General features: G+C 61.6%; 36 protein-coding genes and 1 tRNA gene. 21 read left to right on the top strand and 16 right to left on the bottom strand.

Annotated elements, in window-relative coordinates; translation table 11 throughout:
* Window positions 1–169 precede the first annotated feature (169 nt).
* Both deoC and ABJF10_RS02765 read left to right on the top strand, forming a co-directional pair.
* On the top strand, window positions 170–946 hold the full coding sequence (gene deoC, locus ABJF10_RS02770) for a deoxyribose-phosphate aldolase (RefSeq protein WP_348542987.1): 777 nt from the start codon (window positions 170–172) through the stop codon (window positions 944–946).
* A 62-nt stretch (window positions 947–1008) separates the two neighbouring features.
* A complete protein-coding gene (locus ABJF10_RS02765) occupies window positions 1009–4206 on the top strand; it encodes a CHASE domain-containing protein (protein ID WP_348542986.1) in 3198 nt (1065 codons plus the stop codon).
* Here ABJF10_RS02765 and ABJF10_RS02760 read toward each other — a convergent pair.
* From ABJF10_RS02760 to ABJF10_RS02750, 3 genes are all read right to left on the bottom strand, one after another.
* Window positions 4203–5591: a DUF1552 domain-containing protein gene (locus ABJF10_RS02760; protein WP_348542985.1), complete on the bottom strand. Its 1389-nt coding sequence runs from the start codon at window positions 5589–5591 to the stop codon at window positions 4203–4205. The two genes, ABJF10_RS02765 and ABJF10_RS02760, sit on opposite strands and share 4 nt — an antisense overlap.
* Window positions 5588–7534 carry a DUF1592 domain-containing protein gene (locus tag ABJF10_RS02755; protein ID WP_348542984.1) on the bottom strand — a complete coding sequence of 649 codons (1947 nt, stop codon included), beginning with the start codon at window positions 7532–7534 and terminating at the stop codon, window positions 5588–5590. The genes ABJF10_RS02760 and ABJF10_RS02755 overlap by 4 nt, the downstream gene beginning before the upstream one ends.
* 481 nt (window positions 7535–8015) lie before the next feature.
* Window positions 8016–8693, bottom strand: a complete 678-nt coding sequence (locus ABJF10_RS02750) for a recombinase family protein (RefSeq protein WP_348542983.1) — start codon at window positions 8691–8693, stop codon at window positions 8016–8018.
* A 360-nt stretch (window positions 8694–9053) separates the two neighbouring features.
* Here ABJF10_RS02750 and ABJF10_RS02745 point away from each other — a divergent pair, with 360 nt between their 5' ends.
* The gene (locus ABJF10_RS02745) at window positions 9054–9584 is read left to right on the top strand and encodes a hypothetical protein (RefSeq protein ID WP_348542982.1); all 531 of its coding nucleotides are present in this window, start codon (window positions 9054–9056) and stop codon (window positions 9582–9584) included.
* On the opposite strand, the gene ABJF10_RS02740 is transcribed toward ABJF10_RS02745, so the two are convergent.
* Both ABJF10_RS02740 and ABJF10_RS02735 read right to left on the bottom strand, forming a co-directional pair.
* A complete protein-coding gene (locus tag ABJF10_RS02740; RefSeq protein ID WP_348542981.1) occupies window positions 9581–9853 on the bottom strand; it encodes a hypothetical protein in 273 nt (90 codons plus the stop codon). The genes ABJF10_RS02745 and ABJF10_RS02740 overlap by 4 nt on opposite strands.
* 91 nt (window positions 9854–9944) lie before the next feature.
* Window positions 9945–10178, bottom strand: a complete 234-nt coding sequence (locus ABJF10_RS02735) for a helix-turn-helix transcriptional regulator (RefSeq protein WP_348542980.1) — start codon at window positions 10176–10178, stop codon at window positions 9945–9947.
* A 57-nt stretch (window positions 10179–10235) separates the two neighbouring features.
* On the opposite strand from ABJF10_RS02735, the gene ABJF10_RS02730 reads away from it, so the two are divergent.
* Window positions 10236–11393: a GYF domain-containing protein gene (locus ABJF10_RS02730; protein ID WP_348542979.1), complete on the top strand. Its 1158-nt coding sequence runs from the start codon at window positions 10236–10238 to the stop codon at window positions 11391–11393.
* Window positions 11393–11926: a hypothetical protein gene (locus ABJF10_RS02725; protein WP_348542978.1), complete on the top strand. Its 534-nt coding sequence runs from the start codon at window positions 11393–11395 to the stop codon at window positions 11924–11926. Before ABJF10_RS02730 ends, ABJF10_RS02725 begins: the two co-directional genes overlap by 1 nt.
* 1818 nt (window positions 11927–13744) lie before the next feature.
* Here ABJF10_RS02725 and ABJF10_RS02720 read toward each other — a convergent pair.
* Window positions 13745–14296 (bottom strand): tyrosine-type recombinase/integrase, encoded by a 552-nt coding sequence (locus tag ABJF10_RS02720; protein ID WP_348542988.1) that lies wholly within the window; start codon window positions 14294–14296, stop codon window positions 13745–13747.
* On the opposite strand from ABJF10_RS02720, the gene ABJF10_RS02715 reads away from it, so the two are divergent.
* The 7 genes from ABJF10_RS02715 to ABJF10_RS02685 all read left to right on the top strand — a co-directional run bounded on the left by ABJF10_RS02715 (window position 14246) and on the right by ABJF10_RS02685 (window position 23176).
* Window positions 14246–14707: a hypothetical protein gene (locus ABJF10_RS02715; RefSeq protein WP_348542989.1), complete on the top strand. Its 462-nt coding sequence runs from the start codon at window positions 14246–14248 to the stop codon at window positions 14705–14707. The two genes, ABJF10_RS02720 and ABJF10_RS02715, sit on opposite strands and share 51 nt — an antisense overlap.
* A gap of 159 nt (window positions 14708–14866) precedes the next feature.
* Window positions 14867–14943, top strand: a tRNA-Pro gene (locus ABJF10_RS02710).
* Between the two features lie 344 nt (window positions 14944–15287).
* Window positions 15288–17213, top strand: coding sequence for a prolyl oligopeptidase family serine peptidase (locus ABJF10_RS02705; protein ID WP_348542977.1), 1926 nt, complete (start codon window positions 15288–15290; stop codon window positions 17211–17213).
* A 4-nt stretch (window positions 17214–17217) separates the two neighbouring features.
* Window positions 17218–18183 carry a peptidyl-alpha-hydroxyglycine alpha-amidating lyase family protein gene (locus tag ABJF10_RS02700; RefSeq protein ID WP_348542976.1) on the top strand — a complete coding sequence of 322 codons (966 nt, stop codon included), beginning with the start codon at window positions 17218–17220 and terminating at the stop codon, window positions 18181–18183.
* A 94-nt stretch (window positions 18184–18277) separates the two neighbouring features.
* Window positions 18278–21043, top strand: a complete 2766-nt coding sequence (locus ABJF10_RS02695) for a DUF1549 domain-containing protein (protein WP_348542975.1) — start codon at window positions 18278–18280, stop codon at window positions 21041–21043.
* A 10-nt stretch (window positions 21044–21053) separates the two neighbouring features.
* Complete coding sequence (locus ABJF10_RS02690; protein WP_348542974.1) at window positions 21054–22550, top strand: DUF1501 domain-containing protein; 1497 nt, start codon at window positions 21054–21056, stop codon at window positions 22548–22550.
* A 107-nt stretch (window positions 22551–22657) separates the two neighbouring features.
* A complete protein-coding gene (locus tag ABJF10_RS02685; protein ID WP_348542973.1) occupies window positions 22658–23176 on the top strand; it encodes a protease inhibitor I42 family protein in 519 nt (172 codons plus the stop codon).
* Window positions 23177–23187: 11 nt separating this feature from the next.
* Here the strand turns inward: ABJF10_RS02685 and ABJF10_RS02680 are convergent, their stop codons facing one another.
* Together ABJF10_RS02680 and ABJF10_RS02675 are read right to left on the bottom strand one after the other, a co-directional pair.
* Window positions 23188–24810 carry an ATP-binding protein gene (locus ABJF10_RS02680; protein ID WP_348542972.1) on the bottom strand — a complete coding sequence of 541 codons (1623 nt, stop codon included), beginning with the start codon at window positions 24808–24810 and terminating at the stop codon, window positions 23188–23190.
* Between the two features lie 90 nt (window positions 24811–24900).
* Window positions 24901–26109: a Tm-1-like ATP-binding domain-containing protein gene (locus ABJF10_RS02675; RefSeq protein ID WP_348542971.1), complete on the bottom strand. Its 1209-nt coding sequence runs from the start codon at window positions 26107–26109 to the stop codon at window positions 24901–24903.
* Window positions 26110–26259: 150 nt separating this feature from the next.
* Between ABJF10_RS02675 and ABJF10_RS02670 the strand changes: the two genes are divergently transcribed.
* Complete coding sequence (locus tag ABJF10_RS02670) at window positions 26260–26676, top strand: cupin domain-containing protein (RefSeq protein ID WP_348542970.1); 417 nt, start codon at window positions 26260–26262, stop codon at window positions 26674–26676.
* A gap of 46 nt (window positions 26677–26722) precedes the next feature.
* Here ABJF10_RS02670 and ABJF10_RS02665 read toward each other — a convergent pair whose 3' ends face one another.
* The 3 genes from ABJF10_RS02665 to ABJF10_RS02655 all read right to left on the bottom strand — a co-directional run bounded on the left by ABJF10_RS02665 (window position 26723) and on the right by ABJF10_RS02655 (window position 32639).
* Complete coding sequence (locus tag ABJF10_RS02665; protein ID WP_348542969.1) at window positions 26723–27235, bottom strand: hypothetical protein; 513 nt, start codon at window positions 27233–27235, stop codon at window positions 26723–26725.
* A gap of 55 nt (window positions 27236–27290) precedes the next feature.
* Entirely contained in the window at window positions 27291–31637 is a 4347-nt protein-coding gene (locus tag ABJF10_RS02660) for a PVC-type heme-binding CxxCH protein (RefSeq protein WP_348542968.1), read from the bottom strand.
* A gap of 474 nt (window positions 31638–32111) precedes the next feature.
* Window positions 32112–32639, bottom strand: coding sequence for a MarR family winged helix-turn-helix transcriptional regulator (locus tag ABJF10_RS02655; protein ID WP_348542967.1), 528 nt, complete (start codon window positions 32637–32639; stop codon window positions 32112–32114).
* An 88-nt stretch (window positions 32640–32727) separates the two neighbouring features.
* On the opposite strand from ABJF10_RS02655, the gene ABJF10_RS02650 reads away from it, so the two are divergent.
* The 4 genes from ABJF10_RS02650 to ABJF10_RS02635 all read left to right on the top strand — a co-directional run bounded on the left by ABJF10_RS02650 (window position 32728) and on the right by ABJF10_RS02635 (window position 36818).
* A complete protein-coding gene (locus ABJF10_RS02650; RefSeq protein WP_348542966.1) occupies window positions 32728–34518 on the top strand; it encodes a PQQ-binding-like beta-propeller repeat protein in 1791 nt (596 codons plus the stop codon).
* 237 nt (window positions 34519–34755) lie between these two features.
* A complete protein-coding gene (locus ABJF10_RS02645) occupies window positions 34756–35355 on the top strand; it encodes a PAS domain-containing protein (RefSeq protein ID WP_348542965.1) in 600 nt (199 codons plus the stop codon).
* Between the two features lie 46 nt (window positions 35356–35401).
* Entirely contained in the window at window positions 35402–36046 is a 645-nt protein-coding gene (locus tag ABJF10_RS02640; protein ID WP_348542964.1) for a flavodoxin family protein, read from the top strand.
* A 25-nt stretch (window positions 36047–36071) separates the two neighbouring features.
* Entirely contained in the window at window positions 36072–36818 is a 747-nt protein-coding gene (locus ABJF10_RS02635; RefSeq protein WP_348542963.1) for a DUF4253 domain-containing protein, read from the top strand.
* Between the two features lie 38 nt (window positions 36819–36856).
* Here the strand turns inward: ABJF10_RS02635 and ABJF10_RS02630 are convergent, their stop codons facing one another.
* From ABJF10_RS02630 to ABJF10_RS02620, 3 genes are all read right to left on the bottom strand, one after another.
* Window positions 36857–37792, bottom strand: coding sequence for a ThuA domain-containing protein (locus tag ABJF10_RS02630; RefSeq protein ID WP_348542962.1), 936 nt, complete (start codon window positions 37790–37792; stop codon window positions 36857–36859).
* Window positions 37793–37873: 81 nt separating this feature from the next.
* Entirely contained in the window at window positions 37874–38521 is a 648-nt protein-coding gene (locus tag ABJF10_RS02625) for an SGNH/GDSL hydrolase family protein (protein WP_348542961.1), read from the bottom strand.
* 32 nt (window positions 38522–38553) lie between these two features.
* The gene (locus tag ABJF10_RS02620) at window positions 38554–39363 is read right to left on the bottom strand and encodes a methyltransferase domain-containing protein (RefSeq protein ID WP_348542960.1); all 810 of its coding nucleotides are present in this window, start codon (window positions 39361–39363) and stop codon (window positions 38554–38556) included.
* 117 nt (window positions 39364–39480) lie between these two features.
* Here ABJF10_RS02620 and ABJF10_RS02615 point away from each other — a divergent pair, with 117 nt between their 5' ends.
* The 3 genes from ABJF10_RS02615 to ABJF10_RS02605 are packed head-to-tail and all read left to right on the top strand — an operon-like array spanning window position 39481 to window position 41840.
* Complete coding sequence (locus tag ABJF10_RS02615) at window positions 39481–40260, top strand: hypothetical protein (RefSeq protein ID WP_348542959.1); 780 nt, start codon at window positions 39481–39483, stop codon at window positions 40258–40260.
* Window positions 40244–40939, top strand: coding sequence for a type II secretion system protein (locus ABJF10_RS02610; RefSeq protein WP_348542958.1), 696 nt, complete (start codon window positions 40244–40246; stop codon window positions 40937–40939). Before ABJF10_RS02615 ends, ABJF10_RS02610 begins: the two co-directional genes overlap by 17 nt.
* 40 nt (window positions 40940–40979) lie before the next feature.
* Window positions 40980–41840 carry a substrate-binding domain-containing protein gene (locus tag ABJF10_RS02605; RefSeq protein ID WP_348542957.1) on the top strand — a complete coding sequence of 287 codons (861 nt, stop codon included), beginning with the start codon at window positions 40980–40982 and terminating at the stop codon, window positions 41838–41840.
* Here ABJF10_RS02605 and ABJF10_RS02600 read toward each other — a convergent pair.
* Both ABJF10_RS02600 and ABJF10_RS02595 read right to left on the bottom strand, forming a co-directional pair.
* Entirely contained in the window at window positions 41837–42187 is a 351-nt protein-coding gene (locus ABJF10_RS02600; protein ID WP_348542956.1) for a LysR family transcriptional regulator, read from the bottom strand. The two genes, ABJF10_RS02605 and ABJF10_RS02600, sit on opposite strands and share 4 nt — an antisense overlap.
* Window positions 42188–42225: 38 nt before the next feature.
* Window positions 42226–43002 carry a heparin lyase I family protein gene (locus ABJF10_RS02595; RefSeq protein ID WP_348542955.1) on the bottom strand — a complete coding sequence of 259 codons (777 nt, stop codon included), beginning with the start codon at window positions 43000–43002 and terminating at the stop codon, window positions 42226–42228.
* 79 nt (window positions 43003–43081) lie between these two features.
* On the opposite strand from ABJF10_RS02595, the gene ABJF10_RS02590 reads away from it, so the two are divergent.
* The gene (locus tag ABJF10_RS02590; protein ID WP_348542954.1) at window positions 43082–43822 is read left to right on the top strand and encodes an SGNH/GDSL hydrolase family protein; all 741 of its coding nucleotides are present in this window, start codon (window positions 43082–43084) and stop codon (window positions 43820–43822) included.
* Window positions 43823–44042 lie beyond the last annotated feature (220 nt).

The raw sequence follows: 44042 nt of genomic DNA, 5'->3' as shown, positions 1-44042 counted from the left end.
GGTGGAGGCAACAAGGGCCGCGGAGGCGGGCGAGGGGAAGGAGGACGAGAACGAGAACGAGGACGGGAGCGACGAAGGAGGCGCACATGGCAATTCAATGGCCGCTTCCCCCGAAGCCCCCCCGCCGATTAACCTGCCGCAGACCACGGACGCACCGCCCATCTGAACCATGAAATACACCTACGCCGAACTCGCGGGCATGATCGACCACGCGCTGCTGCACCCGACGATGACCGACGCCGAGTTGCGCGCGGGCTGCGCACTCGCGCGGACCTACGCCGTCGCCAGCGTTTGCATCAAGCCCTACGCGGTGCAACTGGCCGTCGAGGCGCTGCGCGGCAGCGAGGTGGCGGTCGGGACGGTGATCGGCTTTCCGCACGGCAGCAACACCACTGAAATTAAACGCCTCGAAACCGCGCAGGCTTGTCGCGAGGGTGCCGTGGAGATCGACGTGGTCATCAATGTCGGCCGGGCGCTCGGCGGCGATTGGGCCTACGTGGAAAATGAGTTGCGTGAAATCACCGGCGAGGCCCACGGCCACGGCGCACTGCTCAAGGTGATTTTCGAAACGGACTTCGTGACCGCGGACGCGACCAAGATTCGCCTCTGCGAAATCTGTGAGCAGGTCGGCGCCGATTTCGTGAAGACTTCCACCGGCTTCGGCTTCGTGCGCCAGGCGGATGGCCATTTCCATACCGTGGGCGCAACGCCGCACGACCTCGCCCTCATGCGGGCTCATACTTCGTCCAAAGTGCAGGTCAAGGCATCTGGAGGCGTGCGCAATCTCGATGGATTAATCGCGGCTCGCGACTTGGGAGCCACTCGTTGCGGCACCAGCGCAACCGCGCTCATTTTGGATGAATATCGACAACGCCAAAGCGCTGAAAGCGGGGGAGTTAGCGCACCCATTTCCGCTTCCGTACCCCTCCTACAGGGGAACTATTAAGTAAACTTACGCATGCGTAATCCGCCGTCGCAACGGCACAGCAATCGCTGATTAAAGTCGACGTGAATGCTTCCGCAAATCCGGTCAGCAAGGAGGACGCATCGTCGGCGGCGACGATGCGGATTTTCCCGCTGGCTTGCATTCTGTTGCTCGGCATCGGACTTTCACTGTCCACGTTTTTTCTCATCCGCCGCAACGAGCGGGAGCGGATCGAGCAGGAGTTCGCCTGGCGCACGCGCAGTCACCTGGAAGCCCTGCGCGTCAACCTCGAACGCTCCGAGGAGTGCCTTTACACTTTGCGCGATCTCTTCGAGTCGAACGCCGATGTCACCTATGCGGAATTTCGGCGGACGGCCGAAGATTTGCGCAAGAGACATCCCGGCGTGCAGCAGTTGGAATGGGTGCCGAGAATCAAGGCGGAGGAGCGTGCGGCTTTCGAAGCCGGCGCGCACGAGAAAGTGTCTCCCGACTACAAAATCATCGAACGCAACAAGGCGCGCACCGCCAATGTGCGCGCCGCGGACTACGAGGAGTACGCGGCCGTCCTCTACGTCGATCCCCGGGAAGGGAACGAAGCATCCCTGGGTTATGACAGCTACCGCGGCACGCATCAGCAGGTGCTCTTTCGGGCGCGCGATACCGGGACGATCTCCGCCACGCGCCGCGTCTCCCTGCGGGAACCCACGGGCCAGGAATACGGTTGGGCTTCCTTCCTGCCGCTCTACACCAAAGGCGGGGAGCCCGCGACGGTCGACGAGCGGCGGCAGCGGCTTATGGGTTATGCGGAAGGCACCTTCCGCCTGACCGACTGGGTGGCCAATAGCTTCACGGATACAGCGAAACCGACGGTGGAGGCCTTGATCGTCGATGCCACGCCGGGCAACTCGGAACGATTCCTCATCTCCTTTGCCGACGGCGTCATCCGGACTCCGTCTTCCCGGGAGGCGACCTTCACCAGCGGCTTGCATCGCACGGAGGCCCTGCGCGTGGGCGGACGGGATTGGTCGGTCTATTTTCGTCCGTCTCCGGCGTGGCTCGCCGCGCAAGTCACGCCCTATCCCCATGCGGCGCTCGTCGTGGGCTTGTTGATCACAGGCCTCGTGGCCTTTTTGGTCCGCAACATCCAGCGCCGGGCGCTGGTCGTCGGCCACCAGGTGTCCGAGCGGACCGCCGAATTGCACACCGCCCAGGAAACATTAAGGGAAGACATTCGCCGGCGCGAGCTCGTCGAATTTGCCCTGCGCAAAAGCGAGGATCGCTATCGGGCTTTCGTCGAGCAGAGCACGGAAGGCATCTGGTGTTTCGAACATGAGCCACCGATCTCCACGCATCTGCCGGCGGACGAGCAGATCGATCTCATGTACCGCAATGGGCGTCTCGCGGAGTGCAACGATGTCATGGCCCGGATCTACGGCCGCGAGCGTTCCGACCAGTTGATCGGCGCGCCCCTGGAAGATTTTTCACCGCGCAGTGATCCGCAGAACGCCGCTTTTCTCCGCGCGTTTATCGAGAGCCGGTATCGCATGATCGAGTGGGAAACCCGCGAGTTGGACCAGGATGGGAACACGCGGTTCTACCTCAACAACCAGACGGGCATCGTCGAGGACGGCCTGTTGAAGCGCGTCTGGGGCACACGCCGCGATATTACCGAGCGGAAGCGCGAAGCCGAAGTGCAGACCCAGCAGGCCACCCGCCTGAAACTGGCCGTGTCGGCCGCCAGCCTGGGCACGTGGGACTGGGACCTGGCGACGCAACGTGTCATCTGGTCGCCGGAAACGGAGCGCATGTTTGGCCTCGAGCCGGGGACGTTCGACGGCACGCTCGCGACCTATATGAGCTTCCTCTACCCGGAGGATCGCGAACGCGTTGGCATCATCATTCGTCATGCGCTCGAAACCCCCGGCGAAACGGGCACCGATTACGATCTGCGCATCATGCGGCCCGATGGCACCACGCGCTGGATCGTGGCCCGCGGCGCGGTGCTGCGCGATGCGCAAGGCAGGCCGGTGCGCATGCTGGGCACGGTGATGGATCTCACCCACCAGCGCCTCGCCGAGGAGGAGCGCAACCGCATGGAACGCAAGCTCCAGGAATCGCAGAAGCTCGAGAGCCTCGGCATCCTCGCCGGTGGCATCGCGCATGATTTCAACAATCTCCTCACCGGCATCCTCGGCAACGCCAGCTTTGCGCGCATGGATATCCCGGCCAATTCGCCGGCCCAGCCTTCGCTCGAACAAGTGGAAATCGCCGCCCAGCGCGCGGCGGATCTTTGCAAGCAGATGCTCGCTTATTCCGGCAAGGGCCGCTTCATCGTCCAGCAACTCGATCTTAGCGCCGTGGTGCGCGAGACTGCCGACCTGTTGCAGGTCTCGATCAGCAAGAGCAGCGTGTTGAAATACGCGCTCGCGGAAAATCTGCCGGCGATCAGCGCCGATGCCACGCAGATCCGGCAGATCATCATGAACCTCGTCATCAACGCCTCCGAGGCCATCGGGGAGAGGAGCGGCGTAATCAGCGTCGCCACCGGCGTGATGGACGCCGATCGCGCCTACCTCACCGAGGCCTACCTCTCGCCCAATATTCCCGAGGGCACATACGTCTTCCTCGAGGTGAGCGACAACGGTACCGGCATGACCAGCGAAACGCGCGAGCGGATTTTCGATCCCTTCTTCACCACCAAATTCACTGGGCGCGGTCTCGGTCTCGCCGCGGTGCTGGGCATCGTTCGCGGCCACAGCGGCGCGCTCAAGGTCTATTCCGAAGTGGGTCGCGGCACCACGTTCAAGCTGCTGCTGCCCTGCGCCGGCGGTCCTGCGGAAGCCGCGCCGGATGCGCCGGCCGCCCCACCCCTGTGGCGCAGCTCCGGCACGATGCTGGTCGTCGATGATGAAGACACGGTCCGCGCGATTGCGCGGCGCATGCTGGAGAGAGTCGGCTTCGAAGTGCTGCTCGCCTCTCACGGCCACGAAGCGCTGGAAGTCTTCCATCGCGACGGCGCCCGAATCGTCGGCGTGCTCCTCGATCTCACCATGCCGCAGCTCGACGGCAACGCCACGTTCACCGAATTGCGCCGCCTCGATCCCGAGGTGCGCGTGCTCCTGATGAGCGGCTTCAACGAGCAGGACGCGATCACGCGTTTTGCCGGCAAAGGCCTCGCCGGCTTCATCCAGAAACCCTTCAAGCCCGAGACGCTCTACAACAAACTCCAGGCCATCTTCGCCGGCGACCGCACCCCGGAAAGAGCGGAGCCTTGTGCTTAAAGCCGCTCGGTCATTTCCTTGAGTTGTTTGGTCGCAATGCCAATGGGACGATCCAGCGGAACGCCGGCACAGGTTAGCAGGGTGGTGAGCAGGTCTCCTTGATTGCCGCTGGTGGCCGTCAGGAATCGTCCGGTGTTGATCGTCCCGCCGCCGCGTCCGGCGACGATGAAGGGGAGGTTCTCGCGGGCGTGTTTGTTGCCGTCCTCGAGGCCGGAGCCCCACATCATGATGCAGTTGTCGAGCAGGGTGCCGTCTCCTTCGCGCAAGGTGGCCATCCGCTTAATCATGTAGGCGAATTGGGCGATGTTGAAGGCGGTGATCTTCGCAACTTTGTCGACCTTGTCGGGTTGATTGTTGTGATGGGTTTGGGAGTGATGTTCGTCCTTGAACCCGAGTTCCGGATAGGAGACGCCGTTCGGGGTGGAGCCGATGTAGGTGCTCACGCGAGTCGTGTCGGTCTGGAAGGCCAGCACGTTGAGGTCGCACATGACCTGCATGTACTCGCTGCGTTTGTCGCCGAGGGGGATTTTGATTTCCAGGGGTGGGGAATCCGAAGCATGGCGCTTGCTGACGCTGACGCCGGCTGCTTCCAGCGCCGCCTCTTTTTGGCGGTATTCGATGGCGGCGATGCGGCGTTCCACGGAACGCACGCTATCGAGGTACTCATCGAGTTTGTGTTGGTCGTCCTGGGGCAACGTCCGGCGAAGGTCTTTCGCGCCGCCGATGACGAGATCCAACATGCTCCGTTCCAGGGCGTCCGCGCCGGGCTTGCGGTCAGGACCGCCGGGCTCGGCTTTTTTGAAAAGCCGGTTGAGGACGCTGCGCGGGTTGATCTCCGCGGGGACAGCTTGAGTGGCCGAGCGAAAGCTGCAGTGCGAATAGTAACCCTCGTTGAGGCCCTCCTGGTTTTCCTTGTGCGTCTGCGGCATCGTGGCCAGCTCCAACGACGGTAATGAGGTGAGACCGCCCACGTAATTGGCGGCGATCTGATCGGCGGAGATCGCGATGTTGATCTTATTGCGCTGGTGCGAATCGGGCAGCGACGCGGTCAGCCAGGTGGATAGTTCGAGCGCATGGGGCGCACCATTGAACGGCGCGATCGGGACGCCCGAGATGCCCCTCATGAGCAGGCATTGATCGAGCACGCCGCTCAGCGATTCCAAAGCGGGCGGCGGTGCCGAGAGAAAGCTCTCCTGATCTGTAGGCCAGAATTGATCCATGATAACCCCATGCGGCATGTACATGAAGCCGAGGCGCACCGGCGGTTTGACCGCCTTTCCCTTGGAAGAGTCTGCCCAGCCCATGGTCTCCAAAAGGGGCAGAGCGAGAGCAGCGCCCAGCCCTTTCAGGCAGGTGCGACGATCAATCAAGAAGTGACTTTTCATTTGGACGAGGAGGTGAGGGGTTCGGAGATGCGACGATGGGTGAAGGGATAGCTGGTGACGATTTCCGTGATCAGCGTCTGCATCCGGTAGCCGTCCCGGGCGACCGATGCTGTCAACTGATCCACGACGATTTCATCATAGCCTTCGAGCTGACGGCAGAGGGCGTAGGCCAGCAGTTTTTCCGTCAGGGTCCGAGCAAGATCATCCTGGCGTGCGGCGATGATGGTTTTCAGTTCCTTGGGGGACGCAAAGTGTTTACCACCCGGGAGTTCACCGGCCGCATCGATCGCCCCGCCAGTATCGTCCTGATCGCGCCAGCGCCCAATGGCGTCGAAGTTCTCCAGGCCAAATCCGATGGGATCGAGGATCTTGTGGCAGTTGGCACAGACGGCATTCGTGCGGTGCAATTCTGTGCGCTGGCGCAGGGTCAAATTGGCGACGGTCTTCTTGTCCTGTTTGTCGAGGGCTGGAACATTCGGTGGGGCAGGGGGCACGTTTTCGCCGAGGACTTGTTCGAGCACCCACACGCCGCGCCGGACAGGGCTGGTGCGGTTGGGAAAGGAAGTCGTCGCCAGGACACCGGGCATCGCCAAAATCCCGCCGCGATTGGCGTCGGTGAGGTGGACCTTGCGCATCTGTGGTCCGGTGATGCTCTTCTCCAGATCATAGATCGGGGCGAGGGTCTCATTGAGGAACGTGTAGTCGGCATCCACGAAACTCACGACGCTCCGATTCTCGCGCACGATGCTTTCAAAAAACAGACGGGCCTCGTCATACATCGCCAGGCGCATCTCGCTGGTGATCTGGGGAAATTTCGCGGTGTCGAAAGTTTTGCTCTCGAGATTCCCCAGGCCCAGCCATTGCGCTCCGAAACCATCAAACAACGCCCGGGAGCGCGGATCTTCCAGCAAACGCCGAACCTGGGCCTTTAGCACCGCTGGCTCGTGGAGCTGCCCGTTGTCGGCCAACGCGGACAGTTCCGCATCGGGCATGGTGGCCCACAAGAGGTACGATAAACGGGAGGCGAGTTGATAATCATCGAGGGGAACAATCTCGCGACCGGGTTCAGCCTCTGCGTCCGGCGTGATAAAGAGGAATTGGGGAGAAACGAGGACTGCCTTGAGCATCAGGCTCAGGGCCGCCGGGTAGGAGAGTTTGTTTTGCCTTCCCAAGTCGAATACGCTTAACAGGACATCCAGTTCCGCTTCCGACGCGGGTCGGCGATAAGCGCTGCGGGCCAGCGAGCGGGCGACCTTTCTCGCGGCTGCTTGACCGTCCGCCCCCGGCGCTGGCGGTTCACCAAACAAACGCTTTTGCAGATCCGTGGGCGGCGCATCGTTGGGGGCCAGAATCCGGTCCAATACCTCATTGGCGATCCCGAGATACTGCTCCATCTGGAGAGGGGACAGCGTATTGAGATATCCCTCGCCGAACACTTCATCCGGCAATTCGTGAACGATCGCCGGATCCACTCCAAAGAGATCGTGCAGCGTGTTGCCGTACTCCACCTTGGTCAAACGACGGATCACAAAAGGACCGGAATCCTTTGGGCTGAGGAATTTTACCTTGGCCACCCAATCCGTGAACATCTGGCGCTCCTCGTCCGTCGGCTGCTTGTCCGTTTCGTCCGGCGGCATGTCGTGGGTCTTCACGTTGGCGAGCGCTTGCTTCCACTGTTTGCTGAAGTTGGCGTCGCCTGGGTTCTTCAACGCGGGCTGGAAGTTGATTTGACCCTTCCTCTTCTTGGCGCCGTGGCAGTCCGTACAGTAGGTCGTGACGAAGGGGGTGACTTTGTCTCGAAAGGACTTTTTAACATCGGCCTGAAGCGCGGCGAGATCCGCGTCACTTCCCGACTCCGCATGACCAGCCGGCGCCAACGACAACGCAGAAGCAAAAAGCAACGGGGCAAGCAGGCCGTCGCGAAAAGTTCTGGGGATCGTCATCATAATCATCAACTAGAGCGCGTAAGACGCTTTGACGTTAGAAAGAGTTCACCATGAGAGGGAGAAAAGCGAGGCAACGCAGGATGGCGAGTGCGGACGGCCCATTGCTCCGATTGTGCGCCCGAAAGAGCTGAACCTTTCGCTTGACCCCCCATCCCGGCGCCCCTACTGTGCCGCCCCTTCAATTAACGGGCTGTGGCTCAGCTTGGTAGAGCGCTTCGTTCGGGACAAGAACTGGCAAATAGACCGTCTCGTTACCTCTCGTTCCTTTTCATTGCGTGCCAAGCATTTGCACGCGGAATGATTTGTGGTCTCCGCGCCGTTTCGTGCCGTAGTAAACCGCCATTTTCCGGCGTCGCGTATGCGATTTCGTATGCGGCGGGGCTCCACATCTTTTGGTCATAATTGCGGGTGGGTCCGCCGCGAGTTTCACGCGCTGCGATTCCGCGCGTATTGCTTGGCTCAGCACGGCAGCAACCCGCTACCGTTTGAGGATGTTCTTCACGGTGGTCGTGTGCCACCGCGCGCCTGTCCGCGTGGGCACTTGCCGCGTGTTCAACTCTTCGGCGATTCTCGCGAAGCTCAACCGTTTGCCCTCCCGCTTGCGGCGAAGGGATCGCATCAGTTCAATAGTCTCCTGCTCTCCCGGTTTCTCCCCGTAGGCTTTGCGCCCCTCGCATTTGCCAGTCGCCTCTTTCTTCGCCTCTCGCGCTCTCCGCAGTTTGCTCACGAGACGGGACTTTTCGAGTTCGCTGAAAACGCTCTGAATCTGGATGAGAGCTTTCCTCATCGGGTCTTCGCTCATTGAAGCGGTGACATCTTCGCCCGTGACGCAGTTGATGAGCGTGATGCTGTGTTGCGCGAGTTTTGCCAGCAAGAGAGACTGAACCATCACGTCTCGCGCCAGCCGATCTAGGGACTCAACCAAAATCGTGTTGATGCCATTGCCGAGAATCACGGCAACCATGCGGTTGAATTCGGGTCTATCCGCCTCGGTGCCCGTGAAGGCGTCTCGAAAGGTTTCCGTGACCGTGTAGCCGTTCTCAGCCGCGAAGGCGGAAATCGTCTCTCCTTGGCGCTGGAAGCCGTGCCCCTTCACCTGTCCATTGCTGGAAACGCGGAGATACGCGAAAACAGGAATCGCATTTTTTGGTTTCATCCCTTTACTGTAGAGCATTCCCTGTCGAATGCGAGCAATAATTCTCTAGATTTGTTGTCCTTGCTTCCGCTCGTTCCCGCTACCTCTGCCCTCCAAATGCCTCGTCCCGCACCTTTAGGGGGTCGAGTGGATGTATTGATTCTCTACGATCTCCAAGACCTCGCAGGTCGGCGAGATGAACCAAAGAAATTTAGATGAATGTCGTGCAGCCCCGCCCGACGCTCGTCTGAGCACGCGGATCGCGGGGAGCCATAAGCCCGGTCGCGCTGCTCAAAGCGATTCTAGGGGCGTTTCCGTTCGCTAGCGGGGGAAAATTGTCGGCGATCTGATTCGCGGTCTGAATTCCGTGTAAAAGTTGACGTGAACCTGTTGCACCTTCCCGTCACGTCTGAGCGCCAATTTGAACTTACTGGCGTTGATGAAGAGCATTCCGAGCCAATCGGATATGGACACGGCAAAATTATCGACAACCTACTCGACCTTGGGCACCGTTTGCGCCTCGTCACGATGATATGTTTGTATCGGCGACCCGTAGGGGGCGTTGGAATCCTGCCGACGTTGGAGATGCCGGAAACCAGCTACGAATTGCCCTTCACGGAAGGCTTCTTCCGATTTCAATTAGCGGAGCCCACGATTGCGAAGTTGACGGTGTTTCACATCCATCCATCCTTTCAAGGTCAGGGTATCGGCAAGAGAAAGTTCCGCCAGCTATCCGATGATCTTGAAGCATGCGGGGTTGAGACGCAATTCGGCAAGCCTTGTCCCATCGTTCACCTTGACGCGATCCATGCAATGACACCCAAACAGTTGATCCAATTTTATATCCGTGCCGCGCCTCTGTTCCGAGACGCGGGCGACGGTTGGATCGTCCGGGACCAGTCGCGCGGCTAGTTCTTAGCCACATCTGAACGCGCAGCTTCCTCGGCAATTTGCGCCAATATCCCGGCTTTTGTGCGCGCGCCGAAAAAATCACAGATAGCGTGGGCAAGTTGCTCGCTCAAACCGCGTTCAAACGCGCCGCAATATGCTGCAAGACTAAAAGCGAAGTCGTGCTCCCCCACTTTGTAAGCCTCGGTAGCCAGCGCTTCCAATTTGGTCAGAAGTTCCTGAGCGGTCACGGCGCTTGCCGTGGGGTTGGGGGCTTCGGGTTTGGTTTTCATTGGATGCGTTTGGATTGTCCCATTTCGCCGGTCGTCTGCGATGGAATCCTCTGTCATAATGCCGTGGCGCGTCACCTGTCCCCTTGACCCACTATCGCGTGTGCTTCGTGAGGCGCGCATCCACCAGCGCAAGGAACTCCGAAGGGGTGATCTTGAGCACCCGACAGATGGCGTAGAGTGATTCGACCGTAGGACGTTTTAGACCCCGTTCGATTTGCGAAATAAACGTCCGGTGCAACTTCGCCTCCAAACCAAGCTGCTCCTGCGAGAGACCCCTCTCGGATCGAAGAAATTTCAGAGTGTTCGCAATCGCCTTTCTCAGCACGCGCCCGCCGTAAAGGCGTTGACCGAGTGTCGCTACAGCCCATAGTATTCAAACTTTATGGAGATTTTCGTCAGCCGAAACGGCGAAACACTTGGTCCGTATTCCCCCGATCAGCTACGCGAGATGCAGGGGAAGGGTGTTGTTTTCCCAATGGATTTGGTGTGGATCGAGGGCGCAGAGGAATGGCGACCGCTCTACCAAGTTCCGAACCTCTTCCAACGCGCCACCAAGACCGAGGAGCCCGCTGCCGTCCGCCCGATCCGGCAGGAACGATCCACGGTCGCCACCGTGATTGAGGAGGACATCGCCTTGTTTGCCGGACGACGCCACAAGCACTACGTCAAGGTCTGGAACAACGGGAGCGTGCGCTTTTCCTTCAACGCGGGGGTCTTCCTGCTGTCCTGTTTTTGGTTTCTATATCGTCGGCTGTATTGGCAGGGGGCTGTTGCGTTCGTTGCGAGCTGCGGTTCGGTCCTAATTGGCGGGCGGATTCTACCCCTCGCAGGCAACCTAAAGGCGCTCTATGTATTGCCGTTCGCGATATTGGTGGGGCTTGTCGGCGACCGCCTCTATCTTCACAACGCAGAGCGCAGAATCAAAGCGATCAAGGAAAAATACCGAGAGGGCGCAGCCCAAAAAGAGTTCATTCGTCGTGCTGGCGGGACCAATTTATGGTGGGCGGTAGTCGGGGTGCTGGTGTTGATCGTGCCAGACGCCTATCGCGGTTACAAAGCGGGCGTTGAAAGCGTCCAAGGTCCGACCGTTACGCCGACGACTGCCTTGACCAGCCCAAAATCCACCGACGCGCCCACACCCGCACCACCCCAACAGGAGGACGAACTTTTGGTCGCGATCAGGAAAGCCCTTAACCTGACCGACGTGAAAGAGGTTGCGGATATGCCCGCCGACTACGTTGGGACGCGCGTAATCGTTGCTATGCAACCGGACCAAGGCGAGCCGACATACCCCCCCAAAGGGGTCGCTTGGCAGGTTGACATCTCACGCAAGTCCCTTCGGTGGAGAGATGCTTTCACCATGTTCGATGCCATTTTCGTAGCGAAGAAAAACGACGTTCCGTGTGTTGTTGCGCTGACGCACAGCGACGCCACCTACATCTTCGCCAAGCTGGACGGAAGCCCAAATGCCCTTGGGGCGACTCGCTACTTTGAGGCTATCGGTAAGGACAATAAATCCGTCAAAATTCTCCTCCGCTGATGAGCAGCCAAGCTCGAAAAACTACCAAAAGTAAGAGCCCCGCCCCGGTGCTGATCTCCGTTCGCAGGGACGGCACTAAGCTCGGTCCCTACACGGTCGAGCAGGTGCAAAGGATGCTGGACGATGGGATACTCCTCCCGGCTGATTCTGCTGCATACGAGGGGAGCGACAGGTGGGAGCCGCTTTACTCGGTTTCGGGATTGAGGATCGCCAGACCAGCTACGGATAGTCCGACCGACCGATCTCTCGACGTTCTGATGATCCAATCACAGATGAAGAGCAAGGGTGTTGCCGTGGTCCTCGCGCTCTTCATCCCTTTCCTTGGTTTGTTCTACTCTGCGCCGGTCGCGGCGCTGGTCTGCCTATTCTTTGGCATTCTTCCATTTGTGATGCTGAACAACAAAGCGGGCACACCCGAATTCGCGCTGATCGTGTTTTCGATTACTTACGTTGTCAGCATCTTCCGGGCGCTGGCAGGCGTCAGCCGTTACAACGCGCGGCTGCTTGCGCGGCATAGCGAACGCGGAGCATGAAAACCGAAAGCTTTTTGAGCAGCCTTTTTCGCTGGTGGCGACGCCTAATCCCGGCAGCACCGATCTCTGACAAAAGGATTGAGGAAAATAGAGCCCCGTGCAAACGCCACCTACAACGACGGCGTTTGCCGATCAGGGTGCGGCAGCAGGCTTTTGCGTATTCGTGCGTCGCAACTTGCCTCCAAATGATCTACGAGCATTACACCGGGCAGCGGATGGCACATCGCCGGGCGATCCAACTCACGCGGTGCAAACCGAATGGGGCAGAGCTTCAATCAGTTCCCCGGATCATGCGGAAACTGTGCGGCGCTGGCTCACGGAAGCTGCGATCTTTAGATCACGTGAGAGGGGCGATCAAGCTAGGGCTCCCGGTTCTAGGCTCGGACGAAACCACATATCAGGATTCCCACGCGATCCTTATCGTCGGAGAATCAGCCACTCATTTTTGCGTTGCCGACCCCGCGACCGGTCGAGTTCGGTGGCGCACGAGCGAATGGTTGCTCAACTCCGATGAATTCCTCGTGGTCTTACCAAAGGGTGATCAAAGGTCCGATGCCCTAAAGAAGATGATTACCAAGCAGACGAGAACGCCGACTCACTACTACGCACCACCAATCAGATTTCCTTGCAGTGCCGGGGATGGCTTACCCCGTTTGCCAGTTGCGTCCATCAAAATGATCCCGGTCGAAAACGACCGGTAAACCAAAATCAAGAGGTAGCCCCGCTCGGTCGATCCCATCGTCGGAAGCGGGCTCTTCGACATCAAGTTCCTTGGGGGAGGGAAAGAGGGGGAGAGAGGAGCCTCGCGCCAGAGCGCGCTGCTCTTGTTTCAGATCAATGAAAGAAAGGTTTAGAACTCGGGGCAGATAGAATACAACTCCCCCCTAGCCACTTTGGTTTTCTAGGGTTATCCAAGAATCCATAAACCGGCACGGGTCAAAGCATCGCATCGAAGTTTCGCGCAAAGCGGGTAATGGTATCTCGAAAGCGATCCATCAATATCTCCCAAAGGCGCGGGCTACATATCAAAGTTTTTTAATGTGAGATGCGAATTCAAAAGTATGATCGCTCCCGCGTCGCCTTTGCTCCTGTTCTCTTGTATCCGATGCCCCTGTCCTACGCCGATCTCTTTTTTAGGAAGGAACACCCCCTATCAATCTCTTTCTAATCTCTTAGGAAGATGGAGGGAGTTCTATTCTCCCTGAAATAATTAAGAGCACACCCCTCCTTACCTCCCCGTTCGGCGCAAGATAGGGAGGTAAGAGAGGCGTGCTCTTTTCAGGAGCACTTCTCCCCAAAAACTTTTGTTGTTTAAAGACGAGAGAAAAAAATGAAAACTCGTCTGCACAGACCGATCCCTTGCCATCCAGACGAGGATTTCTGTCGCCCTCGCATTGGTGGCACAATCAGCATTACTCTTTCGAGTCGCAGTCGCTCATCTGCTGCCCCTTGTGGGGCTCTGATTGCCTTACGGCGTGCGTTTAACTTTGCCGGGACGGTCTCCCGGTGGCTGTCGCCAATCTTGGTTATACCCAAAAAAGTTCGCGTTTATAGCGAAAATCGTTTCCGCAGCATTTTCGGCTTCGCGCCCCTGTCCGCGAGCACGAAGGATCGAAATGACCTATAAGAACACAGAAATTTACCTACAAATAAGTATGCTCCAGCAACGCTTACTCCTGAACAGCAAGGAATCCTGTGAAATTCTTTCGATCAAACCAAAAACTCTCTACAGTCTCGTGAAGCGCGGGCTCATCAAACGCCATCCATCCGTCCGCAAGCTCTTGATCCCGTTGGGCGAGCTACAGCGGTTCGCTTCGATCAAGTGATCCGTTTGGCAAGATCGCTGTTCAAACGGGCAATCAGTTGCCCATAGTATCTCAGGATCGTCTGCCCGTTATCGCTGTGACCCTGCCATGCGCCGATTGTCGAGGGCGGGACATTTAGATAGATGCACTTCGTAATGAACATCCGCCGCAAGCTGCGCTGCGTGTAATGGGGAAGCTGGAGGCGTTTGCAAGCATTGGTGAGCGCTTTCCGCGCGCTCTTGATCCGAAAGACATTGCTCTCGGGTTTCTTGTCGCTCCTTTCCCAAAGGTCATTCAGCATGGGTCGCACGACTGGATATAGGTCGATTACAAACCCCTTGTCTGTCTTGTTGCGGTAAAGCCGGATTTCGTTCCGCTCGAAATTGACGTGTTTCCACTTCAGCGCCGCCGCCTCGCTATTGCCCACGCCAGCCAAACCCATGAACTTTAAAAAGTCCACGGAGTCTTGGGCATCGCGGTTATCCTTTTGGGAGCCAACAGTTTCGAGGATCGCTTGAAATTCTTCGTCGCTCGGGGTGTCGCGCAGAGGTTTGTCCCGTTTCATTTGTTTCACGTGCGCGATGGGAGAGCGAACGAGAAACCCATCACGAATCGCGAGGGCGAAAATGTCTCGCGCGCATCGGAGGTCTTCATTGTAGCTGGACTTCGCGCCACCGTTTTCGATCCGACTGTTGAGATGGTGTTCGGTTTCACTGCTTTTCAAGTCGGCAACGGAGATGTCTCCGAACGCAGCGAGCATCTTCTTGCAAAAACAGTTGGCTCGCTCTCGCGTCGATTTGCTGAACTTGGAGAGCGTCCTTTCGTATCGTTCGATCAATTCTTTCAGCCCGATGTTCGGCAACTTCGGCTTCTCGGCTTCAAGCCGTCGCTGTGCGAGCAATCGCTTTGCCGTCGCAAGGTCTTTGGTCTTGAGAGATTTCCGTTTTGGGGGCTTGCCGTTGCAGCGGAAGTGTGAGAATAACGAGCCCGATGGTTCGTAACGAACAATTCCTTCAGCAACGGTCGTCCAAAGTTGGGCTGGCATACGCCTCCAATCTACCGTATGCGATTTGCGTATGCAATTAGGTTTTGACCGTCTCGGAAAATCGGCGTAAGTCGTTGGTATTCAGTTAATCGGGCTGTGGCTCAGCTTGGTAGAGCGCTTCGTTCGGGACGAAGAGGCCGCGGGTTCAAATCCCGCCAGCCCGACCACGATAAAGGAATGGTCGCCCGCGGCCGACGTTCCCTCCGTAGTCAGGTCTCTGCCGGGTTTTGCAATTTTTTGTCGAAGTTGCGCCAAAGAATCGTCGAACCTGTCGGTGTTACTTCAATACTGCACAAAACTGCTGGTTGATGTTCGAGTCCCCCGCTTCCGCCCATACACGATGACCCACGCCGCGCCCGACGCCGTCTTATCGAGACGTGAAATTCTCAAACTCGCCGGCTTGGCTGCCGCGGGATTTTCGTGGAGCCGTGGCGCCGGGTCCTTCGCGCAGGCCGCTGATGTGAAGGTAGCAACCGCATCAGACCTCCCGCCGCTGAATCATTTTCCGCGAATGGTGCAGGAGTACTTTGTCGAGCGCGTCCGCGATGTGCAACGACTGGCCGACGAGCGCCGCGCCGCGCTCCATTCGAAGAGCGACGCGGAAGCGTACGTGCGGGACGTGCGGGCGAAGATCCAGCAGTGCTTTGGACCGTGGCCGGAAAAGACGCCGCTCAATCCACGGATCACCGGCGTGGTGGAGCGCGACAGCTACAAGATCGAGAAGGTGATTTTCGACAGTCGTCCCGATTTTCCCGTGACGGCCAATCTCTACCTCCCGAAGGGTGGCGCGCTGCCGCGGCCCGGGGTGGTGGGGAGCTGCGGCCACTCCACGAATGGCAAGGCGGAGAAAGCCTACCAGTCCTTTGCCCAAGGGCTCGCGCGCCTCGGCTATGTGTGCCTCATCTACGATCCCATCGGCCAGGGCGAGCGCTTGCAGTATGCCAACGAGCAGTTCCAGTCGCGCCGGGGCAGCGGCGTGAGCGAGCACCTTTACGCGGGCAATCAGCAGTTTCTCGTCGGTGAATTCTTCGGCGCGTGGCGGGCTTGGGATGGCATCCGGGCGCTCGACTACCTGCTCACGCGGCCCGAGGTGGATGCAAAACAAGTGGGCATCACCGGCAATTCCGGCGGCGGCACGATGACGACCTGGCTCTGCGGCGTGGAGCCCCGCTGGGCGATGGCCGCGCCGAGCTGTTTCGTGACCACTTTCCTGCGCAACCTCGAGAATGAACTTCCTGCCGACACCGAGCAATGCCCGCCGCGGGTGCTTGCCCTCGGGCTCGATCATTCCGACTTTATCGCCGCGATGGCTCCGAAGCCCGCCGTGTTGCTGACCAAAGAGAAGGATTTCTTCGACACCCGTGGGACCGAGGAAGCCTACGGGCGGCTTCAGCAGTTCTACCGGTTGCTCGGCGCGGAAGAAAACATCAGCCTTTTCCGCGGGCCGACGTATCACGGCTACACGCAGGAAAACCGCGAAGCGATGTATCGTTGGTTCAATCACGTCACGAAAATCTCCGACGCACAAACCGAGCCGGCGCTCACCATGGAGAACGACGAGACACTGTGGTGTACTCCGCACGGTCAGGTCGCGGAGCTCAAGCCGCGCACGGTCTTTTCCTTCACCCGGGAACATTCGCAGGAGTTGAAGCAGAAGCGCGTCGCGCTTGAAGGCGACGCGCTGAAAAACGTCGTGCGTGAGACCCTGCGGCTGCCGGCCCGCCAGGGCGTTCCGGAGTATCGCATTCTCCGTCCGTCGAGCGCCCGGCGATACCCGAAGAAATTCTCGGCGACTTACGCCGTGGAAACGGAGCCGGGAATCTTCGCGCTCGTGTATCGGCTGGACGACGGGTCGCTGTTATCGCGTCCGCCCCGCGGGGCGAAACGCGCCCTGCTCTACGTTGCGCATCAATCGGCCGATGCCGAGTTGCGCACCGAGCCGTTGATCCCGCAACTCATCGCGGCGGAGCCGGAGTCCGCGGTGTTCGCGTGCGACGTGCGCGGCATCGGCGAATCGCAGCCGGATACCTGCGGCGCCAACTCCTTCCTCACTCCCTATGGAAGCGACTACTTTTACGCGATCCACTCCATCATGCTCGATCGCCCTTACGCCGGGCAGAAGACCCACGATGTCCTGCGCGTGCTCGATTGGCTGCGGGCGAACGGTCATGAGGAAATCCATCTCGTGGGCAAAGGTTGGGGCGCCATTCCCGCGGCGTTTGGCGCGCTGCTGGGGGACGGCGTGCAGCAGGTCACGCTCAAGAACGCGTTGACCAGCTACAGCGATGTGGCGGAGTCCGAGGAATACCGCTGGCCGCTGTCGTGCTTCGTGCCGGGTGTGCTGGCCAAATTCGATCTGCCCGATTGCTACCGCGCGCTCGCGGCGAAACAACTGCGCCAAGTTGAGCCGTGGGGCGCGCTGGCGGCCGGCGGCTGATACCATGTGGCGCGTTCTCCTGCTCGCCTGCGCGCTGGCCGTTCCGGTCTTCGCCGAAGAGCGCTACGAAGTCGTTCGCGATTGGCCGTCCCTGCCCGCGGGCCAATCTCTCGGTTTGTGCGCGGGCGTCGGAGTCGATGCGCACGGTGACGTCTTCGTCTTCCATCGCAACGCGCGCGTCTGGACTACGCCCTTTCCCGACGAACCCATCGCCGAACCGACGGTAACCGTCTTTGATGGGCGCAACGGCAAGCTGCTCGCCGAATGGGGTGGGGGCGAGTTCATCATGCCCCACGGGCTCACTCTCGATCACGAAGACAACGTGTGGCTCACGGACGTCGGCCGGCAGCAGGTCTTCAAATTCACGCACGACGGACGCCTCCTGCTCACGCTCGGCGAGCGCGGCAAGCCCGGCACGGACCAGGCGCACTTCAATCTTCCGACCGATGTCGCCGTGCTGCCCGACGGCTCGTTTTACGTCAGCGACGGCTACCGTAACACGCGCGTGGTAAAGTTCGACGCCGCGGGCCACTACCAATTTGAGTGGGGCGGCAAGGGCGCCGAGCCGGGCAAATTCAATCTCCCGCACGGCATCGCGGTGGATGCGCGGGGACGGGTCTTCGTGTGTGATCGCAGTAATGCGCGGCTGCAAATTTTCGATCCGGTGGGCAAGTTTCTCGCCGAGTGGAAAGGCCCGCAGATCGGGCGTCCCTACGGCGTCAGCGTCGCCGGGGACGGACACGTTTTCGTCATCGACGGCGGCGATCAATCCGCGGCGCAGCCCGAGCACTCGAAAGCCGTGGAACTCGATCCTGATGGAAACGTGGTGGCTACCTTCGGTTCCTATGGCAAGTCGCCCGGGCAGTTTCAACTTGGTCACGATATCGCCGTGGCGCATGACGGCTCGGTGTATGTCGCCGAAGGCAAAGGCCGGCGCGTGCAAAAATTCATCCCCACCCACCATCCATGAACAATTCATCTCTCTCGCCGATTAGGTCGCGTGGAAGGAGGGTCGGGTCAAAAGTTGGCAAGCTTTTTGCCGGCTCTGGGTTAAGCTAGTATCAATGAAGCTAATCCCCCCGTTGTTCTTCGCGCTCGCCTCTGTGGCGGTGGCGGCGACCAGCGCCAAGTTGCCGCCGCCGGCCACCCACCCGGTTGATTTCGAGAAGGAAATCAAGCCGTTGTTCGAGGCCGCGTGCATCAAGTGCCACGCGAAGGGCAAGGACAAGGGCGGCTTCTCCCTGGAGACGCGCGAAGTGTTTCTGAAGGGCGGTGATAACGGCGCCGGGGCGGTGCTCGGGAAAAGCGGAGAGAGCAACATCGTGGAACTCGTGGCCGGCCTCGATCCCGACAGCATCATGCCCAAGAAAGGCACGCGCTGGACTCCGGAACAGGTCGGCCTGCTGCGCGCCTGGATCGATCAAGGTGCACCGTGGCCTGCGGGCATCACTTTCGCCAAGCCGCCGCCGCAGAATCTCACGCCGCATCCAGTCGTGCTGGCGGAGCGACCGAGCGTGCATCCGATCGACAATCTGCTCGCAAATTATTTTGCAGAAAAGGGTATCGCCTATCCCGCGACCGTGGAGGATCGCATCTTCGCGCGCCGTGTTTACCTCGACCTCATCGGTCTGCTTCCCACGCCGGAGCAACTGGATGCCTTCCTCCGCGACCCGGCGCCTGACAAGCGCACGCAACTCGTCCGGCAACTGCTCAACGACAAACGCAACTACGCGGACCACTGGCTGACCTTCTGGAATGACCTGCTGCGCAACGACTACAAGGGCACCGGTTTCATTGATGGTGGGCGCAAGCAGATCTCCGGCTGGCTCTATCGCGCGTTGCTCGACAACCTGCCCTACAACCGTTTCGTCGCCGAACTGGTCAATCCCACAAAAGCCAGCGAAGGCTTTTCCCGGGGCATCATCTGGCGGGGCACGGTGAACGCCTCCATGCTCCCGCCGATGCAGGCGGCGCAGAACGTCTCGCAGGTTTTCCTCGGCGTGAATCTCAAGTGCGCGAGCTGCCACGACAGCTTCGTCAACGATTGGTCGCTGGCCGACGCCTACGGCATGGCCGCGGCCTACTCCGACGACAAACTCGAGCTCATCCATTGCGACAAGCCCACGGGCAAGATCGCCGCCCCGCGCTTCCTGTATTCCGAAGTCGGTACGCTCGATCCGGCCTTGCCGAAGACCGAGCGGCTCCAGCGCCTCGCGGAGATCATCACCAGCCCGAAAGACGGACGCCTCTCGCGGACCCTGGTCAATCGTTTGTGGGAGCGGATGCTGGGGCGTGGCCTCGTCGAACCGCTCGACGACATGGAAAAGCCCGCCTGGAACCGCGACCTGCTCGACTGGCTCGCCGAGGATTTCGCCGCGCATGGCTACGACGTGAAGCACACGCTGGAAATCATTGCCACTTCCCGGGCCTACCAGGCGCCCACCGTGGAAGTGCCGCGCGAGAAGGAGGAATACATTTTCCGCGGTCCACAGACGCGCCGCCTCGACGCCGAACAATTTGCCGATGCCCTCACCGCGCTCGCCGATGACTGGGTCCGCCTGCCATCGTCGCTCGAGTTCGATTTCACCGCTGGCGACCTCGTCACCGGCTTGAATGTGCCGCAATGGATCTGGACCGACGAACCGGTGCAACTTGGTCCGCAACGCCTCGCCATCAAGGCCGCGAACGCCGCACTCACCGGAGCGCAGAAGACCGCGGCTGCCGCGCAGAAAAAGCTCGACGAGGCGACGACGGCCCAAGGCGGTGCGCCTTCCGAGGAATTGAAGGCTGAGGTCGAGCGCGCCACCGCGGCCGTGGTCGCAGCGCAAGCGCAACTCACCGCCGCCGGGCAACCGCGCGCGGCGTCCGCCGGCCCGATTTTGCCCGAGACGGATCGCCACCGGGTGGTCTTCCGCAAATCCTTCCATCTCGATGCTGTTCCGGCCGAAGCGCTCGCGGCGGTACTCGTCAGCCAGAGCTGGCAAGTGCAGGTCAACGGCCGGGAAGTGAAAGCGAAGCAACGCGACGGATTCCGCAACGGGCGCATCGCGCTGCTCGACATCCTGCCCATGCTCAAGGTCGGCGACAACGTCATCGTGGTCGATGTCTCCAGTCATACCGAGAAGCAGATGAATGATATCGAGCGCGCCAGGTATCCCGGCTCCTTGATTCACCTGAACCCGCGCAGTGGGCTCGCCTTCTACGCCCGCCTCGTGCCTGCGGGTGGCGGCGCATCGCAGCAAATCACCACGGATGACACCTGGCGTGTCCGGCGGGCGCCGGAAGGACGCTGGGGAGCGATCGACTATGCCGACGCTGAATGGTCCCACGCCGAGGCGTTGCCAGTCGGTGTCACTCCCGTCGACGAAGGCCCGTCACTCGAACCCATCCATCGCAACGACTTCGCGAACCTGCCGGTTGAACTCGGTTCGCAACTGGTCCCGATCATCAGCACGGTGGCCCAGCCCGGTCATATCCGGGCTGCGCTGCTGGCATCCGATCCCTTGCAAGTCGCGCTCGACCGCCCGAACCGCGAGGTCGTCATTCCCGTCCGCTCCACCGCGGCCACGACCTTGCAGGCCCTGGAGCTGACCAACGGCTCGACCCTCGACGCCCGCCTGCACAAGGCCGCCGCCAAATTCGCCCCCGAGGCGGCGCGCGATGTGCATGCCTGGACCGACCGTATCTACCGTTTCGCCTTCAGCCGTCCGCCAAGTCCCGACGAACGCGAGATCGCCGTCGCCATGCTGGGCCACACTCCGACCACCGACAACATCGCCGATTTCCTCTGGGCCATCGTCAACCTGCCGGAGTTTCAATTGATCAACTAACGCCCCGCTCATGCCCTACCGTCCCCATAGCCGCCGCGACTTTCTCAAGACCGCTTCCGCCGCCACGCTGGGTGCCCTCACCGCAGGCGCGCCGCGCCTGTTCGCCGAGCCGGAGGAGAAGATCGTCCCGACGGCCGATTGTGTGATCGTGTTGTGGATGGCCGGGGGCATGGCCCATACCGAGACGTTCGACCCGAAACGCTACGCGCCTTTTGAAAAGGGCATGGAATCGAACGGCGTGCTGTCCACCTTCCCGAGCATCCCGACGGCGGTCGATGGCGTGCGGTTTTCCGAGGGGCTGGAGCAGATGGCGAGCGTCATGGACCGGGGCACGCTCATTCGCACGGCGATGGCGGAGGATCTCGGCTTCATCCTGCACTCGCGGCACCAGTTCACCTGGCACACCGGCTATGTGCCGCCGCAGAGCGTGGCCGCGCCGCATCTCGGCGGTTTCATCGCCAAGGCGCTCGGGCCACGCGATCCGGCAGTGCCGCCTTTCATCAATATAGGCCAGCGCTTCGATCTCGGCGAAGGCGAGGAACTGAAGTCTTTCACCACGGCGGGCTTTCTCGGTAGTGAATTTGGGCCTTTCAATATTCCCTTCCCTCACGATGCGGCCCGCGCGGTCCGCCCGCCGGCTGGCATGACGCCGGGTCGTTTCGAAAACCGCGATCGCTTTTATCGCCGGCTGCTCGACGCCAGCCCGATTGGCACGGTGGGCAGCGAGTATCAACGCGAGTCGTTTCTGCGCTCGATGGACAATGCGCACCGGCTGCTGGCTTCGCCCTCGGCCAAGGCCTTCGACCTCACGCTCGAACCGCCTGCGAGCCTCGCCAGGTATGTGCCCGCGGGCTTCGACCCGGCGAAGATCGATTCCGCGAAACAGAATCGCGATGGCGATTACGAGGCGGCAACCGTCGGGCGTTTCGGTCTCGGCTGCCTGCTGGCCCGACGGCTGGCGGAAGCGGGCGCGCGGTTCATCGAAGTCACCACCGAGTACATTCCTTTCCTCAACTGGGACACGCACGAGAACGGCCACACGCGGCTGGTGAACATGAAGAAGATGATCGACGCGCCGATCGCCCAGCTCATCCGCGACCTGGAAGAGCGCGGGCTGCTCGACCGCACGCTGGTCGTCCTCGCGAGCGAGTTTTCGCGCGACATGATGATCGAGGGCAAGGAAGGCGTGCAGGTGCGCGCCCAAGCCCGGGTGCCCGATCGCATCGACGAGTTGAAATACTACGGCATGCACCGCCATTTCACCGAGGCCGGCTCGGTGCTGCTCTGGGGCGGGGGCATGAAGCGTGGCTATGTCCATGGCGCCACGGCGGACGAGCGCCCCTGCAAGACGGTGCGCGATCCGGTGAGCATCACTGACCTCCACGCGTCCATCTACCGGGCGGTCGGCATCTCCCCGAAGCTCAGCTATACCATCGAGGAGCGCCCCTTTTACGTGACCAAAGATGGCAAGGGCCGCCCCGTCATGCCGCTCTTCGCCCGCGCCTGACGACAAACGTGAATATTAGGCGTCCAGCGGCGCTTGCAATTTCGACTTGACTTGAAGGGGGTAAGCGCCCCCAACATCCATTGTTAGTTAAATCATCTCCAAATACTATGAAGGCTACATTCATCGCATTCAGTTGCATCCTGCTTGGGGCCGTTGCCTGCGCTCCACAGGGCAAGAAACTCTCCGCCACCGGCTCAACGGGCCTCGCACCCGTGGCCTCGGGGCCGACAGCTCCGGCGACCGCGGCGGCAGTGGTTTCGGAAAAGGACAAGGGACAGGTCGTCAATATCTACAAAAATGGCACCCTGACCGTGACGCTCGATTCCGCGCAGAAAGACGGCTACTCGTGGCGTCTCTCGGAGATTCCCGACCCCACGGTGCTCAAGCTGGTCAAGGAGGACTTCATGCCGCCAACTACGGCCGAGGGCCGTGGCCAGGAGAAGTGGGTCTTTGAGACGGTCGGCCCTGGGGATGTGGAGGTGAAGATGTGGTACGGCAACCTGCGTGAGACGCCGGTGGCGGGCAGCAACCCGAACTTCGATTTCATCGCCTCCGTTGCCGACGAAATGAAGGCTCCGGAAAAGAAGGCGGCGAAGACTTCGAAGAAAGCGCCGAAGAAAGCCTGATCGCGAAGGGCTCAGGCGCGCGCATGGCGCGCTGGGTCTTCGCCGAGGGTGAAGCAAAAGGTGGCGCCTTGATCGACGGCGCTCTCCGCCCAGATGCGTCCGCCGTGGCGATGGATGACGCGCTGGACGGTGGCCAGGCCCACGCCCGTGCCGGGAAATTCGCTCTCCGGATGGAGCCGTTGGAACACCCCGAAAAGCCGGTCGGCAAATTGCGGATCAAAGCCCGCGCCGTTGTCGCGCACGTGGTAGATGCATTCGCCATTTCCGCCGATGACGCGGCCAAACTCGATGCGGGCCTCGACGCGCTTCGAGGTGTATTTCCAGGCGTTCGAGAAGAGATTTTGCAGGGCGATGTGGAGCAGACCGGGGTCGCCCTCGGCGGACATCTGGCCCTCGATGAGCAGCTTCACCTGCGTCCGGGGCGAGGAGGCAGAAAGCTCGTCGAAAATCTCCCGGGCGAGCGCGGAGAGATCGACGGTCGTGCGGCGCAGGGGCACCCGCCCAAGACTGGCGAGATTGAGCAAGTCCTCGATGAGCTGGCCCATCCGCTTCGTCGACCCGAGGATGCGGTGGAGGTAGCAGAGCGCCGAGCCCTCGAGCTTGTGGGCGTGCTCGGTGAAGAGCAATTGGCTGAAGCCTTCGATCGAGCGGAGCGGGGTGCGCAGGTCGTGCGACACGGAATAGGAAAAAGACTCCAGGTCCCGGTTGGCCGCCTCGATCTCCACGGTGCGCGCGCGAACCGCCTCGTCGAGACCGGTGTAGAGCATCACATTCTCAATCGCGATCGAGGTACTGTCGGCGAGCGCTTGCAACATGCGCACTTCCTCGTCCGTGGCGAGGTGCGGCGTGGCCCAATAGGTGCCGATGGCGCCAATGGGCGACTCCGTCCGGATGGGAACCATGACGAGGCTTTTCACGAAAGTCGGCCGATAGGCATCGGCGGGAATGCGTGGGTCGGCGTAGATGTCTTCGATCGCGGCAGGCTGACGGTTCAACATTACCCAGCCGCTGATGCACGCACTCATCGGAAAACGACAGCCCTTCCATAATGGGCTGATCGCATCTTCATCGGCGTAGTGGCATTGATCGCCCTCGCGCAAGACAAAGGTCGCGCCATCCGCCCCGGTGAGATCGCGGGCGGCGCGCCGGACAATGGTCATCACCGCCTCCATGTTGCGCGCGAGGGAGAGCTGCTGGATGACGGAAACCAGGCGATCTGCGAGCGGCGAAATAAAGATGCGGTTCTTCTCCACCCGGGGAAGGGGGGCATCCAGCGCGCGGCGAATGACCGGAACGAGCTCGGAGAGCCTGGTCTTGGGCAAATAGTCCGTCGCGCCGGCTGCCTTCCACAAATCGATCTGTGGGCCGTGTCCGTCGCCCGAGACAAAGATGAAGGGGATGCTATGATCGCGTTCGCGCACGAAGCGCAACGCAGCGAGGCCATCAAACCCGGCCACCGCACTGTCGGAAATCACGAGATCGAAAACACTGCCCTCCATGGCGGAGCGAAATTCCTCGCCCGTCCGGGCGTAGAGCACATTGCAGTTCCAATCGGTAGTGGTGAGAGCCCGCTCGATGAGCTCGGCATCGTCGTCATTGTCCTCAAGGTGAAGGATACGCAGGGTTTCGCTCATCGGTTGGGAAGATTTGGGGCCTCTGCTGATGGAGAAAACAGGATAGGGGCGCGCGCCATTTTGGACAAGAGACGTTTGCGTGGCTTTTCTTCAGTGACTGCCCAAATGGGAGAGCAAAGTTTGTGCGCAACGCTCGGCAAAGATGGGGTCGTTGATCGTGGTGTCGACTTCGATCACGGCGATGTCGTGGCGCAGGTGCGCCTTGATGGCGACGAAGAGTGCTTCATCGGCAGCGGGATCGCGGAAAGGCTGACCCTCGGCGCTGATGACGCTGATCGCTTTCTTCGGCAGTAACACGGTAACGGGGCCGCTGGAGAGATTCACTTTTTCCGCCAGGATACGGCCGAGCCGCGCGCACTCTTCCGGCGTGGTCCGCATGAGGGTCACCTGAGGATTGTGGTGGTAGAAAGTGCGGCCTGCAAATTTGGCGGGTACGGATTCCGGGGCGTGGAAATTCACCATATCGAGGCAGCCGGGCACGACAATGGCGGGCACCCCTTGGCGGGCGGCGGCCTCGAGACGGGTGGGACCGGCGCCCAGAAAGCCGCCGACCAGTTCATCGGCCCACTCGGTGGTCGTGATGTCGAGCACACCGGCCACGAGACCGCTTTCGATGAGCGACTCCATGGTGCGCCCGCCGATGCCGGTGGAATGAAAGACGAGGACCTCGTAACCTACCGCCTCGAGAAGCGACTTCGCCTTTTGCACGCAATCGGTGGTGTTGCCAAACATGGAGGCGACGATGATTGGTTTGTCCTGCGCGGCGGGTGGCTGCGCCTCGACCATGCCGCAGATGGCGCCGGCGGCGCGCGTGAAAATTTGCCGCGAGATGCGGTTGAGGCCGGCGACATCCACGATGCTGGGCATCATCGTGATGTCCTTGACGCCCATGTAGTGCGCGGTGTTGCCACTGGCGAGGGTCGAGACCATCAGCTTGGGGAAGCCGATGGGCAGCGCGCGCATCCCGGCGGTGGCGATGGCGGTGCCGCCGCCGCCACCGAGCGAGATGACGCCGTCGATGCGCCCCTCGGCCTGGAGCTTCGAGAGAATGATCGGTGCTGCGAGCGACATCGCGGTTACCGCTTCGCCCCGGTCGTGACGCGCGATGAGCGCCGCGAGGTCGACGCCGGCGAGCGTGGCCACTTCCTCGCGGGTGATGTCGGGTAGGATTTGCGGTGGGCCTTCGGTGCCGAGATCGATGACGAGCGTGCGGTGGCCGCGGGCGCGAATGAGTTCGGCGACGAAGCCGTGCTCGACGCCTTTGGTATCCATGGTTCCGAGAAGGGCGATGGTGGGCATGGGGAGAGGAAGTGCGTGTCCTCGGTGGCAGGGAAAGGCCGGTGGTGGCAAGTGCGAATGTGGCTGAGGTGGATTCCGGCAGGCAACAGGTGGAAGTGGGATAGGAAATCGCTTTCGACAGCGGCGACGTGCTGGCTAAGACTGCGGGGCATGTCTGACGTTTCCCCAGTCCGCCGTTTTGTCCCCGCCGCCGCCGCCGAAATCGAAGCGCTCGAAGGCAAAACCCACCATTGGTATTTCAAGGACGGGCTCGGCGACTCGGAGTCGCTGGTCTTCGTGCGCGCGCGCATCGTGCCCGGCGCGGGACATCCCTTTCACACCCATCCGGAGATGGACGAGATCATCTACGTCCTCGAAGGCTCGATGTCGCAGTGGCTGGAGCGGGAGCACCGCGAGTTACGCCCCGGCGACAGCATCTACATTCCCCGCGGGGCCGTGCATGGCTGCATCAATCGCACGACCGCGGAATGCGAGTTCCTGGCGGTGCTTTCGCCGGCGAAGATCAGCGGGCCGTTTGCCGTGGATGTCTCCTGCGAAGAGCCCTGGCGCTCGCTGGGGGCGATTTAGGGCGCATATCCACGCAAGGAGGGAAGTGCAGGCTATTGCACAGTCCCTACCGCCAGTGGCGGTGGCCCCCGCCGTAGTATCTGCCGCCGCCGATTTCGACTGACACCCCGCCGTACGGATAGCCGTAGGGGTAGGGATAGGCATACGGGTAGCCGCCGTAATAGTAGTCGTTGTACGGGTAGGCGGTAAACGTGCCGTAGGCGCGCACGCGACTGGCCCCCGAGTAGCGGTCGGCGAAGTCGTCGGACGCCGCATAGAGCGCATCCATGACGGGGCGACTGACGTGAGCGGCCTTCAGCTTCTTGACGTCATCGCGATTGAGCACGTAGTCCACGCCCGCGTCGTCGATCTGGCGGAGGATGAAGGTGTCCGACACGCCGCGGCGCGTGAGTTCGATGACATCGCCGGGTGAGAGCACCCGGCCATTCTGCAACTTGCCGACGACGGCGGAAGAGACTCCGCGCTGGCGGATCTGGCCGAGCTCGGCGTCGGTGAAAGTCGCACAGCCGGAGAGGCCGGCAACGAGGAGGAGGGAGGCGAGGATGGGGCGGAGATTCATGAGGCGAGAAAGGACGTTGTCATCGTCGCGCACTTTCGCAAGTGGCGTTGAGCCCTTACGGCTTCTTCAGGGAGGCGAGGTAATCGACCAGATCCACGAGATCCTGCTGGCTGAGGGCCTGGTTCAGGCCGCTGGGCATCATCGAGGTCGGCAGCTTCTCGCGCTTCGCGATTTCCCGTTTGCCGAACTTGTTCGTCGCGCCGCCGGGGAGGGCGAGGACGAGGTCTTCGTTGGTCTCGCTGCGCACGATGCCGATCGCGACCGTGCCATCCTTCGCCTGCAACATCGTCGTCTCGAAGCCCATGGAGATGCTGGCGTTGGGATTGATGATCGCGTCGAAGATAGCCTCCTTGGGCAGCTTCGAGCCGATCTCGCTGAGCGCGGGCGCGAAGTCGACGCCCTTGTCGTTCACGCGATGGCAGGTGACGCACGAACTCTCGGCGCGCTCGAAGAGGGCCTTGCCGTGAGTGGCGTCGCCCTTGAGCCCCACGAGCGTGGCGATGGGCGGGAGCGCCTGGCCGTTGAGCGAGGCGGGTGCGGGAAAGAGCTCGGCAATATCGGCCTTGAGCGACGGATACTGCACGAGGTTCAACGCGGTGGTAGCGACGCCCTTGAGGTCAGCAGGCAACTGGTTGTTGCGCGCGAGTTGGATGATCGCCTGGGCGCCGGTCTGGGTGCGGGCGAGCGCTTGAATGGCGGCGCTGCGGCGCGGGAGCGGGTTTTCGTTCTTCGTCGCAAGGGCGGTGAGCGCATGGATGGTGCGCTGCTCGCTGGAGGTGCCGAGCAAGGTCACCAGCTTGTCGGCCAGCGGATCGGACACGTTGGCGAGGGAAGCGTCCATGATCGCCTGGCCCTGGTCCTTGAGATGAAAGTCGCGCACGATCTCGATGAAGCGCGGGGTGCCACGCGAAGCCGCGAGCGCTTTTTCGAGCGCGGCTTTCACGCCGGGATTGCTGCCGGGATCGAGATTCTTCAACCGGGTGAGCGCCTCGGCGGCAAGGCCGTTGCCGCTGTCGCCGAGACTCGCGAGTTCGATGAGGGCTTGGGTTTTTTCCGGCGCATTCGGCAGGAAGTCGAACGAGCGCATGTAGCGGGGCTTTTCCTCGGCGGTGAGTTTCTGGTCCTCGATGATCTTCGCGAGATAGCCGGCAGCCTTGGCGCTGCGCATGCGCCAGATGATGTCGCGTCCGGCGGGCGTGTTCCAGTGGTCGCCCACTGCGGCGAGCCACGCCTCGAAGTAAGCGTCCTCGTGGCCATTGGCGGCGATGCCGAGCGCCTCGAGATACCAGCGGTCCTGGCCGTCGTGCTGGCGGGCGAGGGCCACCCACATTTTCGTGAAGTCCTTGCCGCCGCGCAGCGAGAGGGCGATCTCGCGCCGGACTTGCGGCGTGTCCTTGAGCAGCGCTTCGAGCAGGGCGTGGTCTTCTTCCAGCGGCTGGGCGTGAAGATTGCCGGTGGTGGCCAGTTCGCGGGTGAGGCGGATGGCGGCGATGCGCACATTCGGATCCCCGTCTTTCAGGCCCATGGTCAGGGCTTTGATCTCGTTGCCGGGGATGTGCGCGAGCGCACTGAGGGCGCGGGCGCGCAAACGCCGGTTGTCATTTTTGGCGAGCTTCAGTAGCTCGGGTTCCGCCGCGGGACCGAAGGCGTGCAGGGTTTGGTAGGCGACATATTGGGTCGCCTTGTTCGGCGACTGCAGCGCGGCGACCGCACCGGCCGGGGTGGAGAAATCGTTCGTGGGGACCTGGGGCTTCGCGCCCTCCAAGGCCACGCGATAGATGCGGCCCATGATGCGGCCCGCCTCGTGATCGGCCATGCCGTGGCCGCCGACGCCCGCGTCGTACCAATCGGCCACATAGAGCGAGCCATCGGGCGCGATGCCCACGTCGGCGGGGCGGTACCAATTGTCCGTCGAAGTGAGGATATCGACCATCGAGGCCTTGTAGCCGGCGCCGTCATTTTCCATGGGATAGGCGCGCACGGTACGGGGGCCGGCGTCGCAGTGGATGAGCTGGTTGGTGAACTGCGGCCCCAGCGCGGTGCCTTCATTGAAGAGGATGCCGGTGGGCGAGCCCGCGCCGGTCTGGAGCAGGTTAGGGATCGTGCCGGGATCGTTCTGGTGCCAGTGCCGGAGCGGGATTTCCTTTTCGATATTGACGCGCGGCGTTTGCCAGGCGGCGCCGGTCATCTCGTCGCTGTAGCCGTAGTTGCCGTACGGCATCACGTAGTTGATGCGCACGCCCTTGTTGCCGTCGTCGTCGTTGTCGCTCTGCCACATCGTGCCGAAGGAATCGACGCAGACCTCGTAGTTGTTGCGGAAGTTCCAGGCGAGGGTCTCGATGTTCTTGAGCTTGCCGTCGACGAGATCGCAGCGGAAGACCATGCCCTGGCGGTAGGGCTTGCCGTCGCTGGTCACGCGATTGCCGGCGACGTCGACGACGAGCGAGCCGTCGGGGTTCTTCAACTCGCGCGCTTCATTGCCCATGTCGAAGTAGAGCTTGCCGTCCGCGCCGAAGCTGAAGGCGTGGATCTGGTGGTCGTGATTCCAGTTGCCGCTGGTGGTGAGGAGAATCTCCGCCTTGTCGGCGTGGTCGGTGCCCTGGGTGTCGGTGAGCAGCCAGACATTCGGCGCGGCGCTGACGATGACTTGCGTGCCTTTCTTGCCGCCGCCCGGGCCGGGGAGCACGCAGATGCCGAGCGGATTGGTGAGGCGCGGGTCCTGGAAGAAGGTCGTCTCCTTGTCGGCGAGGCCGTCGCCGTCGGTGTCCTCGAGGATCACGACGCGATCACCGCCGGTGCGGAGATCGCTGAATTTGCGGTAGTTCACGCACTCGGTGGACCAGATGCGGCCGCGATGATCGATGTCGATATTCGTGGGATTTTGAATCATCGGCTCGGCGGCGAAGAGCGAAGCCTTCAGCCCGGCGGGCGTGGTGAAGGTGGACATATTGGCCTTCGCTTTTTCCAATCCGTAGCGGTCCTGGGGAGCGACGACCGTGTTGGCGGCGATCACTTTTTCGCCGGGGTTTTGGGTGAAGATCTCGAAGACGACGGTCGCACCGCTGGTTTGCCTGGTGCCGCCGTCATCGATGCCGCCGCGGCCCTCGAAACTGACGATATTCGGCGGGAGGTCGAAGCCGACGATCGAGGGCGCGTGCGCGCCGAAGCCAAACAAAACCGGCTGGCCGCCGATCATCATCTGCTGCCCGGCGGGATTCTTGTTCACGCCCAGCGCGTTCCAGCCGACCTTGGAAGACTTTGGCTTCAAGTCCGTGAGGTTGAATTTTTTGCCGTCGGTGGTGAGCAGCGTCGGCTCGGCCCATTCCGCCCAGTCGGCGGAGAAACCGTCGCCGCCATCGGTGACGACGAGATAGAGTTCCTTCGCCCCCTTGAGGTCGACCTTGAAGGTGACCGGTTTGTCGTGGACGAGCGGGGAGGTGAAGATCGGCTTCGCGTCGGCATTCGCGCCGGGCGCGGGAGCCGGTGGGGCGGGAGGGGTCGGGGGCTTGCGGGGCGGCTTGGCATCGAGATTCTGCGTCAGGTCTTCCTCGGTCACCTTGGATTCCACGCCGGTCGAGGGCACTTCGACCTTCGCCGTCCAGAGGATGGCGTTGAGCACGAGCTTGCGCTGGTCGTCGTTGCCCCAGCCCTTGTGATAGTGGCCGCCGGTAAAGCCGAAGCCGCGGCCACCGTCGGGACGCTCAAAGGCCCAGGCGGTGGTCTGCGGTTTGCCGGCGGCAACCTCCGCGCGGACAGTCGGATTGCCTTCGTGCGGGCCGTCCTTGCGGTTCATCGTCGTCTCCGGCGGCACGGCGCTGAGGATGTGGGTGAGCTTGCCTTCCTTCTCATTGAACCGCATGTGGAAGTACCATTCGTCGTTTGTGGCGAAGGGCTTCACGCCGTTGCTGATCGGGTGCTGGGGCAGCGTCTTGTAATCGGCGTCCCAGTGCGGGTTGACGGACCAGTTCGCTTCGAAATAGCCGCCCATCCACTGGAGAATTTCCGGGCCGCCCTTGTCCGCGGGAAATTCCACGGCGTAGTGGAGGCACACCAAACCGCAGCCCCGCTTCATAGCCTTGGCCAGCTGCTCGAGGTGATCGCCCTGGAGCAGGAAATGCCCGCCGCCGCCATCGGCGTAAAAGACGATGGTGTCGGCCTGCGAAAGTTCGTCCTCGTTCGGCCAGTCGGCGTTGAGATGAACCTTGGTGACGACTTCGGGCGCGCCTTGGTAAAGGCACTTGGCGAGGAGCTTCACGCCGGCGTTGTGTTCGTGTTCGCCGGGCCCGTGCGAGGGCTTGCCGGCGAGAAGGAGCACGCAGGGTTTGCCGTCGGGGGTCTTGGCGTGGGCGGTGAAGCCGAGGCCGAGGGTGACAAGGGTGGCGAGGAGGAGACGGGTTTTCATGAGGAACATGGGAGTGAACAGGGAACGATGGCGGGTGCCCGGAGACAAGGCTGCGTCGCCCAGTTTCTTAGCCGCATAGATATGCGACGGGAATCCCGAAAAAATCCAGGCACGATTAGGCACGATTGGGCTGGATTACTCTGGAGGGGAAGGGGGAGGGTAGGTGAATTCGAGGGGTGAAAAGGGGTCGTCATTTAACGCTCCCGGAAATTTTTCCAGCCTTGATTACCTTGATTTGGCTTGATTCGCCTTGAGGCGGCACTGAACCGGCCAGGGACGCGACGGGTCGCCTCGTCAGGAATTCCGGCGATGGGCGATCTACTGCGTTGGTCACTGTCGTGTGCATCCGTTGCGCGTTCTCTCCTTCCCGTTCGGCCCGAAAATACCCCGCCGCCTTCTGGCTCCCGTCTCCTCTCCTATGGAACGCCAGAAGTGTCGCACATCCGGTCAAAAAAGTCAAGTAAAAAGCGCGGTTCAGCCTTTGGCGGCGTGGCTTTCTTCCTCCCCGCATGCGCCTTCCGCTCTCCGATACCCGGGATGGACGCCGGGGGTTATCTTTTGCTGGGCCACGATGCGGGTCAGCAGGTCCTCCAGGAGCGCCCGTTCCTTTTCATTCAAGGCGGCACATAGGTCATCCTGCATGAGCGCGGCCAGCTTACCGATTTTCGCCAAGGTATCGCGGCCTCCCTTGGTCAGGTGCAAAGCGTAGGTGCGCCGGTCGGACGGGCTGGCGCGACGCTCGATGAGCTTCGCTTTGCCGAGTTCATCCAGTAATCCCACGAGACGGCTGGGGAACATGCCGAGCAGGTCGGACAGCGCTTGCTGGGTGATGCCCGCGTGCCTGGCGAGAAGGCTGAGGATGCCAGCGTGATAGGGCCGAAGTCCCAGCGGAGCGATGCGCTCGGCGAAACAGCCGGAGACGTGCGCGCCCACTTGGGAGAGCAGAAAGGGCACGCTGGCGGGTGGAGGCTGGCCGGAGGCTTTGGAGGTAGAGCGGGGCATTGTTTATGGAATGAATCGTTATTGACATGAATGATTCACGCCATAAATTAACCTGACTCGACGGATTTTGAAACAAGAAAGATGACCCATGAACGAAGCACCTCGCGCTCAAGCCCTTCAACCTGACCAGGAAATTGCCCCGGCGGCAGTGCCGGGTTTCCCGCGGCTCGGCTTCCCGATCGGACTGGTCCTCGTCTACTGGACGCTCTTCCTAGTCGTGGACCACCTGGAGAAGCCCTATTTCTACGGGTTCATCTATGGCATGGCCTCGGCGCTGGTCTTCGCCCTGTGTTTTCTCGGGTGGTGGGGATTCAACCGGTCCATCCGGCGGGCCGAGAAGGCGTGGGGATTCGCCCTCATCGTGGCCGGCGCGTGGGTCGCGGCAAAATTCTCCGATCGCTCGATCAACGTGCTCACCTTGTCTTCGGGCGCCTTTCCTCTCGTCGTGACTGTCGTGGTAGCGTGGATGTTTCTCGTCAAAAGGACGCTCCTTTCGTCGCACTGGCTGGGCTTTGCCACTGCGGTGGTGCTGGGCTGGGCTCCCTTTCTCCTCGTGCGATCCGATGGCTTCGATTCCATGTTGCAGTCGCATCTTTCCTGGCGCTGGACGCCCACGGCCGAGCAACGATTCCTCGCGCAAATGCCGGCCAAGGATTCGCCAGCCAGCACTGCGGCACCGGTGGTGGCAGCCGACTCGTCGAGCTGGGCGGCCTTCCGTGGACCGGATCGCGATGGGGTGATCCGGGGCACGAAGGTGGCTACCGATTGGAAAAGCGTGCCGCCGCAGCAACTCTGGAAGCACGCCGTGGGGCCCTCGTGGTCCTCGCTGATTGTGGTCGGCGATCGGCTCTACACGCAGGAGCAGCGCGGAGCGGTGGAGGCGGTGGTTTGCTACGACAGCGCGACGGGTCGCGAGCTGTGGGCGCATGAAGACACCACGCGTTTCGACGAGGCCGTTTCCGGCGCGGGGCCGCGGGCGACGCCGACCTTCGTGGACGGGCGCCTCTACGCGTTTGGAGGCACGGGTATCCTCAATTGCCTTGATGCTCAGACGGGCAAACTGCACTGGTCGCGCGACAGCAAAACCGATTCGCAAGCCAAGCCACCCATGTGGGGAATGTCGAGTTCGCCGCTGGTCGTGGATGGGAATGTGATCGTTTACGCCGGTGGCGAAGCGGGCAAGAGCCTGCTCGCCTGTCGCGCGGATACCGGCGACCTCGTCTGGACCGCTTCGGCCGGCCAGCAGAGCTACAGCTCGCCGCAAATCACCACCATCGCCGGCGTACGCCAGTGCCTGATGTTTCACGATTTCGGGCTGACGTCATTCGATCCAACTACCGGGAAAAAGCTGTGGGAGACGGGCCTCGTGATGAAGGGCGCGCCGCGGTGTGGCCAGCCGCATCTCGTCGGCCCGAATCAACTCGCCGTCGCGGTCCTCGATGGCCCGGGTGTGTCGCTCATCGATGTCGCGAAAGATGGCGACCAATGGAAGATCTCGCCCGTCTGGGCCTCAAAGGATTTGAAGCCCGAGTTTCCCGATTTCGTCGTCCACGACGGAAATGCCTACGGCTTCGACTCGAGCATTTTCTGCTGCCTGAATCTGGCCACCGGAAAACGCACCTGGAAGGACGGCCGCTTTGGCCGCGGGCAGGTGATTCTGCTGGAGGATCAAGCGCTGCTGCTGGTCGTGTCCGAAAGTGGCGAGGTGATTTTGCAAGCAGCCGATGCGCAGGCGCGAAAGGAACTGGGACGTTTTCAGGCCGTGAGCGGGAAGACGTGGAATGGCCCGGTGATTGCGAATGGCCGGCTCTACCTGCGCAACGCGGAGGAGATGGCCTGCTACCAGTTGGAACCGGCGCGGCAGGCGTCGCTGCGGTAGCACAGGACGTCTTGCCGTCACCCCGCTCGAACATTCCTAAAGTGCACGCGTGGGCGATCTCACCTGCGTTCGACGTCATCGGGCCACGGGTGTCGCGTGGCGGGGAGGGCACATCTCGTCGATTGCTTTAATTATTTCACCGCGTTATACAAACTTATACGTATATTTGCGGGGTGCCACGCCCGCGGCATCCCCCTTCATTTCCCTTTACGACCCGCCGATTGACCAACCCTCACGATGTCCCTGGAACCGTCACAGAATGCGTTGAGAGTGGTAAACCAAATTCCCGCCATGGTGGGGCAATGGGATGCCGATCAGCGGTGCGTCTTCGCGAACGAGGCGTATCGGGAATGGTTTGGCCGGAACCCGGAGGAAATGGTGGGGATGCCTCTGCAGGATTTGCTGGGGCCGTTGTATAAATTGAACCTCCCCTACATTCTGGGCGCACTCGCAGGGCAGAAACAACTGTTCGAGCGGCAGATTCCATTGCCGGAGGGTGGGGTGAGGGAGACGATCGCCAGCTACACGCCCAATATCGTGAATGGCATCGTGCGCGGGTTTTCCGTGTTTGTGGCGGATGTAAGTACCCTGCGTGAGCGCGAATCGAGCCTGGAGAATGTACTCCGGGAAAGAGATGAAGCCCTGGCCGAAGTGCGGGTGCTGCGCGGGATGCTATCCATTTGTTCCGGGTGCAAGTCCATTCGCGACCCCGCCGGCGAATGGCGTCCCGTGGAGCAGTATGTCTCGGAGCGGACGGACGCGACCTTCTCCCACGGGATGTGTCCCGCGTGCGCGGCGAAATATTTTCCGGGTGTGGATATTTTCCCGAAGGAATAGCGCTCGCCGACTCGCCAGGAACCGGTATTTCGTGCTGCACTCCGTCATGAGTGAATCACGAAAGCTTCTGGTGCTGGTCGGTAGTCCGCGGCGGGCGGGGAACTCGGCGGCACTCGCAGTGGCGGTGCAGCGCGGGGCGGAGCAAGCGGGCAGCGCGGTGACGGTGCGTTTCATCGATGATTACATCACGAGCTTCCTGCGCGATTGCCGGGCCTGCCGTTTACCGGATGGCGAGTGTGGCATCGCGGACCGCTTTCGTCCGCTGTTCTTCGACGACTTTTTGCCGGCGGAGGGCGTGGTGTTTTGTTCGCCGGTTTATTGGTACGGCTTGTCCGCGCAGGTGAAGGCGTTCTTTGATCGGACGTTTTGTTACTACGCGGCTTCGTATCCCGGCTCGGCGCGTGTGATTGAGCAGATGTCGGGCAAACGCATCGGGTTGGTGATGGCGTCGGAGGAGACGTATCCGGGTGCGTCGCTGGGCATCATTCACCAGATCCAGGAATACTCGCGTTACACGCACTCGGAGTTTGTGGGTGTGGTGCGGGGCATCGGTAACAGCCGCAACGAAGTGACGCGTGATCCGGGCGATCCGATGGTGGCTGCGGAGCAATTGGGGCGAGAGATCTTCGAGCGCCGGTATTCTGATTACCGGCTGGATACGCCGCGCAGCGGGAAGGTGTGGCCGCTGTAGTGTTATCCTTTCTCCCCAAATCCCCATGAGTTTGTTCGATCGCTTTTTCGGTCAGCGGAAGTCTCCCGAACCGCGGCAAAATCCACCGGAACCGCCGCCGGAATTTCCGTATCCCTTGGAAGCGGTGCGCGGCGCCGATGCGATCCAGCAATGGCGTGTCTTGCAGGCTCAATGGCGCACTGAGGGTTGCTCGGCTGTGATGCTGGGGGATGCGAAGGACGTGGGACAGGTCAACGAGAATTATACCTTGAACGAGACGCCGGTGGACAAGGTGTTGCAGAGCGCGCAAACGCTCGACGCGAGCCGCTGGTTCGAGGAGCGCCGGGCGCAGGATGAGGAATACTATTCCGCCATTGACGAGGGAACATGGCCGACGGCAGGCGCCCAGCAGCACAGCCTCGGGGCGCACCTTCAGGTACTTAGCCGCCAGCCGAAGGACATCGTCTATTTCGCCAAGATCCCTACGACGAAATCTTTTGAGATCCCGGGCTTTCTCCGATTTGGCAGTTGGAATGCGACCCCCGAGCCCGAAGAGCATGTCGCGATCCTGCGCCATTGGTCCGAGCAATACGGCCTGGAGATCTATGCACTGACCGGAGACGTGATTGAGTGTGAGATCGCCCGCCCGCCGAGCGATCAAGAATCGGCGACCACGTTGGCGCGCGAGCAATTCGTCTACTGCGCCGATATTGTCGACCAAGGGGTCGGCAGTATTCTTGCGCTGGCCGCCGTGCTCAAGGGTGCGCGGTATTGGTACTTTTGGTGGGATTGAGCCGTATGCGGCCACCCGCCACCGGTTGACAGAGGCGACTATTTCTTCGGTGGCTTCGGGTCGAGGTTGGCGTCGAGGTCTTCGGGGGTGACGTGGGACTCGATGCCGGCGGAGGGGACTTCGACCTTGGAGATCCAGACGAGGGCGTTGAGGACGACTTTGCGGAAGTTGTCGTTGCCCCAGTTGTCGTGGAAATGCGAGCCGGTGAAGCCGAAGCCGCGTCCGCCGTCGGGGCGCTCGACGCACCACATCATGGCCTCGGGGCGGCCGCTGGCGGCCTGGATGTGTGGATACGGGCCTTTCGGCGCGACGTAAGGTCCATTGCGCACTTCATCGCCGGGCTTGGCAACGAGGATGGGGACGAATTTCGTGCCGTCCTTTTCCGTGGCGCCGTCGGCGGTGAAGCCGTCCATGAAGCGCATGTTGAAGTACCATTCGTCCTTGATCTGGAAGGGCTGCACGCCGCGGGTGATGGGGTGCGTGGGGAACTGGGTGAAATTCGGTTCCCACATGGGATTGCACGAATACATGTTTTCGTAATGGCCGCCGATCCAACGGCGGAACTGCGCGCCGGCCTGGTCGGCGACGACTTCCACCCCGTAGTGCAGGGCGCCGATGCCGACGCCATGTTTGGTCCATTCGTCGATCTTCGCGAGACGCGCGCCGCCTTCCTGCACAGTGTCGTGCTTGGCGCCGCCGTCCATGTAGAAGACCACCGCGTCGGCGCCGTCGAAGACGCTTTCATCCTGCGGCCAGCCGTTGCGGACGACCTCGACTTTCAAATCCGGCGCGCCTTGGGCGAGGCACTTCGCGAGCAGCAACATGCCGGCGTTGTACTCGTGCATGCGCGGCGGGTGCGACGGTTTGCCAGCGACGAGGACGAGCTTTTGTTTGCCGTCGGGGGTCTTGGCGGAAGAGGAAAAGGGCGCGAGCCCGAGCGCGAGGGCGAAGAGCGGGAGGAGAGGGTATTTCATGTGGAGAGGGTGTTTTGAACATCCAACGCCCAACATCCAACATCGAACGTCCAATTTCGCAAGCGCGCGAGGTGCACGTTTCTAAAGTAGACGGACGGCGGCGGCGATGGCCTGGCCCAAAGCGGCGTGGCTGGCGGTGTCGAGGTGCAGGCCGTCGATACGGCTGGGGGTGGTGTGGGCCTGGGCGTTGAGGAAGGTGGCACCGAGCTGGGCGGCGAGGGCGCGATAGAGTTCGGGGAAACGCTTGGCCTTCGCTTCCGCGCCGGCGAATTTCTCCGCGAGGTCGGGCAGGTGCGAGAAGGGGCCCGCAGCGGGGGGCGCAACGATGAGCAGCTTGGGCGCGGCATTGCGCGGGCCGGCGGTGCTTTGCAAAATCAGGCGCGCGAGCACGCCGGCGCCGGTGGCGATCTCACCGGTGGGCAAGGAATGCACGATCTTCAGGTCATTCGTCCCGAGCATGAGGACCACGACGTCGACCGGTTGCTGGCTCTCGAGGCACGCGGGAAGATAGGTGCGGCCATTGCGGGCTGGGGCGAAGGGATCTTCGTGGACGGTGGTGCGCCCGTTCTGCCCTTCCTCGATGACGCGCCAATCCGGCCCGAGTTCCGCGGCGAGCACCCCCGTCCAGCGGACCGCGGGCGGGTGCCGCCGGGGGAAAGGTGCGCCGAAAGACGCTTCGGGGTCGTAGCCCCAAGTATTCGAGTCGCCAAAGCAGAGCACGGTTTTCATTTCTGCTACTTTCACGCGAGGCCGATCAGCCATCAAGCCAGCTTCAGCGCGCGGGTGGCGAGAAACATCGGGCAATAGCGGTTGAGCGGCGTGGCGTCGTCCGTCCAGCGATCTTCATAGAGGCCGGTGAGGACAAAGCCTGCCTTGAGTTGTGCGCCGATCTGGTCATCCAGCGAGTGACTGAATTCGGCCGCCATGCCGCTCTTGAGCCAGCGCTCCCGCCCGGCGGGGTCGTGGCTGGTGACATCGGAAAAGGGCAGGGGATATTTCACCACGAGGCGGCCGCTTTGTTCCGCCTCGTAGTGGTCGAAAATGAAGAACAGCGGATTCAGGAACCCGGCGAGCAGGACGCCGCCGGGCCGGAGCACGCGGAAGCATTCCGCCCAGACCGGGCGCACGTCCTCGGCGAAGACATTGGAGACCGGATGAAAGATGAGATCGAAGCTGGCGTCGGCGAGTGCGGCGAGGTCCGCCATGTTGCCACGGAGGCAGGTCATGGGCAGGCCTTCGCGATCGGCGACCAACTGGTCCTTGGCGAGTTGCTCCTCGGAGAGATCGTAGCTGGTGACCCGCGCGCCCGCCGCCGCGAAGGTCGGCGCCTGCTGGCCTCCGCCCGAGGCGAGGCAGAGCACATCGCGACCGCGCAACTCGCCGAACCACGCGCGCGGCACGGGAAGGGTGGGCGTGAGGACGACTTCCCAATCCCCGGCGCGGGCGCGCTCGATGGTCGCGTGGTCCACGGGGATGCACCAGCGGCAACTGCCGGCACGGGATTCACGGTTCCAGTCGGCGCGGCTGCGTTCGAGGATGTCGATGGGTGGCTGCTCGTCGGGGGTGGCCATAAAGAACAGTGCCTACGCTGACCAGCGATCCGAGGCGAGTTTTTGTCCCGCCGCGTGCGTTGAATTGTCGATTGACGCGATATTCGGCGGGGCGTTATATGCGCTGATATATAACGTATGCCGAGCTTGCGCATTCTCTTCCTCGCCGTTGGTGCGGCCGCGCTTTTCACGCTGCGTTCCGAGGCGGACTCGCTCTCGGTGAGCATCAATCCGTCCCAGGACGCCTTCGTCTCGGCCACCAACTCCAGCGTCAACTACGGGAAAGCCGGTGCGCTTTCCGTGTCCAATGGGCCGCAGGGCGAATTCGATTCCCTCCTGCAATTCGATCTTTCGTCCGTTAAATCCCGCTTTGATCTGGCGTTCGGAGTGGGTGGGTGGACGGTGCAATCGATCACTTTGCAACTGACGGCGAGCACGCCAAACAATGTGATCTTCAACAGCAACAATGGCCACAATATCGGTGGGGATTTTTCACTCACGTGGCTGCAGGACGATGCCTGGACCGAAGGCGCTGGCACGCCCAAGCCGCCGCTGGTCACGACGGGACTGAGCTATTCCACCCTGCCGGGCCTGCGCACGTCGGGAGTGGACGAAAGCCTCGGCACATTCACGGCCCCGACCTCGGATACCAGCTCGACGGTTTATACGCTGGCGTTGACCGGTTCCTTCACGTCTGACGTGAGCGGAGGGAATCTCGTGAGCCTGCTCGCTTTGCCGGTCTCCTCGAATGTTGCTTACACCACCAACTCCAAGGACTTCACGAACGGCTCGGCTTCCAGTTTTCCGCAACTTACCGTGACGGCGCAAAGCGTGCCGGAACCAGCGCCGGCCAGCCTGCTCGCGGGCGGTATCTTGTTGGGACTCTTGCAAAGACGCCGTCATGCGCGCGCGACGTGACGGCTTCACGCTTATCGAACTGTTGGTCGTCATCACCATCATCGCGGTGTTGACTGGACTGATCTTTGGGATGCTGGGCCCGGTGAATGGATTGCGCGACCAGGTCAACAGCGCTTCGCGCCTGCGTCAATGGGGCGTGGCGCTCGGTGCTTATGTCGCGGACAACAGCGGCGACTTGCCGCGCCGCGGCCAGGGGGTGCAGCCGGTAGGACAAATCAATCGGCCGGAAGATTGGTTCAACGCCCTGCCGCCCTATCTCGGACAGCCGGGCTATGGCGCGCTCGTCGCTGGCGGACGGCGGCCAAGGGCGGGAGATAACTCCATTTTCGTGCGCCCGGGAGCGAAGGACCCGGGTACCACGGCTTTCCTGAGTTATGGCATGAACATGAATCTGTCACCGTGGAACCTCGCCTCGCCGACGAAGATCAGCCAGATCGAACGTCCGGCGCTTACCGTCTTCCTTGCGGAAGCGCCCGGCCAGTATTCGAGCACTTATCCGTCCGCTCAGCCCTATGGCTGTGTCGCGCCCTATCGCCAGCAGGGGAATATCCTATTTCTCGATGGCCATGTTACCGCGTTCTCGGCCAGCTATCTCGGCGTTGGCCAGGGGGACCCGCAGCGCGACGACGTCCGCTGGCTCACGGGGACGGCGAGTGATGCACAGGCCAGCAAGTATTAGCGGAGGGACGCAATATCAAACATCCAACACCCAACATCCAATGCCTGACAATCGACGCGCCTTTCTCATTCAAGCTCTGGTGGTAGTCGCGACGCTTGCGTCTGGGATGGGGGTGTGGTCGGAAGACCGCCGGCCGATTCGTGTGGCGGTGATCGGCGGGATGACGATGACGGGAATGTGGGACAAGCTCGTCGCGCAATTTGAGGCAGATACGGGCTGGAAGACGCAGTTGGTCATTACGGGACCGAAAGATGTGATTTCCGAGCCGTTCAAGCGTGGAGAGATCGATGTGCTGACCATGCACAGCGCGGACAAGACGACCGATCTCGTGGCGGATGGTTACGGCGTCAATTTGCGCCCGTGGGCGCGTAATGAGCATACGATCGTCGGACCGGCGAGCGATCCGGCCGGCATCCGGGGGATGAAAGATGGGGCGGCGGCGCTGAAGAAAATCGCGGAGGCGCACGCGCCGTTTGTGGACTTTTACGGGCCGGGCAGTCGCGAACTCACGCACAAGCTTTGGCAGCGCGCGGGGCTGAAACCGGAAGGTGATTGGGTGCTGAAAGATGAGAGCAATACGCCGCAGGAGATCGTCGCCTTTGCGGAGAAGAAACAGGCGTATGTGGTGGTCGGGCGCATCCCCGTGACGAATGGCAAGATGGCGCTTGGCAAGATGGAAGTGCTGGTGCAAGGCGATCCCGAGATGCGCCGGCCGTACGTCGTGATCGAGGCAAATCCGCAGAAGTTTCCGCAGGGGAACGCGGCGGGTGCGCGGGCGCTCGCGGATTGGCTGGCGGGTGATGCGGGCCAGAAATTCGTGCTCGATTACGGGAAGAAGGAAACCGGTGGGATTCCGCTCTTCTATCCGATCCGCGTGCCGGGCGAAGATCCCGCCAACTAAGCACGCAACAGCTTGCGCAGCCGCTGCCACGATGGCCGTGCGGCTTTTTCCGTTGCGGAGGCCATGGCTTGGTATTCGGCCAGCACCTTGCGTCCCAAGGCGGTTACTTGGGTGCCGCCACCTTGCTTCCCACCGCGCGCCAGCTCGACGAGCGGCTGGGCGAATTGCGCATTCATCGTGCGCGTCAACGCGAGGGCCTTCACATACGACATTTTCATTTCCGAAGCCGTGCGATTGAGGCTGCCGGTGCCGAGCAGAGATTCCAGCAACTGGGCCTTGCCGGGGCCGAACGCAATCTGCTCCTCGTTCATGATGCGGACGCGGACTTTCAAGGTATGCGGAGCCATGCGGTGTGTGGCGAGCATACTGGCTGCCGCCGAGGGCATCAATCTTTCACGGCGACGGTGACGTCTCCGTAATACAGCGTGCGCGAGGTCACGCCGGACGGCTGGTTTTTCCAGCCCCATTTGTAGATGCCGAGTTTGAGGTAGGCCTTCTCGTCACCGGCGTAGGCATTAGGCTCATGGACCGCATCGAGGACGAGCGCGTCGTTCTTGTAAACCTGGGTGATGGCTTGCGCGCCGGTGGCGTCGGGCGAATAGTGCAGGCGCCACTTCACCCAATGGCCGCGATCGGCCTCGGCGTTGTCCAGTGGATGTTTGGTGGTCTTGATCTGCTCCTTCGGACCGCCGCGGAGTTCGACCTGATAGGTGTTCCCGCGCAAGGCGAGCATGAAGGGCGGGCTGCCCGTGCGCATTCCGTGATGGATCTGGGTGATGCCCTCGGTCTGTTGCCCATCGAATTGAAAATCGACCGGAATGAAGGTGCTCCACTCGACGAGGTAGTCTTTCCCCGGCGCGAACAGAAACAGCCGGCTGAAGGACAGTTCGCTGCGGGGCGAGCCATTTGCGACCTTCGAATAATCATCGGTCTGTTGCATCGATACGCGAAGGCACTTCGTCGCCAGGTTCCCCGGCGCATCGACGGTGAGGGAATCCGGCGTGGGCTTTTGCTGGACGATCGTCGGGTCAATGGTGGTGTCAAACTTCGCCGCGTAGACCAGGTGGTACCCGGGGGCTGCGGTCGCGGCGTCCTTATCCTGACCAAACGACGCAGAGGCCACGGTCAGAAGCAGGCAAAGAAATCGGGGAGGAATCTTCATGCGGGACAAAGTACAAGGCCGGACTTGCAGAACAAGCGTGTCGCCAATTCCAGTCCTTCGCGTTTATTCTGATGGACTTATGTCCTCCCGCTTCCTCCCGTCTTTTCTGATTTGTGCCGCAGTAGCGTTGGCCGCCGCAGCGCACCTTCATGCCCAGGCTCCGGCGATTCCGCAGCAAAAGGAATCGGATCCCAACTTGCCGCCAAAGGGTGGCAGCTGGAGTTTGCGCGAGGCGACGGTGACGGATGCGAGCCTGCCGCGGGTATTGCTGATCGGGGATTCGATCACGAACAGTTACCTGGAGCCGGTGCGCAAGGCGTTGGCCGGGAAAGCGAACATCGATGCGTGGATCACGCCGACGACGCAGGCGGACAAGTCGCTGCCGAAGACGATCGCCGCGATTCTCGGCTGGCAGAAGTATGCGGTCGTCCATTTCAATCTCGGGCTGCATGGCTGGCAGGCGGGGCGCATTCCGGAGGGGCAATACGAGCCGCTCACGCGGCAGTTCGTGCAAAATCTGCGCGCGGGCGCACCGCAGGCCACGCTCATCTGGGCGACGATCACGCCGGTGACGGTGAAGGGCGAACCCGAAAAACTGAACCCGGACATTCAGCCGACGATCGAGGAGCACAATCGCCTGGCCCTCACGGTGATGAAATCCGAAGGGGTGGAGATCGACGACCTCGCGGGGCTGATGGCGAAGAATCTGCCGCTGGCGGCAGGCGACATGTTCCACTGGAAAGCGCCGGGCGTGGCGTTGCTCACCGAGTCGGTGATGAAATCGATCGCCAGTGCGCTGGCGAAGCCGCAGGCCAAATAACGGTCAAGAATTCGTCCGGGTTCGTAGCGCGCAAGGTGTGTGGGCCTGCCGCTCGTTGACGAAAAGTTCTACTATCGCCCTCAAAAAATGCCTTGAGGGCGATGGTAATAATGGAGTTTGAAACCTGGCAAGCGAAAACCTGTCGCGAGGCCGGCCCTCCATCTATGAAATGCCCGTCCGCGGGCGAGCCGTCGCCGCCGTCGCCGGTGGCTCCGAAATA

This window comes from Chthoniobacter sp., assembly GCF_040003245.1.
In the GTDB taxonomy this organism is placed as follows: Bacteria; Verrucomicrobiota; Verrucomicrobiia; order Chthoniobacterales; family Chthoniobacteraceae; genus Chthoniobacter.
The sequence above is the reverse complement of the archived record's forward strand: the minus strand, read 5'-3'. Positions and strand labels throughout refer to the sequence as shown.

Coding starts and splice junctions, on each gene's coding strand:
- ABJF10_RS02705 (WP_348542977.1), top strand. CDS start 15,288: ATGGTGCAGGAGTACTTTGTCGAGCGCGTCCGCGATGTGCAACGACTG.
- ABJF10_RS02760 (WP_348542985.1), bottom strand. CDS start 5,591: ATGAAAAGTCACTTCTTGATTGATCGTCGCACCTGCCTGAAAGGGCTG.
- ABJF10_RS02645 (WP_348542965.1), top strand. CDS start 34,756: ATGTCCCTGGAACCGTCACAGAATGCGTTGAGAGTGGTAAACCAAATT.
- ABJF10_RS02700 (WP_348542976.1), top strand. CDS start 17,218: ATGTGGCGCGTTCTCCTGCTCGCCTGCGCGCTGGCCGTTCCGGTCTTC.
- ABJF10_RS02640 (WP_348542964.1), top strand. CDS start 35,402: ATGAGTGAATCACGAAAGCTTCTGGTGCTGGTCGGTAGTCCGCGGCGG.
- ABJF10_RS02635 (WP_348542963.1), top strand. CDS start 36,072: ATGAGTTTGTTCGATCGCTTTTTCGGTCAGCGGAAGTCTCCCGAACCG.
- ABJF10_RS02600 (WP_348542956.1), bottom strand. CDS start 42,187: ATGGCTCCGCATACCTTGAAAGTCCGCGTCCGCATCATGAACGAGGAG.
- ABJF10_RS02625 (WP_348542961.1), bottom strand. CDS start 38,521: ATGAAAACCGTGCTCTGCTTTGGCGACTCGAATACTTGGGGCTACGAC.
- ABJF10_RS02675 (WP_348542971.1), bottom strand. CDS start 26,109: ATGCCCACCATCGCCCTTCTCGGAACCATGGATACCAAAGGCGTCGAG.
- ABJF10_RS02695 (WP_348542975.1), top strand. CDS start 18,278: ATGAAGCTAATCCCCCCGTTGTTCTTCGCGCTCGCCTCTGTGGCGGTG.
- ABJF10_RS02655 (WP_348542967.1), bottom strand. CDS start 32,639: ATGCCCCGCTCTACCTCCAAAGCCTCCGGCCAGCCTCCACCCGCCAGC.
- ABJF10_RS02680 (WP_348542972.1), bottom strand. CDS start 24,810: ATGAGCGAAACCCTGCGTATCCTTCACCTTGAGGACAATGACGACGAT.
- ABJF10_RS02720 (WP_348542988.1), bottom strand. CDS start 14,296: ATGAAACGGGACAAACCTCTGCGCGACACCCCGAGCGACGAAGAATTT.
- ABJF10_RS02660 (WP_348542968.1), bottom strand. CDS start 31,637: ATGAAAACCCGTCTCCTCCTCGCCACCCTTGTCACCCTCGGCCTCGGC.
- ABJF10_RS02620 (WP_348542960.1), bottom strand. CDS start 39,363: ATGGCCACCCCCGACGAGCAGCCACCCATCGACATCCTCGAACGCAGC.
- ABJF10_RS02725 (WP_348542978.1), top strand. CDS start 11,393: ATGAGCAGCCAAGCTCGAAAAACTACCAAAAGTAAGAGCCCCGCCCCG.
- ABJF10_RS02690 (WP_348542974.1), top strand. CDS start 21,054: ATGCCCTACCGTCCCCATAGCCGCCGCGACTTTCTCAAGACCGCTTCC.
- ABJF10_RS02615 (WP_348542959.1), top strand. CDS start 39,481: ATGCCGAGCTTGCGCATTCTCTTCCTCGCCGTTGGTGCGGCCGCGCTT.
- ABJF10_RS02750 (WP_348542983.1), bottom strand. CDS start 8,693: ATGAAACCAAAAAATGCGATTCCTGTTTTCGCGTATCTCCGCGTTTCC.
- ABJF10_RS02670 (WP_348542970.1), top strand. CDS start 26,260: ATGTCTGACGTTTCCCCAGTCCGCCGTTTTGTCCCCGCCGCCGCCGCC.
- ABJF10_RS02665 (WP_348542969.1), bottom strand. CDS start 27,235: ATGAATCTCCGCCCCATCCTCGCCTCCCTCCTCCTCGTTGCCGGCCTC.
- ABJF10_RS02595 (WP_348542955.1), bottom strand. CDS start 43,002: ATGAAGATTCCTCCCCGATTTCTTTGCCTGCTTCTGACCGTGGCCTCT.
- ABJF10_RS02650 (WP_348542966.1), top strand. CDS start 32,728: ATGAACGAAGCACCTCGCGCTCAAGCCCTTCAACCTGACCAGGAAATT.
- ABJF10_RS02740 (WP_348542981.1), bottom strand. CDS start 9,853: ATGAAAACCAAACCCGAAGCCCCCAACCCCACGGCAAGCGCCGTGACC.
- ABJF10_RS02590 (WP_348542954.1), top strand. CDS start 43,082: ATGTCCTCCCGCTTCCTCCCGTCTTTTCTGATTTGTGCCGCAGTAGCG.
- ABJF10_RS02730 (WP_348542979.1), top strand. CDS start 10,236: ATGGAGATTTTCGTCAGCCGAAACGGCGAAACACTTGGTCCGTATTCC.
- deoC (WP_348542987.1), top strand. CDS start 170: ATGAAATACACCTACGCCGAACTCGCGGGCATGATCGACCACGCGCTG.
- ABJF10_RS02685 (WP_348542973.1), top strand. CDS start 22,658: ATGAAGGCTACATTCATCGCATTCAGTTGCATCCTGCTTGGGGCCGTT.
- ABJF10_RS02630 (WP_348542962.1), bottom strand. CDS start 37,792: ATGAAATACCCTCTCCTCCCGCTCTTCGCCCTCGCGCTCGGGCTCGCG.
- ABJF10_RS02605 (WP_348542957.1), top strand. CDS start 40,980: ATGCCTGACAATCGACGCGCCTTTCTCATTCAAGCTCTGGTGGTAGTC.
- ABJF10_RS02755 (WP_348542984.1), bottom strand. CDS start 7,534: ATGACGATCCCCAGAACTTTTCGCGACGGCCTGCTTGCCCCGTTGCTT.
- ABJF10_RS02610 (WP_348542958.1), top strand. CDS start 40,244: ATGCGCGCGCGACGTGACGGCTTCACGCTTATCGAACTGTTGGTCGTC.